Origin of the sequence: Agrobacterium sp. LR_9 (assembly GCF_041954855.1) — a bacterium.
In the GTDB taxonomy this organism is placed as follows: domain Bacteria; phylum Pseudomonadota; class Alphaproteobacteria; order Rhizobiales; family Rhizobiaceae; genus Agrobacterium; species Agrobacterium leguminum.
On the sequence record NZ_JAVAYA010000012.1, the window covers coordinates 113,344 to 164,925 of the forward strand.

The 51,582-nt window shown below is 58.4% G+C and carries 47 protein-coding genes and 5 pseudogenes (1 of these 52 only partly in view); 28 read left to right on the top strand and 24 right to left on the bottom strand.

Going from position 1 to position 51,582, the window contains the following annotated elements; genetic code table 11:
• Positions 1–354, top strand: the final stretch of a protein-coding gene (locus RAC79_RS15450; RefSeq protein WP_142187837.1) for a response regulator transcription factor. It extends 372 nt beyond the left edge of the window; the window shows 354 of its 726 coding nt (coding positions 373–726); its start codon lies off the left edge, out of view; the stop codon is at positions 352–354.
• Positions 355–496: 142 nt separating this feature from the next.
• Here RAC79_RS15450 and RAC79_RS15455 read toward each other — a convergent pair whose 3' ends face one another.
• Positions 497–1,867, bottom strand: a complete 1,371-nt coding sequence (locus tag RAC79_RS15455; protein ID WP_307008304.1) for a PLP-dependent aminotransferase family protein — start codon at positions 1,865–1,867, stop codon at positions 497–499.
• Positions 1,868–2,126: 259 nt separating this feature from the next.
• On the opposite strand from RAC79_RS15455, the gene RAC79_RS15460 reads away from it, so the two are divergent.
• From RAC79_RS15460 to RAC79_RS15495, 8 genes are all read left to right on the top strand, one after another.
• Complete coding sequence (locus tag RAC79_RS15460; RefSeq protein ID WP_013637302.1) at positions 2,127–2,609, top strand: MSMEG_0572/Sll0783 family nitrogen starvation response protein; 483 nt, start codon at positions 2,127–2,129, stop codon at positions 2,607–2,609.
• Between the two features lie 68 nt (positions 2,610–2,677).
• Entirely contained in the window at positions 2,678–3,667 is a 990-nt protein-coding gene (locus RAC79_RS15465) for a Nit6803 family nitrilase (RefSeq protein WP_374997223.1), read from the top strand.
• Positions 3,660–4,778 (top strand): MSMEG_0568 family radical SAM protein, encoded by a 1,119-nt coding sequence (locus RAC79_RS15470; protein WP_307008300.1) that lies wholly within the window; start codon positions 3,660–3,662, stop codon positions 4,776–4,778. The genes RAC79_RS15465 and RAC79_RS15470 overlap by 8 nt, the downstream gene beginning before the upstream one ends.
• Complete coding sequence (locus RAC79_RS15475; protein ID WP_374997224.1) at positions 4,775–5,314, top strand: MSMEG_0567/Sll0786 family nitrogen starvation N-acetyltransferase; 540 nt, start codon at positions 4,775–4,777, stop codon at positions 5,312–5,314. The genes RAC79_RS15470 and RAC79_RS15475 overlap by 4 nt, the downstream gene beginning before the upstream one ends.
• A complete protein-coding gene (locus RAC79_RS15480; protein ID WP_307008525.1) occupies positions 5,314–6,285 on the top strand; it encodes a sll0787 family AIR synthase-like protein in 972 nt (323 codons plus the stop codon). The genes RAC79_RS15475 and RAC79_RS15480 overlap by 1 nt, the downstream gene beginning before the upstream one ends.
• Positions 6,278–6,556, top strand: a complete 279-nt coding sequence (locus RAC79_RS15485; RefSeq protein ID WP_374997225.1) for an MSMEG_0570 family nitrogen starvation response protein — start codon at positions 6,278–6,280, stop codon at positions 6,554–6,556. The genes RAC79_RS15480 and RAC79_RS15485 overlap by 8 nt, the downstream gene beginning before the upstream one ends.
• A gap of 11 nt (positions 6,557–6,567) precedes the next feature.
• Positions 6,568–7,824 (top strand): MSMEG_0569 family flavin-dependent oxidoreductase, encoded by a 1,257-nt coding sequence (locus RAC79_RS15490; RefSeq protein WP_374997226.1) that lies wholly within the window; start codon positions 6,568–6,570, stop codon positions 7,822–7,824.
• Positions 7,821–8,684: a Pnap_2097 family protein gene (locus RAC79_RS15495; protein ID WP_374997227.1), complete on the top strand. Its 864-nt coding sequence runs from the start codon at positions 7,821–7,823 to the stop codon at positions 8,682–8,684. Before RAC79_RS15490 ends, RAC79_RS15495 begins: the two co-directional genes overlap by 4 nt.
• A gap of 410 nt (positions 8,685–9,094) precedes the next feature.
• Here the strand turns inward: RAC79_RS15495 and RAC79_RS15500 are convergent, their stop codons facing one another.
• The 5 genes and pseudogenes from RAC79_RS15500 to RAC79_RS15520 all read right to left on the bottom strand — a co-directional run bounded on the left by RAC79_RS15500 (position 9,095) and on the right by RAC79_RS15520 (position 14,560).
• Positions 9,095–9,997 (bottom strand): LysR family transcriptional regulator, encoded by a 903-nt coding sequence (locus RAC79_RS15500; RefSeq protein ID WP_307008291.1) that lies wholly within the window; start codon positions 9,995–9,997, stop codon positions 9,095–9,097.
• 93 nt (positions 9,998–10,090) lie between these two features.
• Complete coding sequence (locus RAC79_RS15505) at positions 10,091–11,326, bottom strand: alpha-hydroxy-acid oxidizing protein (protein ID WP_142187848.1); 1,236 nt, start codon at positions 11,324–11,326, stop codon at positions 10,091–10,093.
• A gap of 320 nt (positions 11,327–11,646) precedes the next feature.
• Positions 11,647–11,895: pseudogene (locus RAC79_RS15510) on the bottom strand (methyl-accepting chemotaxis protein); the annotation flags it as partial.
• A 425-nt stretch (positions 11,896–12,320) separates the two neighbouring features.
• Positions 12,321–13,265: a DUF3313 domain-containing protein gene (locus RAC79_RS15515; protein WP_374997262.1), complete on the bottom strand. Its 945-nt coding sequence runs from the start codon at positions 13,263–13,265 to the stop codon at positions 12,321–12,323.
• Entirely contained in the window at positions 13,265–14,560 is a 1,296-nt protein-coding gene (locus RAC79_RS15520) for an FAD-dependent monooxygenase (RefSeq protein ID WP_374997228.1), read from the bottom strand. The genes RAC79_RS15515 and RAC79_RS15520 overlap by 1 nt, the downstream gene beginning before the upstream one ends.
• Positions 14,561–14,615: 55 nt before the next feature.
• Between RAC79_RS15520 and RAC79_RS15525 the strand changes: the two genes are divergently transcribed.
• Complete coding sequence (locus RAC79_RS15525; protein ID WP_307008284.1) at positions 14,616–15,230, top strand: TetR/AcrR family transcriptional regulator; 615 nt, start codon at positions 14,616–14,618, stop codon at positions 15,228–15,230.
• 935 nt (positions 15,231–16,165) lie between these two features.
• Here the strand turns inward: RAC79_RS15525 and RAC79_RS15530 are convergent.
• The 4 genes from RAC79_RS15530 to RAC79_RS15545 are packed head-to-tail and all read right to left on the bottom strand — an operon-like array spanning position 16,166 to position 20,770.
• On the bottom strand, positions 16,166–17,296 hold the full coding sequence (locus tag RAC79_RS15530; protein ID WP_374997229.1) for an NAD(P)/FAD-dependent oxidoreductase: 1,131 nt from the start codon (positions 17,294–17,296) through the stop codon (positions 16,166–16,168).
• A 44-nt stretch (positions 17,297–17,340) separates the two neighbouring features.
• Complete coding sequence (locus tag RAC79_RS15535; RefSeq protein WP_374997230.1) at positions 17,341–18,348, bottom strand: Gfo/Idh/MocA family protein; 1,008 nt, start codon at positions 18,346–18,348, stop codon at positions 17,341–17,343.
• A 19-nt stretch (positions 18,349–18,367) separates the two neighbouring features.
• A complete protein-coding gene (locus tag RAC79_RS15540) occupies positions 18,368–19,876 on the bottom strand; it encodes an amino acid ABC transporter permease/ATP-binding protein (protein WP_374997231.1) in 1,509 nt (502 codons plus the stop codon).
• 60 nt (positions 19,877–19,936) lie between these two features.
• Positions 19,937–20,770 carry an ABC transporter substrate-binding protein gene (locus RAC79_RS15545; RefSeq protein ID WP_374997232.1) on the bottom strand — a complete coding sequence of 278 codons (834 nt, stop codon included), beginning with the start codon at positions 20,768–20,770 and terminating at the stop codon, positions 19,937–19,939.
• Positions 20,771–20,996: 226 nt separating this feature from the next.
• Between RAC79_RS15545 and RAC79_RS15550 the strand changes: the two genes are divergently transcribed.
• Together RAC79_RS15550 and RAC79_RS15555 are read left to right on the top strand one after the other, a co-directional pair.
• Positions 20,997–22,064 carry a LacI family DNA-binding transcriptional regulator gene (locus RAC79_RS15550; RefSeq protein ID WP_374997233.1) on the top strand — a complete coding sequence of 356 codons (1,068 nt, stop codon included), beginning with the start codon at positions 20,997–20,999 and terminating at the stop codon, positions 22,062–22,064.
• A gap of 29 nt (positions 22,065–22,093) precedes the next feature.
• A pseudogene (locus tag RAC79_RS15555) lies at positions 22,094–22,453 on the top strand (aldo/keto reductase); the annotation flags it as partial.
• Positions 22,454–22,560: 107 nt separating this feature from the next.
• Here RAC79_RS15555 and RAC79_RS15560 read toward each other — a convergent pair.
• Positions 22,561–22,739: pseudogene (locus RAC79_RS15560) on the bottom strand (XdhC family protein); the annotation flags it as partial.
• 236 nt (positions 22,740–22,975) lie between these two features.
• A complete protein-coding gene (locus RAC79_RS15565) occupies positions 22,976–23,605 on the bottom strand; it encodes a TetR/AcrR family transcriptional regulator (RefSeq protein ID WP_374997234.1) in 630 nt (209 codons plus the stop codon).
• A 120-nt stretch (positions 23,606–23,725) separates the two neighbouring features.
• Here RAC79_RS15565 and RAC79_RS15570 point away from each other — a divergent pair, with 120 nt between their 5' ends.
• Together RAC79_RS15570 and RAC79_RS15575 are read left to right on the top strand one after the other, a co-directional pair.
• The gene (locus tag RAC79_RS15570) at positions 23,726–24,145 is read left to right on the top strand and encodes a nuclear transport factor 2 family protein (RefSeq protein ID WP_374997235.1); all 420 of its coding nucleotides are present in this window, start codon (positions 23,726–23,728) and stop codon (positions 24,143–24,145) included.
• A 175-nt stretch (positions 24,146–24,320) separates the two neighbouring features.
• Positions 24,321–24,401: pseudogene (locus RAC79_RS15575) on the top strand (electron transfer flavoprotein subunit beta/FixA family protein); the annotation flags it as partial.
• A 333-nt stretch (positions 24,402–24,734) separates the two neighbouring features.
• Here RAC79_RS15575 and groL read toward each other — a convergent pair.
• Together groL and groES are read right to left on the bottom strand one after the other, a co-directional pair.
• On the bottom strand, positions 24,735–26,363 hold the full coding sequence (groL, locus tag RAC79_RS15580) for a chaperonin GroEL (protein ID WP_374997236.1): 1,629 nt from the start codon (positions 26,361–26,363) through the stop codon (positions 24,735–24,737).
• Positions 26,364–26,418: 55 nt separating this feature from the next.
• A complete protein-coding gene (gene groES, locus RAC79_RS15585) occupies positions 26,419–26,733 on the bottom strand; it encodes a co-chaperone GroES (protein ID WP_374997237.1) in 315 nt (104 codons plus the stop codon).
• A 280-nt stretch (positions 26,734–27,013) separates the two neighbouring features.
• On the opposite strand from groES, the gene RAC79_RS15590 reads away from it, so the two are divergent.
• Positions 27,014–27,286 carry an usg protein gene (locus RAC79_RS15590; RefSeq protein ID WP_374997238.1) on the top strand — a complete coding sequence of 91 codons (273 nt, stop codon included), beginning with the start codon at positions 27,014–27,016 and terminating at the stop codon, positions 27,284–27,286.
• A gap of 96 nt (positions 27,287–27,382) precedes the next feature.
• Complete coding sequence (locus tag RAC79_RS15595) at positions 27,383–27,673, top strand: hypothetical protein (RefSeq protein WP_374997239.1); 291 nt, start codon at positions 27,383–27,385, stop codon at positions 27,671–27,673.
• A gap of 497 nt (positions 27,674–28,170) precedes the next feature.
• Here RAC79_RS15595 and RAC79_RS15600 read toward each other — a convergent pair whose 3' ends face one another.
• Positions 28,171–29,085 carry a LysR family transcriptional regulator gene (locus tag RAC79_RS15600; protein ID WP_142187537.1) on the bottom strand — a complete coding sequence of 305 codons (915 nt, stop codon included), beginning with the start codon at positions 29,083–29,085 and terminating at the stop codon, positions 28,171–28,173.
• Between the two features lie 116 nt (positions 29,086–29,201).
• Here RAC79_RS15600 and RAC79_RS15605 point away from each other — a divergent pair, with 116 nt between their 5' ends.
• Positions 29,202–29,738: a hypothetical protein gene (locus RAC79_RS15605; RefSeq protein ID WP_374997240.1), complete on the top strand. Its 537-nt coding sequence runs from the start codon at positions 29,202–29,204 to the stop codon at positions 29,736–29,738.
• Positions 29,739–29,749: 11 nt separating this feature from the next.
• A complete protein-coding gene (locus tag RAC79_RS15610; RefSeq protein ID WP_374997241.1) occupies positions 29,750–30,736 on the top strand; it encodes an NAD(P)H-quinone oxidoreductase in 987 nt (328 codons plus the stop codon).
• A 295-nt stretch (positions 30,737–31,031) separates the two neighbouring features.
• On the opposite strand, the pseudogene RAC79_RS15615 reads toward RAC79_RS15610, so the two are convergent.
• The 4 genes and pseudogenes from RAC79_RS15615 to RAC79_RS15630 form a co-directional block, all read right to left on the bottom strand.
• Positions 31,032–31,127, bottom strand: a pseudogene (locus RAC79_RS15615) (hypothetical protein); the annotation flags it as partial.
• Between the two features lie 299 nt (positions 31,128–31,426).
• Entirely contained in the window at positions 31,427–32,650 is a 1,224-nt protein-coding gene (locus RAC79_RS15620; protein WP_374997242.1) for an MFS transporter, read from the bottom strand.
• Between the two features lie 73 nt (positions 32,651–32,723).
• A complete protein-coding gene (locus tag RAC79_RS15625) occupies positions 32,724–33,215 on the bottom strand; it encodes a lipocalin-like domain-containing protein (protein WP_142187532.1) in 492 nt (163 codons plus the stop codon).
• Positions 33,216–33,264: 49 nt separating this feature from the next.
• Positions 33,265–34,098 (bottom strand): SDR family oxidoreductase, encoded by an 834-nt coding sequence (locus RAC79_RS15630; protein ID WP_374997243.1) that lies wholly within the window; start codon positions 34,096–34,098, stop codon positions 33,265–33,267.
• A gap of 98 nt (positions 34,099–34,196) precedes the next feature.
• Here RAC79_RS15630 and RAC79_RS15635 point away from each other — a divergent pair, with 98 nt between their 5' ends.
• A complete protein-coding gene (locus RAC79_RS15635) occupies positions 34,197–35,117 on the top strand; it encodes a LysR family transcriptional regulator (RefSeq protein WP_374997244.1) in 921 nt (306 codons plus the stop codon).
• A gap of 781 nt (positions 35,118–35,898) precedes the next feature.
• On the opposite strand, the gene RAC79_RS15640 is transcribed toward RAC79_RS15635, so the two are convergent.
• Complete coding sequence (locus RAC79_RS15640) at positions 35,899–36,309, bottom strand: hypothetical protein (RefSeq protein WP_374997245.1); 411 nt, start codon at positions 36,307–36,309, stop codon at positions 35,899–35,901.
• A 71-nt stretch (positions 36,310–36,380) separates the two neighbouring features.
• On the opposite strand from RAC79_RS15640, the gene RAC79_RS15645 reads away from it, so the two are divergent.
• The 5 genes from RAC79_RS15645 to opgC all read left to right on the top strand — a co-directional run bounded on the left by RAC79_RS15645 (position 36,381) and on the right by opgC (position 41,490).
• A complete protein-coding gene (locus tag RAC79_RS15645) occupies positions 36,381–36,941 on the top strand; it encodes a TetR/AcrR family transcriptional regulator (protein ID WP_374997246.1) in 561 nt (186 codons plus the stop codon).
• A 90-nt stretch (positions 36,942–37,031) separates the two neighbouring features.
• Complete coding sequence (locus RAC79_RS15650; RefSeq protein ID WP_374997247.1) at positions 37,032–37,751, top strand: alpha/beta fold hydrolase; 720 nt, start codon at positions 37,032–37,034, stop codon at positions 37,749–37,751.
• A gap of 567 nt (positions 37,752–38,318) precedes the next feature.
• On the top strand, positions 38,319–38,456 hold the full coding sequence (locus RAC79_RS15655; RefSeq protein WP_220331337.1) for a hypothetical protein: 138 nt from the start codon (positions 38,319–38,321) through the stop codon (positions 38,454–38,456).
• A gap of 565 nt (positions 38,457–39,021) precedes the next feature.
• Positions 39,022–40,050 (top strand): NAD(P)-dependent oxidoreductase, encoded by a 1,029-nt coding sequence (locus RAC79_RS15660; protein WP_374997248.1) that lies wholly within the window; start codon positions 39,022–39,024, stop codon positions 40,048–40,050.
• 234 nt (positions 40,051–40,284) lie between these two features.
• Complete coding sequence (gene opgC / locus RAC79_RS15665) at positions 40,285–41,490, top strand: OpgC domain-containing protein (RefSeq protein WP_374997249.1); 1,206 nt, start codon at positions 40,285–40,287, stop codon at positions 41,488–41,490.
• A gap of 708 nt (positions 41,491–42,198) precedes the next feature.
• On the opposite strand, the gene RAC79_RS15670 is transcribed toward opgC, so the two are convergent.
• Together RAC79_RS15670 and RAC79_RS15675 are read right to left on the bottom strand one after the other, a co-directional pair.
• Positions 42,199–42,609 carry a DUF4260 domain-containing protein gene (locus RAC79_RS15670; protein ID WP_374997250.1) on the bottom strand — a complete coding sequence of 137 codons (411 nt, stop codon included), beginning with the start codon at positions 42,607–42,609 and terminating at the stop codon, positions 42,199–42,201.
• 477 nt (positions 42,610–43,086) lie between these two features.
• Positions 43,087–43,989 (bottom strand): LysR family transcriptional regulator, encoded by a 903-nt coding sequence (locus RAC79_RS15675; protein WP_374997251.1) that lies wholly within the window; start codon positions 43,987–43,989, stop codon positions 43,087–43,089.
• A gap of 161 nt (positions 43,990–44,150) precedes the next feature.
• Between RAC79_RS15675 and RAC79_RS15680 the strand changes: the two genes are divergently transcribed.
• Complete coding sequence (locus RAC79_RS15680; RefSeq protein ID WP_374997253.1) at positions 44,151–45,290, top strand: epoxide hydrolase family protein; 1,140 nt, start codon at positions 44,151–44,153, stop codon at positions 45,288–45,290.
• Positions 45,291–45,816: 526 nt separating this feature from the next.
• Here the strand turns inward: RAC79_RS15680 and RAC79_RS15685 are convergent.
• Complete coding sequence (locus tag RAC79_RS15685; RefSeq protein ID WP_374997254.1) at positions 45,817–46,716, bottom strand: hydroxymethylglutaryl-CoA lyase; 900 nt, start codon at positions 46,714–46,716, stop codon at positions 45,817–45,819.
• A gap of 15 nt (positions 46,717–46,731) precedes the next feature.
• Positions 46,732–48,105, bottom strand: coding sequence for a PLP-dependent aminotransferase family protein (locus RAC79_RS15690; protein WP_374997255.1), 1,374 nt, complete (start codon positions 48,103–48,105; stop codon positions 46,732–46,734).
• Between the two features lie 126 nt (positions 48,106–48,231).
• Here RAC79_RS15690 and RAC79_RS15695 point away from each other — a divergent pair, with 126 nt between their 5' ends.
• From RAC79_RS15695 to RAC79_RS15705, 3 genes are all read left to right on the top strand, one after another.
• Positions 48,232–49,524 carry a hydroxymethylglutaryl-CoA reductase, degradative gene (locus RAC79_RS15695; protein WP_374997256.1) on the top strand — a complete coding sequence of 431 codons (1,293 nt, stop codon included), beginning with the start codon at positions 48,232–48,234 and terminating at the stop codon, positions 49,522–49,524.
• 61 nt (positions 49,525–49,585) lie between these two features.
• The gene (locus RAC79_RS15700) at positions 49,586–50,044 is read left to right on the top strand and encodes a hypothetical protein (protein ID WP_374997257.1); all 459 of its coding nucleotides are present in this window, start codon (positions 49,586–49,588) and stop codon (positions 50,042–50,044) included.
• A 1-nt stretch (position 50,045) separates the two neighbouring features.
• Entirely contained in the window at positions 50,046–51,428 is a 1,383-nt protein-coding gene (locus RAC79_RS15705) for a tripartite tricarboxylate transporter permease (RefSeq protein ID WP_374997258.1), read from the top strand.
• Positions 51,429–51,582: the final 154 nt, after the last annotated feature.

A 51,582-nucleotide genomic window follows, 5' to 3' on the forward strand; every position in this document is an offset into this window, starting at 1 on the left:
CATGGAATCAATGTCTTCCTCAAGGACAACGAACGGGCGCTCGCGGATCTGCGCATCTGGCGTACCAAACGCCAACCCGACTTTGCGGACCGGGAAATCAGCTTGTTAAAAGTTCTTGCCCCGCTGCTCAAACGCGCTCTGTCCGCCGCGCCTGACGTCACACTGTCTGCCCTGACTGACCGGGAGCGGGACGTCGCACTTCTTATCTCACGGGGCTGTTCTGACAAAGACATTGCGCGTGTTCTTGATATTGGTTTCGCGACGGTACGAACACACCTTACGCGCTGCCTTGAGAAGATGGGCTGCTCGAACAGAGCCGAACTCGCCGCGCGCGTTACAAAGCTTTCGCAGTGAAAGACACAGAAACATCTATCTTTCTGCAAAGGTTTGCGCCCCAAACACAAACACCGGGACCGGCTGCTGTCGCCGTCGGATCCGTAAAGCAGCAGAAAATCTACTCGGCGAGTATTCACAAAATCCTGGGCTATTCGCTTGTTCAACCCATCCACCCGGCTTCCGAAAGCGACTGTGCCATGAAATGGAGCCCGGCTCGCAATTGATCGCGCTGGATCATCCCCCCAAGACATACTCTCACGTGCTCATCGGGCTTTCCCAAAACCGTGAAGGCATCCGAAGGCATCAGGCCGACGTGGCGTCCGGCCATTCTCCCCATCAGTTCCGCCCTGCTCGCCCCTTTTGGCAACTTTAGCCAAATGTTGAAAGCTTCAGGCTCACCCTTGATGTCGAGCCCCGAAAGGGTGTCAACCGCAATATTGTGGCGAAAAGCGCTTTCCGAACGGACAAAGTGGCGAATGGCGTCGGCTGTTCCGTCCTCAATCCACCGCGTCGCGAGCGCCATGCAGATCGGTGACGGCATCACAGCGCTAGCCCGCATTGCCTGGGAGAGGGAATACGCAGCCTTGGCGTTAGGTGAGACCGTGTAGGCGAGGCGCAGGCCTGCGCCAAGGCATTTTGCCAGGCCGCCGATGTGCCACGTAAGATCAGGAGCCAGAGTAGCAAAAGGGACAGGTGCCGCAGCCGGAATGAAGCCGTACGCATCATCCTCAATCAACGGGAGCCTGTGCCGCAACAGCACTTCGGCGATTTCCATGCGCCGGCCCCGGGGAATCGTCAACGTCGTGGGGTTCTGAACCGTGGGATTGAGATATAGCGCTTTCGGTTGGTGCAAATGAATAGCCGCGTCAAGCACATCCGGCAGAACGCCGGAAGCATCCATCGGAATTCCGACCAGTTGCAAGCCCATGCGTGCTGCGATCGCCCGCAAGCCGGGATAGGTGACCGCCTCGCAAAGTACCACATCGCCTGGTCTCGTCATCGTTGACAGAAGCGCCGTCATCGTCGCATGCGCTCCTGGCGTGATCGCGATCCGTTCGAGGCTCGGTACCATTCCTCTTTTCGAAAGCCATGAAGACGCTGCCGCTTTATCCTGTTCGCCCCCGGTCGTGGACTGGTAGCGGAGAAGAGAAACCAGGTTGGCTGAGACAGTCTGCAGCCCATCCTGCATCCGCGCCACAAGGTCCGGATCCTGAGGTTCGGGAGGCATGTTCATTGACAAATCCTCGTCGCCGGCCCGACGTGGATCGATCCGATGCTCCTCCTTCGGCCGACCAAGGGCAAAGGTACCCCTCCCGACGTGGCTCTCCACAAGGCGACGCGAATGCGCCTCATTGTAGGCGCGACTGACGGTCGTGAAATCGATCCCAAGACGCTCGGCAAGCGTACGCTGTGGTGGCAGTCGGTCACCGGCTGCGATATCGCCGCGCTTGATCGCCAGTTCGATCGCATCTGCTATTTGAAGATAACGTGGCTTGCCGTCAGGGCGGAGTTGCGGGGTCCATTTCAACATTCAATTTCGCGTCCGGATTACATTGTTTCTTATTGTATGGATAGAAAATCGTGGTTTCAAGCAAAAATTGGGAACTGAATATCGCCCGTACTTTCGGCAGAAATCGACGTATTACGCAATATTTTTAGGCGGTTCGCACATTGAAAATGCAAAACTAAAGAATCGAGAAAAATTATTGTATGGACATTAAACTGGTTATTGATTCATTCAATTTCCTTCGTATCGTTCCTGCATCAACCCCGCTTAAGGAGATGCAGACATGCCTGAAGTAACGCAGCCGCCGCACAAGGATGGTGACTTCTTTGTCGACTACGAGTCCAAGGTTTTTGAGGACGTAAAAGCCGATCCTGGTGAAAAGGCGCTTGTTACCTTCCACACAGTGGCGTTCGAAGGCTCTATCGGTCTCGTGAACATTCTCAATGCGATCCGTCTGCAGCGGAAAGGCTACGAAACTTCGATCCTTCTTTACGGCCCGGGTGTGACACTGGGGATCCAGCGCGGTTTTCCCAAGCTCGGCGATGAAGCCTTTCCCGGCCACCTGAATTTCAACAAGAACCTTGAGCGCTTCATGAAGGAAGGCGGCAAAGTCTACGCATGTCGCTTCGCACTGCAGGCGCTCTATGGGCACGGCGAACCGGCTCTGATCCCCGGCATCATCCCGATCCTGCCCCAGGACGTGCTGGACTGCGTGCTTTTGCACAAGAAGGCCAACGCCCTGATCATCGACACATGGACCGTCTGATTTGATCCTGGCACCCCGTTCGACAGAAAACGGGGTGCTCCGTTCCAGGTTACTCAAAGGAGCCAGTCATGCCAAAAACAGTACGTGCCGCAGCAGTCCAAATCGCGCCCGACCTGACGTCACGCGCTGGCACCGTCGAACGGGTCCTGAATGCGATCGCCGAAGCGGCCGACAAGGGCGCCGAGCTGATCGTGTTCCCCGAGACCTTCGTGCCCTGGTATCCTTATTTCAGCTTCGTTCTTCCACCTGTACAGCAAGGCCCTGAGCATCTGCGGCTTTATGAGGAAGCAGTCACGGTACCATCGGCAGAAACACGGGCCGTCGCTGATGCCGCTCGCAAGCGCAATGCCGTCATCGTCCTTGGCGTCAATGAGCGCGACCACGGCTCGCTCTACAACACCCAGCTGATCTTCGACGCGGATGGCAGCCTGAAACTCAAGCGCCGCAAGATCACGCCGACCTATCACGAGCGGATGATCTGGGGACAGGGCGATGGCGCCGGTCTGAAAGTGGTCGAGACCGCCGTCGGCCGCATGGGTGCCCTGGCATGCTGGGAGCACTACAACCCCCTTGCCCGATACGCGCTCATGGCGCAGCACGAGGAAATTCACGCTTCTCATTTCCCGGGCTCATTGGTTGGCCCGATATTCGGCGAGCAAATCGAAATCACCATGCGCCACCACGCGCTGGAATCGGGCTGTTTCGTGGTCAATGCCACTGGCTGGCTGAGCGAGGAGCAGATCGCGTCCATTCACCCGGACCCCAGCCTGCAGAAGGGTCTTCGAGATGGCTGCATGACCTGCATCATCACCCCGGAAGGCCGCCACGTCGTTCCTCCTCTGACATCGGGCGAAGGGATCCTGATTGGCGACCTGGACATGCGGCTCATCACGAAGCGCAAGCGGATGATGGATTCCGTTGGACATTATGCGCGACCCGAACTGCTGCACCTCGTGCAAGACATACGGCCCGCACACGCGCTCGAGCAGGTTGGCCATTCACGCGATTTTTCGAACGCAGGGCAAGACAAGCTAGTTGAGGAGGCTCAGGATGCGTGACCTACAATCGATTGATCCGGAACTTATCAACGATCTCCAGACGAGGGGCATGCGTCTCGTCGATCCGCGTGCCGGCCACGAGAGCAGGCGCGGGGGCGCGGGCCCTTCGGACCACAAGGCCGTCAATTTCGGGGACACAACCGTGATGGTGCCGGTCCATACCGCACCCGCATTCGACAGTCCCTATCTCGTCGAAGCGCCCGATGCCGAGGGCCGCGCGCGCATCACCAGGGAAGGATCCGAAGTCGCTCGAATTCGATTTCCCAACCGGCCGCGATTTTACGACCTGACCACCTCAGACGGCATTCCGTACAACAAGATCGCGGTTCTTCACTCCCGCGACGTCCTCGCCACGACGATCCTCCAGACCTGCATTCGTTATGAGAGCCGCAAGAAGACCTGTCAGTTCTGTTCGATCGGTCAGAGCCTTGCAGCCGGCCGAACTGTCGCGCACAAAACCCCTTCGCAGCTAGCGGAGGTCGCCAAGGCGGCTGTCGAACTCGATGGCGTGAAACATATGGTGATGACCACCGGCACGCCTGCGGGCAAGGACCGCGGTGCTGCCGTTTTGGCGGAGAGCGCGCGCGCGGTTAAGGCCGTCGTCGACCTGCCGATCCAGGTGCAATGCGAGCCGCCGGAAGACGATATCTGGCACCAGCGGATGAAGGACGCCGGTGCGGACGCGTTGGGGATGCACCTTGAAGCGGTAACACCTGAAGTCCGCGACCGGATCATGCCGGGCAAGGCAAGCGTTCCGCTTGAAAAATACTTTTCCAGCTTCGAGGCGGCGGTCAAGGTGTTCGGGCGGGGCCAGGTTTCGACCTATATCCTGGCGGGCCTGGGCGATACCCGCGAGGCAATTCTGGAAATGTCGACACGCCTCGTTGCATTGGGCGTCTATCCGTTCGTGGTCCCGTTCGTTCCAATCTCCGGAACACCGCTCGAGAGCCACCCCGCGCCGCAATCAGAGTTCATGGCCTCCATCCTGGCTCCACTGGCGCAGATTGTTATCGATGGCGGGCTGAAGGCTTCGGATATCAAGGCCGGCTGCGGCAAATGCGGTGCCTGCTCGGCGCTCTCGACCTATGAGAAGCTGAGGATTCCGGCATGAGCCTGATGGATCACTCCGCCTTCATAAGCCCGGAGTTCCTGATCCGGGCAGCATCCGCGCCGTGGGAACTTCAGGGTGTATCTCTTCTCCGGCGCCGGGTGTTTGTGGAGGAGCAGCGTATTTTCGTCGGCGATGACCGCGACGAAATCGACAAGACCGCGATACCGCTTGTTGCAATCTCCACATTGGCGGCAGAGCCTGCGGAGGTCGTGGGCACTGTCAGGATCCATGAGCCAGCACCCGGCATCTGGTGGGGTTCGCGCCTTGCGGTCGCTCCCGCATATCGCAAAGTCGGAAGGTTGGGTGCGGAACTGATCCGGTTGGCGGTGAGTACCGCGAATGGCCTCGGGTGCAGTGAGTTTCACGCCCATGTCCAGCTTCAGAACGTACCTCTTTTTCGCCGGCTGCATTGGGAGCCGCAAGGAGAAATCGACCTGCACGGCGTGCGCCACATGCACATGCTCGCTTCACTCGACCACTACCCACCGATATGCGACCCCGCCATTGGCTGGTCCGCCAGAGCGCGGAGGTCATGATGGACCTACATGCCTTGGCAGCAGCACTGGCAGCCCACCCGTCTATTCGTAGCAAACTCGACATCGCGGCCACGACACGCGCGCTATCGCTATCCTCCAGAACACCCGGAATGCCTGGCGACGATGCCGCAGCAATTCCAGCCATGGACGGCACCTGGGATCTGCTGGCGGGGGAGGGTTTCATGCCGCAATTCGTGCGGGACGATCCGTGGTTCGCCGGGTGGTGCGGCGTGATGGTCAATCTATCGGATATCGCTGCCATGGGAGGGCGAGCCACCGCGCTGCTTGATACGGTGTGGGCACCTGACGCCGCCTCTGCGGAGCCTGTTCTTACCGGCCTTCGCGACGCAGCGATGGCCTACGGTGTGCCGATCGTGGGTGGACATACCAACCTGCGCAGCAACGATCTCAATCTTGCCGTTTCCGTGACGGGACGCGCAGAGAGGCTGATTTCCAGCTTTGCAGCCACCCCTGGAGATGTGCTCGTCGCCGCAATCGATCACCGTGGGCATTATCGGCCAAGCTTCGACAACTGGTGCGCCGCCCTTGACGCGCCTCACGAGCGGCTGCGCCGCGACTACGAGATATTGCCGGAGCTTGCCGAAGCCGGTCTGGTGGACGCAGGAAAAGACATCAGCCAGGGCGGGATTGTCGGCACCGCGCTTATGTTGGCCGAATCCTCCCGCTGCGGGTTCGACATCGAGCTTGCTGACATCCCGCTTCCGGCAGGTGTTGCAGTCGATCGCTGGCTGCGCAGCTTCCCGAGCTTCGGCTTTCTCCTTTCGGTCCGGCCGGAAAGGGCAAAAGAGGTCTGCTCAGTATTTGCTGCTCGGGGCATCAGCGCAGCTGCCATCGGTCATGCAACGGACAGCTCCCAGATCGATCTAACGAGCGGTGGCACCCGGGCAACTTTCTGGGACTACGCGACAGCCCCCTATATCGCACTCGCAAAGGAGATAGCCCATGCCTGAAGTACGCTTCACCATTCGATGGCCTGATGGGGCGGAGGAGAACTGCTACTCGCCTTCGACCGCCATTACGCGCCATCTCGAAGCCGGATGCACCTATCCGCTGAGCGAATTTGTCGAACGTGCCCGCACCGGTCTGAACGAAGCATCGGAACGCGTCACGGCGAAATTCGGCTTCGCCTGCTCATCCGCACTCGACCAACTGGCAAAGATTGAAACGACAGCCGCCTCTCTGCCGGCTGACGCCAAAGTCACATGCCTCTCGATGTCATGAAAGGGTTTGTTATGACTGACGATACTGTACCGCACGTTCCAGTTCTCATCATCGGAGGCGGCCAGGCTGGTCTTTCTGTCAGTTGGTACCTGATTCAGCAAGGGATCGAACATATCGTTCTCGAGCGCCACCGGAAATTCGAAAGCTGGCGCAACAATCGCTGGGACAGTTTCTGTCTGGTCACTCCAAACTGGCAGTGCCGGCTGCCCGGCTGGCACTACAAGGGAGCGGATCCGGATGGCTTTATGCTCCGACAAGAAATCGTAGACTATCTGGACGGCTTTGCAGAAAGCTTCAGCCCACCCATCCGCGAAGGGGTGGACGTCACGCATGTCTCGCCTCGCGAAGGCGGCGGATACTGGATCGAGACCAGCTCTGGCAACTTGACTGCAGACCAGGTTGTGGTTGCGACAGGCGGGTATGACAATCCAATCGTGCCGTCCTACGCGGCAGATCTGGACGCCTCTATCCTACAGATGCACTCGCGCGATTACCGGCGTCCCTCGCAACTGCCAGATGGCGGTACCCTGATTGTGGGCACGGGCCAATCTGGCGTGCAGATCATGGACGACTTTCATCTGGAAGGTCGTCCGGTGCACCTGGCAGTAGGGCCGGCTCCGCGCAGCCCGCGCAAATACCGCGGGCGCGACGCAACCGACTGGCTTTACGATGCAGGAACGTATGCCGTCACGATCGATACCCATCCCGATCCCATTAAAGCCTTGACCCAGACCAACCATTACATGTCCGGGCGCGACGGCGGCAAGGAGATCGATCTGCGCAAATATGCACTGGAGGGCGTGCGGCTGTACGGATCTGTCGCGGGTGCCTCGGGCACGATGATGACGTTCCTGCCCGACCTCGAAAAGAACCTCGATGACGCTGACCGAAGCTATATGGGCATTCGCAAGCAGATCGATGCGTGGATCGCCGCGCAGGCAATCGATGTTCCACAGGAGCCCCCATTCGAAAAGGTCTGGCGCCCAGCTCAAGAAATCACCGAAGTTGATCTGGCGGAAGCAGGCATAACGTCGATCATCTGGGCGATCGGTTTCCGTCCGGATTATTCGTGGCTGAAGGTCGACTGCCTGGATCAGCGAGGCAAGCCTGTGTTCCGTCGCGGCGTGACGGATGCACCTGGTTTGTACTTTATTGGCCTTGGCTGGTTGAACACCTGGGGCTCGGGCCGATTTCTTGGCATCGACGAGGACAGCCAGTATCTCGCTCAACAAATAGTGGCACTCGAAAAGGACAGGCTGGCCGCATGAGCACCTTTCAGCTCGCCAGGCATGAAGGAACGGAGCTTATTGAACGCCACGTTCTAGGCATGGCGGAAATGGGCTACAGCGGCATTTCGGAGCAATGGCTCAAGCGACGCGCCGGTGATTTGCACTGGCGGCTCATCGCGCGCGCCATGGGACAGCGGGATGCTGTTTTCACTTGCTCACAGGGCGAACCACTTTATGCGGCTTTTTGTGCGACCAGCTTGCAGCTCGTGAGACCTCATCTTCCCCGTCTGGGCGGGGAGATGACACTGGCTGCGGATCTCTTCCGCGTCAGTCACGGGCGTCTTGCGTCGCTTCTCCGCATCTACGCAGATGGTGATACTGTGGGTCGCATGATTTTGGTTTCGACCTTTGTGGGACGCTCCGAACCGGGGATCAACCGGTCGGTCGTCCGGCGGAGCCCGCGGGCGTTGGCGATGCCCCCTGAGGCTCCGCTCGTGGTTCGTCGCTTGGCGGAGCAGGCTTCCGCCATCACGCGTGAGATCCGCAACCACGGACTGAAATTCGCCGACATGTCAGAAGCGCAAATGGTCCTGCCGTGCCCCGCCACAGACTTCAATGCTGCCGGACTTCTGTACTTTCCGAGCTACAGCGCTTTGGCGGATCGGGCGCTGTTTCAAGCAGGTGAAAAGAACACGTCAATGATAACCTGCCGGCACGTCGTTTATCTCGGTAATATAGAGCCAGGCGAATGCATGAATATCAAATTCCAAAATTTCCCAAAGGGCCTCGCTATAATGCAACGGGGAGCAGACAGTCGGCCGTTAGCGGTGATGCGCGTCCGTTTCAATCGCGGCGACTGGAGCTTGGCGAACGGCGTACTAAGGGGCGGCCGCTCATAATTCAAACGCTAGCAAATCCGTGAGCTGGAGTTAGTATCTCTGCCCGCGAGTGCTTCTCGTGCGAGTACGAATATACCGAGCAGGTTCTCTAGTGCAGCACGCAGACGCCCATTCATGAACTAAGCGAATAAAGCCACTTTGGGAGCGCTTATTTGACATTGCAAGAAGATTTGCTGCAAGGTTGCGCGCTTGGCATCCTAAGGTGTGGGCGTGGGAGCTTGCGTACTTAATCGGGAACTAGAGGCTTTGGCAATGTTTGGCCGCGTCAGTAATCATATGGGGCGTGAGAGACACTTGGCCGGATTAAACGGACCAGCACGGAGTTCAGTAACTGGCCTCTGCAGGCGAGCTTTGGCGCCGCGGTATGGTTTGTCAGCATGCACATCTCCGCCATCTTGAAGCTCCCTCTATTACATTCGAACCAGGGTTGCCTTGATCACCTCGATAAGCCACGTGAGGGCCGGATTTGACACCACCTGATCCCGCCACAGGAGATTGACGTCGAAACGCGGGCACTCAAATGGCAGCGCGTGGAATATGATCCCGGGACGCCGGGCAAAAAAACGGGCTGCAGTAGAGGGCATCGTAGCGATCAGATCGCTACTTTCCACGATCTCCGGCAGCACGACGAAGTGCCGCGACCGCACCACAATCTGCGGCTCTATCCTGCCGATGATATCATCCGGAAAATCTCCCGCTCCCGCCTGCCAGTGCCCGCTGCCACTGGCGATCACCGCGTGGCCTTCGCGGAGGAAATCATCGATCGTCAGGCTGTCGCCTATTCTAGGATGGGAACTGCTTGCGATACAGGCGTAACGCTCCTCGAAAATGGTGAGAAAGCGTATATCGGGAACCGACGGAGAAATGTTGCCGAGAACGAGATCTACCTTGTTGGAGCGAAGCCACTCGTCTGCGTTGGGAACCGTGAGTGGAACGATCTCAAGCTTGATGCCGGGGGCCTCCCGCCGCAGATGCGTGATGATTGGTGGAACGAACGACATTTCTCCCAGGTCAGTCAGGGCTATCGTAAAGGTCAACTGCGAGGAGGCGGGCGAGAATTCGGGGCGCGGAAAAAAGGCGTTGTCGAGCGCCTGTAAAGGCAGACGCGACTCCTGATAGATCTGCGTTGCACGCGCTGTTGGTGTGACACCGTTGCGATTACGAATAAAAAGCGTGTCACCCGTTAGGTCACGCAGTCGAGCGATACCATGGCTGACTGATGGCTGAGACAGGCTCAGCCTTTTGGCGGCCGCGCTGACGCTGCCCGTCTCTACGACGGCTATGAGAATTCTTGCGAGGTTTAGGTCGTGCATCGAGTGATTTCCGGGTCTTACCCCTTGTTATCACGCGATCATCAGATTGTAATCCGGGGAAGGTGCAACTATACCCCCCGGGGATGTGATTTACTATGGTACCATCAGTGGACGATTATCCTCAACAATGTACTCCGGCGTGAGATCGCGCGCGTTAGGGCATCCGATCTGAGCCAGCGTATTGTCGATTTCGGCCATAAGAAGCTTGATGACTTCGGATGCCCCCTGCTCGCCGCGTGCGGCCAAGCCGTATAACACCGCCTTGCCCAGGAGGACGGTATTGGCGCCCAGCGCAAGCGCCTTCACGATATCGGATCCGCGACGATAGCCACTGTCGACCAGTATCGGCTGGGTAATTCTGCTACGTGTCTCCGCTATAACCTGAAACGGAGCGAGCGCGTCGTTCAGCTGGCGGCCACCATGGTTCGATAGGATCACGCCGTCGGCACCAGCGTCGATGCATTTGACGGCGTCGTCGGCGCGAAGAATGCCCTTGACCAGCAGTTCGTGCGGCCAGATCGTGCGTAGCCACTTTAAGCCTTCCCAATCGAAGCTGGCGTCCATAGCGCGGCTCATGATCGCCGCCTGCTTGGTAACGTCGCTTGCGTCCTTGCTGACAAAATTTGCAAGCTGTGGCATGCCATTCATCATAAAGTCGAAGGACCACCGCGGATGCGTGACGCCATCGAGGACAACGCTCGGCGTGATCTTCATCGGCACCTTAAAGCCGCTTCGCACATCGCGTTCGCGCAATCCGTTGACTCCGACATCAGTAGTCAGAACAAGCTTGGTGTATCCAGCATCCTTAGCCCGCTGAACGAGTTCTTCGGAAAATGCACGGTTCAGGACGTAGAGCTGGAACCACTTGTCACCACCTGCACCTTCGGCCACTTCCTCGATGGTCGAGGTCGACGCACTGGAAAGGCCGAAGGGAATGCCAGCCCTTTCGGCAGCGCGCGCCAGCGCGATATCGCCATTCGGCCAAAAGCATCCGTTGAGGCCGGTGGGCGCGACCATGATCGGCGCCGCCTGGGTTTTTCCAAACAACTCGATCGACAGATCTCTTTTGCTCACATCGGTCAGGCGTTTCGGCTGGAAGTTGACACGATCGAAGATCGCCCGGTTATGGGCAAGCGCACGCTCGTCGCCTGCACCGCCTTCAAGATAATCGAAAACCATCTTGGGCAGACGCGATTGCGCCAGCTTGCGATAATCAGCAACATTGATCGGGTTTTGCGTGGTCAGCGAGCTCAAAGCACCGGCGCCAATAGCGCCGCCAACCAAGCCGCAGGCGGCGCCCACGAACAAATCCCGACGAGTGATAGACATGATGTATCCTAGTGCTGTGAGAATACGTCGTTGTGACGCTGATGTATGGTCAAACGGGGCATCACCGCCGTACTTGCCTGATCCTTGTCGCCGAACCAGCGGCCAGCATTCGGAAAAGCAGTTGGCAAACTTGCCCCACGCAGCGTGGATTAAGATCGGCCTTGAAATTAGTCAAATTTGGTTATTTCACGTGCTGATATTCAAGTTTCGAATATCACAAGACTGTCTCAAGCTCGTTCGTGAGCTTTACCACACAACCACGCAGACCTTTGGTAATCCTCCCCGCATGGGCTTCAAACCGCTGATTTGATGCGCGCAAAATCAATCGATCCTGTCGCGTTCGCGACCGACCTTAGGCTGCCCGCCAGTTGACCAACGGCTGCGTTGAAGTCGGATCGCAGTGTTTCGAAATCACTCGCGAAGGGCTCGTTCAGGCGGAATGTCAAGTTCCCGCTCGACAGATGCTTCAGCCCCGCAAGGCCCGACGTCGCCTGTGCCATCTGCTGGTCCCGCTCACGCTCAAGTTCCGCGACCCGCAGTCGCTCCGCCTCGGTGGCGGAGCGCGTCGCAATGCGAGAATATGTGCTGAGCCGCTTAACAAAAATCGCCCAGGCCGCCGATCGTTGTCTACAGCCTGTTTTATGGCACGCAGCAACTCCGGTGCACGCTGCTCCTCCTCCATGATGGCGGTATCAATCTACGAACGAAGCCGACTGGATCGGTCTTTGCTGATAGTACGGTCGTTTCGTCATCTCACGTCAAATACGGACGATTTGTCTGGAGCAGGGTTAGAGCCAACGTCGTCTTGTCACACTGACGTGGTCCGTTCACAAGTACGACTGGCGTATCTTCGAGCGCAACCCTAATTCGCTCGGCTGCGCCTCGCGGATATCCGCAACCTTCTAATCGAAGGCTTGTGCATCAACATGTGCTGGATCTATGTCGTTTCGTGTCGGCGGAATGGCGTATTCATGAAACTCGATCAGCACCACCATTACTTTGACGTCCTCGGTTGAGCTCGGTCGTCGGTCCATTTTGGTGGCGCTCCAAACCGACTAGCGATCAAGCCGACCAGACCGGGTGAACGCCCAAAGGTCTCGCACGCGGCGTGCTTGGGTGTGCCGCCGAACCAGGACTGGACGCGATGTGCCGAAGGCAGCGAGAGATCGAGGCCGTTTCGATCCTGACCATCGACTATGAGTTTCGAGAACTCGTTCCCAAAGGTCGCCGCTAGTGCGTAAGCGTCTCCAACCAGGGATACTCGCGGCGTGTTTGAAATCGCGTTGGCTCCGCGCGCCCAGACTGTCGCAGCAACTTGATTGCCTGATTGGTCAATCGCTTCTGCTTCAACGGCAATCCCGCCGAGCCCGATTGGCAAGCGTGGAGCTGCTATTGGAAGCGCAAAACCGGTTCCGAGCGTTAACGCCGCAGATGCTCCCGCTGCCACCGTGTCCGTTGGCACGATATCTGTGATGACCGCACGAACGCTTATGTCGGAACCCTGCCCGTAAGGCACCATGTCAAACCTATCGCTCAGCGATATACAGAGCGCGCGATCGAGGATGTTCGCAACCATTCTGCGATCATCCAGGGATCCTGCTCGCGAGGCAGCATCATGGGTGAAACTCGCAGGAATGATCGTAGCTGTCTTCAATGGTGACAGAGCTACGCGGTCAACATACGTGCGCCGCTTCGACAGGGTGCCTTTCTCAGAACTAAGACGACTGTACGAGCTTAGCGTACCGCCCTCTTTCAGAGGCACGGAGGTGCATGCTGCAAGCAAGGGCATAGCCAAGAGGAAAAAAAGCTGAGAACGGCACGACGATACCGATGTTCCATCAAGACGCGACGGGTGGTCCAAGGTGAAACGCTGTCTGCCCCTTCCGGACAATATCGCAATTGTCTGCGCGGTTTTATCCCTCGCAGTATATAGCCCCATCAACGTTCGGCACCCCTGCCCGCGCGCTCAGTCGGGCTAAAAGGCAACCTCTCTATTGCAAGCCTAGTCGCACCCTCCGATTGCGACGAGACGGCGATTGGAAAACGGTAATCGTGGATATCGGCTGGCGTGTGCTTACCCTGCATCCTCGAGATCAGCGCATTGAGCGGTGGCGACAGTAGCCAGTTGCGAGTGATAATACCCAAGCGGGTGCGAGGCGTAGATAGCCCCGTAAATAGCTGCTTCTGCTTTTGCGCGACCAGCGGGCGCTGGGCGGCTTCGAAGCGAGACAAGGCGGCGGAAGAGATACCATGAGTGGCCAGCTCTCCTGCGAGCCGGTAAGCGCCGGTCAATGCAAGAAGCGCACCTGCACCTGACGCAGGTGAAGCGCAATATGCGGCATCGCCGACGAGCACCACCCGCCCCGACGACCATGATGGCATTTGCACTTGGGCGAGCGCATCAAAGTAAAAATTGGGAGCACTGTCGGTCTCCTCGAGCAACGCTGGTACATGCCAGCCGAGACCCGTGAAGGCTTGGCGAAGCAAAGCGCGCTGCTTGTCGACGTCGCGGTAATCGTAGCTGAGCGGAGTCTCGCTGCGGAACATGAAGTTGATCTGTCCAAATCCGGGCTCGGCATGGAAGATTGCCGCGGATTTTCCAGGCTCGTTGTAAAACGTCACCCAGCCGTATTCCCCCATGGGAAGATCGACGTTCAGAAACGAAAAGTAGTGCTGCTTGAATTTTAAAAACTTTTCTTCTTCTCCGAACACGGAGCGACGAACGCTCGAATGTAGCCCATCCGCGCCGATAACGAGATCGAATCGTCTAGGACTCCCTTTTGCGAAGGTGACATCTACCCCGCCTTCATCTTGCTGGAGGGTTTCGATCGTTTCGCCAAATATGTAATTTACGTCATTCTTGGTCGCATCGAAGAGCAGTTCCGCAAGATCCCCGCGCTTGATCTCCAGATCCTCGGAACCCACCATCCGTTCCATCGCCTCAAGTGGCATTCTCGCGCGTTCCCGATCGCGGTGATCGACGAAGCGCATGCCCTTGATTTTTAGTACCTTGGCGCGAATAGCAGATGTTAGGCCCATTCTCTCGACAACGACGAGCGCTTCGGACCTTATATCCACGCCGTTTCCGCCGCGGCGCAACTCTGACGCCTGCTCCACGATAGTCACCTCGAAGCCGGCGCGGACAAGCCAGAAGGCGGCTGTCGGTCCTGCAATACTGGCGCCGACGATCAGGACTTTGGGCCGGTTGCCGGCAACACTATTAGCTTTTGACATATCTCATGCTCCTGCATATAAGATACACGTCGCATCCTATCTCGCGGGAGTCAAGATGCGGCTCGCATCTTATTTTGAGGTCGTAATGGATACAAAGGCGCAAAGACGACGTGGCCCCGAATTGGACGAAGCGATTCTTCAGGCGGTCTGGGATGAGTTATCGACTAAAGGATACGGTGGACTGACGTTAGATTCGGTTGCAAGCCGAGCGGGGACTAGCAGACCAGTTCTTCATCGTCGGTGGAAAAGCCGGAGCGAGCTTGTGATGGCAGCCTTAGCCCGCTACGTAGCGCTCAACCCGATCAGTATCCCGGACCAAGGAAGCATCCGGAGCGAGATGGTGCTGCTGCTCAAGCGGCTTTCAGAGAGAGCTCAGTCTCATTTGATGCGGATCCTCGTGGATATGCGAGAGGATCTTTTGAAAGACAATCTGAGTTTCGCCGATGTCCCCGGCAGGCTCGGAGAACATGGATTAGTGGCTGAGATTCTGACGCGTGGAGCAAATCGTGGTGAAATCGACCTCTCACACGTTACAACCCGTGTAGCGGCGTTGCCAATTGAACTGGCACGCCACGACATGCTGATGACGCTGAAGCCTCTGTCGGACAAAAGCATCGAAGAAATTGTAGACGAGGTCTTCTTGCCTCTCGTTTTGCGACCATCGAGATAATTCCAACCGCCAATGCACCGCAGCGCTTTTTTTTGCTCCCCGCCTAAGAACTAGACCTCTTAAAGCTGGAGTGAACCGCACCGCGTTTGCGGAGGCTATTTCATTTAAGTTATGCGGAATTATGTAGCAGATGCCACAAAGTAGGCACTACGCAGTACAGTTCAACTCAGCGGCGTCCTCAATGAGGCACCGCGGCTTCCCTATGCCCGAAACCGCGTCTGGATGACGACGACTGCCCTTGTCATTCAACTTGGAAAACGGCAACTCCCGAGGGTCGAATGCTGGCTGGTTTAAAGTCAGGCTTTACAGTCGATCCTCTACGTCGAAGTTGGGACGCGACAGCCGCTCGTCCTTTGGTCTGGACTGCGTGGTAACCTGCTGATGTAGCATCAGTCGCGGATGTCCCTTTGGAAAAGTCGTGGTTCAGGGGATAAGCCGTCATTGCCAATGCGCCAGCATTCCGCGCCTACGCTTCTTTTCCGCTAGTCCTGCTTTCGCGTCGGACAGGAGCCACCGGGGTCGCTGTTGCGTAGCTTGGTTTCCGGCTGGCTCAGCAAGCGGTTTGGCGAGATAGGATAGAGGGGTTCGTTCGCTCGTTTTGATATACGCTTCGACCGGCATGTCTGCGAGTAGACTGAAGTTGCCAAGTTAGACAGCTCCTCCGGCTCGATCTGGATACGGCGGTATACCAGCTTTCACCGGTTTGTGGATTGTGAGCCAGGTCAGCGGCGACCGTTTTTACCTAACCAGCAATTTCCGGAGTTGTGCGCTGGTTTAAAGCAAACGGCGCCTTCAGACGGTCTGTTCAAAACCTTCCTGATCTCATTCATCACTTTGCAGCCGGAACGGGTTCGGGTAAGCGCGGGCTTTCATCATCCTCGAAAAGAAACCCGCCGCCGTAGTGGCGGGCTGACCTCTTTTTGTGCGCACTGATTTTAGCGTATGGAGAAACGCTCAGGTCGGAACGTCGCGAGCATGGGATGTTCGGTCCCCGTCGCAACCTCGAATGCGAGTAATTCGCCGACGATGAGACCCAGTGTTGCGCCGCTATGGCTGAAGGCCACGTAATAGCCGGGGATAGCTTTGATAGCCCCGATCACTGGCTCCCCGTCGCCAGGTATGGGCTTGCCACCAACACCGATCGAAGCGACCTCGAGCTGCGGATGGCCCTCCATTACCTTCGAAGCTTCTGCCAGAAGCTCTGCAACGGCGGCGTTGTCAATGTCATAGCTGCCGTCTGCGTGCACTCTCACACCCTCGTCAGCCGCCCAGTCGGCATCAAGCGAAAAGGTACTTCCCGGCCCTGGGCGAACAGCGACTCGTGGTGTGTTGAGAACAGCCCGCAGGGGATGCGCGAGCGGTTTGGTCTGCACGAGAAGCGCGACGGGTGTCCCGTCGCCGATCGTCTGTCCGCTTTCCGCAGCCATCTTCGGCACGGCCGGGCCCGTCGCGAGCACAACAGCATCGGCTCGATGGAGATGACCTTCTGCAGTTTCCGCACCGACGGCACGACCACCCTCGAGCACGACCCGCGCGGCGCCTTGGTCTGTCACCAGAACGCCCCCTAGCCCGGAAAACTCCTTGAGAAGCACACCGATCAATGTCGGCAGATCAACCCAGCCCTCCCCGGCATTGAAAATTGCACCCTTCGGGGTGATTGCGCGCGCATCGACACCAGGCGCGACACTTGCGACTTCGGCTGCGGAAAGCCTCAGTGCGTCATAGGCAAGCGAAACCTCGTGGCGATAGGCCACGTCGATCTCGTTGCGCTCGTCATCCGCATCCCAGGTCAGGCCGCCATCGAAGCGGAGCCATTCTGCGTCGGGGTTCCGCGATGCGAGCGTCCGATATCGGTCGATGCCCGCCATACGCAGTCGATGATATGGTTCCGAGCGCATACGCGCCGAGTTGAGCCAGGAGAGCGAGCGACCTGAGGCGCCATTGGCGGGCGGGCCGTCATTGAGGATCGTGACCTGGATGCCGCGTCGCGCAAGCTGCACGCCGGTCGAAACTCCGAAGATACCGGCACCGATGATAACGGCCGAGGAGATGGTGTTGTCGGTCATGGGGTTGGCTTTCATTCAATTGTCAAACGGATGGTGTGAAGCGGTCAGGGCTTTTCCCAGCGACCACTGGCGGCAGAGCGGAAGAGGGCGTCAATTGCCTTCATGTTCGCAACCGCGTCGCCAAGCCCCGTCTCGAGTGGCTCTCCGGAGAGAATGGCTTCGGCGAATGCATCGGCCTGCTCGCGATACTGGTCGACCTGCCCGATCATGATCTCCTCGCGTCCACCGCCGGCAAGATCGTGGCCGTCATCGAAGATAAGGACAGTCGGTTCATTGGCCGGTGCATTGAAAGGTATGGGAATTTCCAGACGCCCGCGCGTTCCAAGCACCGTAACCTTTTGCGTGAGGGAAAGCTGCGTGGAACAGGTGAAGGCAAGTTGCCTTCCCTCCGGAAATGCCAGCAACCCGCTCGTCAGCCTGTCCGTGCCAAAGACGGGATCGCGCTCCATGAGCGCAATGGCCTGCACCGGTTCCGCGTCGAACAGAAAGCGCGCTGTGTTGATGGCATAACAACCGACATCGAACAGGCCGCCCCCGCCAATATCGGCCTGGTTACGCACATTTGCGGGATCGTCGAGATAATAGGAAAAGATCGTCTGGATGACCCTGGCCTCGCCAAGGCGCCCTGCAGCGAGCATCGCACGCGCTTTCTTCCATTGCGGATGGTGGCGAACCATAAAGGCTTCGGCGACGGGCAGGCCCGCGACCTTCTGTGCGGTCGCCAGTTCCACAGCCTGCGCGGCATCAAGCGCGATCGGCTTCTCGCAGAGAACGGGTTTACCCTGCTCCAGCGCCTTGATCGTCAGGGGAACATGCAGATGATTGGGCAAAGGGTTGTAGATTGCATCTATTTCCGGATCAGCCAGTAGATCATCATAGCTGCCATAAGACTTGGCGATGCCGAAGCGCACCGCCATCTCCCTCGCCTTGCCAGCGTCGCGCGAGGCGATCGCTACAACGCGCCCCAGGCGGCTGGACTGGATGGCAGGAATGACTGCCTTCGCCGCGATGCCCGCGCAACCGAGCACGCCCCATCGTATCGTTCGTGTCATGTTTTTCTCCTCCCGGCGCTTAGAGCACTTCCGCAAGGAAGCGCTGAAGACGCGCGCTCTGCGGATTGTCGAATATTGCTTCGGGCGTGCCGGCTTCCACCACGCGCCCTTCGTCCATGAAGACAACCTGATCGGCGACCCGGCGGGCAAATCCCATTTCGTGTGTGACGACGACCATGGTCATGCCGCGCGTGCCGAGTTCGGCCATGAGGTTGAGTACACCCTTGACCAGCTCAGGATCGAGAGCACTCGTCACCTCATCGAAGAGGATGACTTCCGGTTCCATGGCAAGCGCCCGGGCAATGGCGACGCGCTGCTGCTGCCCGCCTGAAAGACCGCCCGGACGGTGATGTTGGCGGCTCGCAAGACCGACATCCGCAAGCCTTGCCTTGGCGATACGCTCGGCCTCGGCTGCCGGCAGGCCTTTGATCTTCGTCAGCGACAGCATGACGTTTTCCAGTGCCGTGTGATCCGGAAAGAGGTTGAAATGCTGGAAAACCATGCCGACACGGCGACGCAGCTTTTCCGGCTTCATGGCGAGAATGCTTTCACCATCGATGAGAATATCGCCACTCTTCGGCTCAACCAGGCGGTTGAGCCCACGCAGCAGGGTTGATTTTCCGGAGCCGGACGGGCCGATGATGCAGGTGACGCTGCCCGGCTTTACGGTGAGGTCGACACCCTTCAGCACGTCGAGATCGCCATAGGCCATGCCGAGACCCCGCACATCCAGACTGCCGCCCTTAAAGGAGACACCGGGTGCGCGGGTCGCACTGTCGAGTTCACTGACCTCTTCCAGCCCACTGGTAATGACGGAAGGACGCTGCTTACCAATCCGCAAGTGATTGTCGATCGCATTGACGACGTGGGTGAGCGGTACGGTGACGATGAGATAAAACACGCCTGCCAGCAGCAACGGTGAAAGATTGCCCGTCACCACCGCCTGGTCCTGCCCTACGCGAAAAATCTCACGCTCGGAGGCCAGAAGCCCAAGGAAATAGACAAGGCTTGAATCCTTGACGTTGCCGATGAACTGGTTGACGAGTGCTGGCAGCACGCGGCGTACGCCCTGCGGCACGACGATCAGGCGCATGCCCTGGCCGTAGCTCATCGACAGAGCGCGACAGGCCTCCATCTGGCCGCGGTCGACGCTCTGGATACCGGACCGGAAAATTTCGCCGATATAGGCGCCGGCAATCAGGCTGAGCGCCAGAATACCGAGTGGATAAGGCGAGGGACCGAAGAGCTCGCGGCCGATGCGGGCAAAACCCTGACCGATGAGGAGGATTGTGACGATGGCGGGCAGGCCGCGGAAAATATCGGTATAAAGACGGGCGGGGATGCGCAGCCATGGCGAGCGGGAAATGCCCATGATGGCGAGTATCATGCCGATGACGACGCCAAGCACCGTCGAAGTCGCAGCCAGTATCAGCGTATTCTTCAGGCCGACCGTGATCATGGTCGGCAGCACTTCGGCCATGGCATTCCAGTCCAGGAAGCTGCGGCGCAGATTTTCAAGCCAGTTCATCAGGATATCCCTTGAAAGAAAGGCCGGCCCGACCGGTGGAAGCCGGACCGGAAGGCGGCATCACTGCTTGGGAAGATATGCCGGCGGCATCGGCGTGCCGGGGAACCACTTTTCGTGCAGCTTTTTCCAGGTGCCGTCCTGCATGGCCTCCTTCAGGCCCTTGTTGAGCGCGTCACGCAACGCATCGTTGCCCTTGCGAATGACGAAACCGGCGGGTGCATCGAAGCTCGGAATATTGACCGCGACTTTCAGCGCCGGGTACCGGGCGGCGTAGTCCTTTGCCGCCTCGAAATCGAGGAAATGGGCATCGACTGTGCCGTTGTTGAGCGCGGAAACGGCAGAGTTGTTGTCGGGGAACTTCACGAGATCAGTGCCGGTAAAGTTCTTCTCGGCATAGATTTCCTGAAGCGTGCCCTGCACGACGCCGAGACGCTTGCCCTTGAGGCCCGTTGCATCGCTGATGCCAGTCTCCGGAGTAATGACGCTCAGGAAACCTGCGAGATAACCATCGGAGAAATCAACAGTCTCCTGACGCTTGGCCGTCGTACCGATTGCAGCCGCCGCCACATCGAAGCGGCCGTTCGCAACCGAGGGCATCAGGGCCGAGAATTCCTGGCCGGTGAACACCACCTGCTCCTTCTTGAAGCCAAGTCGTCCGGCGACATTGAGAAAAAGCTCGATGTCGAAGCCAGTAAAGTTACCGTCGGCAGTGGTGAAGGCATAGGGCTTGGCATCGCCCATCGTGCCGACACTGATGGTGGCGGGATCGATGAGGCCAAGGGGATTGTCGGCAAACGCCGGCGTCGCAGCGCCTGCAACGACACCGAGCGTGACCGCGATCGCGGTGGCACGGATTTTGGCAAAGGGGGAAGTGAAAGCTTCGGTAAATCGCATTGGTTTCGTCTCCTCTGGTGTCGTTGTCTGCGATGTATTCAAGGCGCACGGGTCCCATCCGGGCGGCGGCATGACCTCGCCCGCCCGGCCCATGCAGTTCGCATGTCGGAAGTCTTTTAGATATTTGAGACCGGTCTCAATTAGAAAGAGACCGGTCTCTTTGATTATCGGCAATTGTTATCTTCGCATTTGCCAGTCGTCAAGTTCTCTTGTAAGGCTACCGTTTATGGACAAGAGCCTACCCAAAAATACTTCCGTTACCGTGGCTGACGTCGCGCGCAGGGCCGGCGTCTCGAAGGCAACGGCTGCGCGCGTGCTGGGCGGCTACGGAACTGTAAGCGACCGGGTCCGCGAGGCCGTCACCGCTGCCGCTGATTACCTCGACTATCGCCCCAATGAGCTTGCCCGCAGCATGACAACGGGTCGCTCCGGTGCGATCGGTGTGGTGGTGGGCGATATCGAGAACCCGTTCTTTAGTCTCGCTATGCGCGGCATAACCGATGTCGCCCGACGGGCAGGATTCGCCGTCATCCTCATAAATTCGGGCGAGGATGTTCTCATTGAAAAAGCGGCCATCCGGACCTTGCTTGCTAGGCGAGTAGACGGCCTCATCGTTTCACCGGCCAAGGAAACCGATGTCGAGCACCTTCATGAAGTTGTCCGCTCGGGGTTGCCGCTTGCGTTGCTCGACCGCGGAAGCGACACGCTCGACGTCGACACAGTTATTGCTGACGACCGGCATGCCTCCGAAAGCATCACGCGCCGGCTGATTGCGCTCGGCCACCGCCGCATCGCTTATCTTACCGCCTGCGATACGCCGGACCATCGGTTTCGAACGACAAAAGATATTGTCACCGGTTCCGTGCGTCGACGTATCGAAGGATATCTCGAAGCATGCCGCGAAGCTGGCCTGACCGCCATGGGAGATTGGGTAAAGGTTGGCGCCGCGACCCCGGAAAAAACGCATCGCATCGTTACCGCAATGCTCCAATCGTCACGGCGGCCGACGGCAATCATCGCATCGGACAGTACAATCGCCCTTGAAGTGTTCAAGGTTCACGGCCAACTTGGGCTCAACATTCCCGACGATGTGTCCCTTGTGTCATTTCACGACGCAGACTGGACGTCGGTAACGACGCCCCCCGTTACCGTCGTGCGCCAACCTGTATACGATCTCGGCGCGACGGCGGCTCAAATGTTGGTGGAACGGTTAAATTCTGAAGGTAAGGTGGCGCGAAAAGTAGTCCTGAAAACTGAAATCGTTGAACGAGCGTCCACCCGAGAAGTGTTTTGACTCTGCCGATGTAGTTGAACGGAATCGAACTGCAGCGTGTCATGCCGAAGGTTTCCGAACGGGGGCTCGGTATCGTGGTCGGCGGCCCCTACAGTTCTGGCGCGCTGGTTGGCGGACCGAATTTCGAGTACGCACCGGTGACGGCGCCGATGAGGGAAAAGATCGCCCGCATCAAAACGATCGCCGACCGCTACGGCATCAGCATGAAGGCTGCCGGCCTGCAATTCGCGCTCGCCAACCCGGCTGTGGCGGCGGTCATTCCAGGAGCAAGCCAGCCGAGCCGCATCGCCGAAGACCGCGCAGCTCTTCAAGAAACTGTCCCGGCAGATTTCTGGCAAGAATTGCGCCAATCAGGCCTTGTGAACTCCGCTGCCCCTCTGCCCGCCTGAGCTTTCTGCAATGACGCTCACATCGCCACCGTCGAGATCGGTAAGGAGCACCGCCGCAACCCGCGCCCGTCTGCAGGTATTCAGTCGCTCCAGTGTCGCAAGATCCATCAGCCGAGCCTTTCGACATGGATGCGAATGCGCCCGCCGCAGGAAAGCCCGACACGCCGGGCGGTCTCATCGGCGACGCAGAACTCCAGCATCTTTGCCTTGCCGGTGCCAATGACCTCCAGTGCTTCGGTGATAACGGCGGCTTCGACGCACCCCCCGAAACGGAACGCTCGAAATTGGCGCCGTTGTCGGTCACCCGATGGCGCCGGTATCCACTTCAGCGACCCGATGAGATCGGCGATAGCGTTGAACACATTCTGGAGCAGCTAATCGATCAGAGCACCCAGACAGCAGCGACAGGGTGACACACGAGCCTTCAGCTACCGTGAGGCATTTTCGACCCGGCAAATAGTGCCAAGAACCAAGTGTCTCCCGTTAGCGCGAACAAGATTTGAGGCTGTGCCAAACTGACAGTCAGCGTCCTGGCCACATTTGTAAAAATGTCACCACGGTCTCGTTCAGTTCTTCCTCACTCGCGCCTCCGCTGGCGGCAACAAGGAGACCGTCCGTCGTTGCCTTCAGCAGCATGGCCAATCCACGGGCACTGATCGTTGGGGGAATGTCTCCTTCCCGATCAGCGCGCTCAAACCGTTCAAGGAGCCTCGCGCGCCAAAATCGGCTCTTCTCGAGCACATGTTCACGTATGCCCTCGTCGCCTGGCGCGTAGGCGTTGGAGTGGACCACGCCCATGCTACCTTTCGGACTCGCTGTATTGGTCCGTAAATTAATCGTTGCTCGTAAGAGATGTTCGGCAACACCTCGGCTGGTAGGTTGTCCTAGGCCGTCCAGCATATAGGCTGATTTCTCGCGCTCGTAGAGCTCCATGACCTGCTTAAAAAGCTGTTCCTTATCCCCAAAGGAAGCGTAGAGCGTCGCACGGCTTATCCCCATCGCCGCAATAAGAGTGCCGATGCTCGCCCCCGCATATCCGTGTTTCCAAAAAACCTCCATGGCCGCAGCAAGCGCTGCATCCTGATCGAACTGCCTTGGCCGGCCTGGTCCGGCGGGTCGGCTCAAATTTGAATGGGGGGCATTTTCGGTCACGGCTAGGATACCTCGCGGCGTTGACAATTTGGAACGATCGTTCTACTTATTTCTGGAACGATCGGTCTGGATAATTTCTGGGAGCCAGATTCGACGTTCCTTACGACAAAGGAGTAACTTATGTCATATTCAGAGCAAGAGAAAGCAAACCTGCTTGCAGTCAAGGATGCCCTCGCGGCATCCGCACATGACTTCACCAAATTTTTCGCGGAGATGTTCGCCGAGGACGCCGAATGGACAATCGCAGGTCACGGACCCGTCGCGCGAACCTATTTTGGGATGGAAGATCTTTTTACTAACGCAGAGGAGGCGCTGTTCTCCCGCTTCGCCGAACCCCTGAGAGTCGAACCAAAAGGAATATGGGCCGATGGAGATCGCGTCTTTGCACATATTGAGAGTGCGACGACGGCCAAAGATGGCAAGCCTTATGCCAACAGCTACATGTACATCATGTCGATGAAAGACGGGCGGGTCGTATCTGGCATCGAGTGGCTAGACCTCAATGCCTATTATGAGATCCTCGACCGAGTGCACGTGTAAGGACGACGGCTTGCTTGCCCCATGAGGGCATTGAGCCTGTTCGCGGCGCCGGATTTAACCGGGGTCAAGCATTGAGGGAGCGGTTCATGAACCTCTCCCTTTTTGCCTCAGGGCACTGTCGTGATCAAAACGACGCCATCACGATATAAATTGTGGAAAGGCATGGCGACTCCCAATCGAGGTCAAGCTGCCGGCGGTCATGAGCACGGACCTGCGTTTGGGCGAGCCGCGCTACGCCCGCTGCCCAACATCATCACGCGGAAACGATTCTTGCCACGAAAGTGGCAAAACGAGCAGCAGGCTGCACGTCAAGACCGGGTCGCGATGAACCGCCAAGCTGCTATTGGGGCACGACGATGCGGTGTGACGTAGCGTGCATGGCGGAGATGCCTCGGGTGGCAAGGACGTCTCGTGGATGGTTGAAATGCTGGTTCGGATGAAGCACATGCGCGGCGCTGATCGCAGGTGTGGCGTCCTCCCTTATCGCATCGCTGACGCTTTCCTTTCTCATGACCCGGCAGGAACATGCTTGGATGGCCTGGGGTGGCCCGCCCCACGAGGGTGGGGCGAGCCTCTTGCGGTTATTGCCTCAGAAATCCATTCCCGCGCCGGCGGGCATAGCCGGAGAGGCTTCCTTCTTGGGCTTCTCGGCAATCATCGCTTCCGTCGTTACCAGAAGGCCTGCGACAGAGGCGGCATCCTGGAGCGCCGTACGCACGACCTTGGCCGGATCGATGACGCCCTGCGCGTAGAGGTCACCATACTCGCCGGTCTGTGCGTTCCAGCCAAAGGAGAAGTCCGTCTTCTCGCGCAGCTTGCCGACGATAACCGAGCCTTCCGCGCCGGCGTTTTCGGCAATCTGACGGACGGGCGCCTCGATTGCACGGCGGACGATCTCGACGCCGACCTTCTGATCCTGGTTGGCCGTACCGAGATTGTCGAGGGCCTTTACAGCCCGCAGCAGCGCAACTCCGCCGCCAGGCAGGATACCTTCCTCGACGGCTGCACGGGTGGCGTGCAGCGCGTCATCGACGCGGTCCTTCTTCTCCTTCACCTCGACTTCTGTCGAACCGCCGACCCGGATGACGGCAACACCGCCGGCGAGCTTCGCCAAGCGTTCCTGCAGTTTTTCACGGTCGTAGTCGGAGGTGGTTTCTTCGATCTGCGCCCGGATCTGTGCGACGCGCCCGTCGATCTCCGCCTTGGAGCCAACGCCGTCGATGATGGTGGTGTTCTCCTTCTCGATCGCCACCTTCCTGGCGCGGCCGAGCATGTTGAGCGTGACGTTTTCAAGCTTGATGCCGAGGTCTTCGGAGATAACAGTGCCGCCAGTCAGGATGGCGATATCTTCCAGCATGGCCTTGCGGCGGTCGCCGAAGCCCGGAGCCTTGACCGCAGCGATCTTTAGGCCGCCACGCAGCTTGTTGACGACGAGCGTTGCAAGAGCTTCGCCTTCGACGTCTTCAGCGATGATCAGGAGAGGTTTGCCCGACTGGACCACAGCTTCGAGAACCGGAAGCATCGCCTGAAGGTTCAAAAGTTTCTTTTCGTGGATAAGGATATAGGGATCTTCCAGTTCGACCCTCATCTTGTCCTGATTGGTGACGAAGTAGGGCGACAGGTAGCCGCGGTCGAACTGCATGCCTTCGACGACTTCGAGTTCGGTGTCCGCGGTTTTTGCTTCCTCGACGGTAATCACGCCTTCGTTGCCGACCTTGTCCATCGCCTCGGCTAGATAACGACCGATTTCAGTATCTCCGTTGGCGGAGATTGTACCAACCTGGGCGATTTCGGAATTGCTTGTAATTTTGCGAGCGTTGGTTTTCAGCTCCTTGACGACTGCCTCGACGGCAAGATCGATTCCGCGTTTCAGGTCCATCGGGTTCATGCCGGAGGCGACCGCCTTGGCGCCTTCCTTGACGATTGCTTGGGCCAGAACGGTAGCCGTTGTGGTGCCGTCGCCAGCAAGATCGTTGGTCTTGGAGGCAACTTCGCGCAGCATCTGCGCGCCCATGTTCTCGAACTTGTCTTCAAGCTCGATTTCCTTTGCAACCGAAACGCCGTCCTTGGTGATGCGCGGCGCACCGAACGACTTATCAATCACCACATTGCGGCCTTTCGGGCCGAGCGTCACCTTTACAGCGTTGGCAAGAACATCGACCCCACGCAGCAAGCGCTCACGGGCATCGGTATGGAACTTGACTTCCTTTGCAGCCATTTTTTCAAACTCCTCAATAGGCAGCTATCTGACTGATGGTTGTGCCGTTGGATTTTCAGGCGGCCTTCTTCTTCTCGGCCTGGGCCAGGATGATGCCCATGACATCGCTTTCCTTCATGATCAGCAGGTCTTCGCCATTGATCTTGATCTCGGTGCCTGACCATTTACCAAACAGGATGCGATCGCCTGCCTTGACATCTAGCGCCTGGATCTGTCCGGACTCATTTCGGGCGCCGGGGCCGACGGCGATGACCTCGCCTTCCTGCGGCTTTTCCTTGGCGGTGTCTGGAATGATGATTCCGCCCTTGGTCTTTTCTTCGGATTCGACCCGGCGGATAAGAATGCGATCATGAAGCGGTCGGAACGACATGTTTTCCTCCAATGGACAAACAATGGTGACGTTGTTCCCCTGGGCCGGACCGGATGACCAGTCCGGGCGGGTGCAAAACCTCAATCGAGCGTTTTGCGCGACATGATCTGGTTTCGCTATTTTTCGATTTCAAGAGGAGCGACCCGAAAAAATAGCGCTCTCCTCATGCGGCTGCTAACACATTGGAAAGGAACAACTATCAAGCTGGCACGCTCAAAAAGTTCATTGATGTCTGTAAAATTTTAGGCCACATTAATAATGTCACGAAAGGAGATGAAGCATGCAATTCTCATCCGATCTCGAACGGCAACTGAATGGCTACGGCCTGACCACCGCACACATCCTCTACCGCATTCCCGATTTCGAATCCGTTCTGCAGACGTATGTCTGGCAGGACTATGATCTGGCCCCTGATTTTCCCGAGATGCACAAGTTCCTCGATTTCTGGCAGGCAAGTCTCGACGGCCCGCTCCATTCCGTCCGCTACACCCACCAGAGGCTGATCGGGCCGAACGAATGGCGACGCGTCGAAGGAGAGTTCAAGCTGCAATGAGGGCTTGAAACTAAAATCTGCTATTCCTAGCTCTTCCGCGGCCAGAGCTTGATGAGCTCGGTCTTTTTCCGCACGTCTGTTCAGAGTGAGGCTAAAATGGAAGATACATACGATTTCATCAAAAATCTTGACGTGATGGAGCGCGAGGAGATTTTCGTCGATATCGCCCGCGCCCTCGAGCAAACGGCGAGGGACGCTTTTATCGAAGGCTACGGTCAGTTCGCAGTGATGTCCACGAGCATGGCTGAAGCAATACGTATTAACGCCGACGAGCTTGCCCGTGATGATCTGCACAATTCCGAACGCGTATTGCAACAGGCAACGGCGGTGATTGCGAAGTTCAAGGCTGCGCATCCCTACCCGCTGGTGAGCAAGTCCGTGCACTGATGGGTACCGCGACGTTGATCGCTTTCTGCAGCGACTCAAAGGTTCCGCTGGCGCGCTCACGCCTCTTGCTTTCCTCAGCGCGACATGGTCCTCAATCGCGCTGGGCCGCCCGATCGGGAAATCTTCAGCGTGGCGCCTGAAACCTTCCCGGTGGAACCTTCTGTGTCGGCGACATAGGCGCAAATTAGGTTCTGCCGGAACCGACATGATCTGCCATGATGTGCCGATCAGCAATGTCGCCAACTGCCGCCTGTTAAAATCATTGGCCTGAGACAATGGCGCTTAATGCGCGTCGCCGGTATGAGTGATGATCGATTCCAACCGTTCTAAGCTCTTGAACGACACTGCTGGCTTGCGGCTGGCAATGACAGGCTGCACGCGAGGCGTTTTGGTCACCTAAGCTGCATTTGCTCTTGATGAGAAATCGAACCGTCACTCGACAGGTCATGGGATTGACTACCTAAGCATTTGATTTGCTCGCCGTTGCTATTCCCACATCACCCCCACCGCGGCGGTGCGCCAATATGGGCCTTGAGTGCCTCCGTAAACGCCCTGACCTTGGCGGACGGTACCTGGAGGGCGCGCAGGAGATAGACGCCTGACGACCTCTCGTTCCATCCCTCGCCGCGGAGCTTTAGCCGGATGAGATCACCTGCCTGAGTAGAGGGGCCCGATACCCAGCTTGGCAAAAAGGCCACTCCCATTCCGCAGATCGCGGCGCTATTGAGCGCTTCAAAATCATCGGACCGGAAAGCCACCTGTTTGCTGGCGTCGCCGGCCGGACATCCGAGAATGTCAGACCATCCGAGCAGATCATTGCCATGGAGCTTGTCGAGAAGGCGATGACGGCGGAGCGCAGTCTCGTCCTCCGGCTCGCCATGCTGTTCGACATAGCCACGACTTGCAACGAGAATGCGGTCGAGCGGAGCAAGCTTCGTGGCAATCAGAGAGCTGTCCGCAAGCTCCCCCATCCTCACCACGAGGTCAAGCCGTTCGGCGACGGGATCAGCCAGCCGCTCGGTAAGATCCAGCTCGACATGCAGGCCCGGGTGTGCGTGCGCTAGCGATGCGAGAACAGGGATAACATAGCGTTTTCCGAAAGTTGGGAAACAAGCGATCCGCAGCGTGCCGCTGACCGCACTATCGAAGGCGGCAACCTCGGAATGGGTATCGGCCAGATCATCGAGCAGGCGCTGAGCGCGCTCAAACAGGTGATGGCCTGCGTCCGTCAATGACAACGCCCGTGTCGATCGAACAAGAAGGGTAACGCCAAGATCCTGTTCGAGCGCATCGATCTGTCGAACGACGGCCGAAGGCGTGACGGCCCTGCGCCGAGAGGCAGCCGAGAAGCTCCCTGTGCGGACAACGTCGACGTAAACAGCGAGATGTTCAGCGAACCGTGGGTCTCTCATCTTTGCCTACAGCGCAAAACCGTTTCGACCATTCAGTTCGTTATCATCTGCGGGCATCCGGCGCACTCTCCTTCTCGTCAACGGGCGGTTGCCCAACAAACAGAAGGAACACTCCAATGGTCAAGGTCCTAGATACAATTCTTTCCCAGTCCGCCTATTCCGCAGAGATCGACGTTCCGCTCGAAAAGATCAATATTGCCGACTGGCTCTTCACCCTGCCGGAAGCCGAATACCTGCGCTGCTGCCCGCCTGATCACATTGCAGCCGGCGTCACTTGGACCGACGACGGTCGTCGCATGTCGATCAATGTTGAGCAGATCGGCTCGGGCCTCGTCGTGCAGCATTATGTAGCCGAGGTCGCCGAACCTGCCTACTGCCGCATGAACTCAACCTCCGATGTCTTCACAGCCAACGGCCGGACCCAGGTAAATGTGATCTGGGAACTGATCGCCGAGAAGATCGACGATGGCAGGACCCGCTATACCAACAAGGTCACCGCCCATCCGACCGATGCGTTCATGGCTTTCCTCAGCGAGCACAGCATCAAGTTTGAAGATGCTGCGGCAGCTCGTCAGGCTGCAGGCGGCGACCACAACAGTCGTGAAACACCCCTCTTTGCCGCAAGCATCGCCCGCCGGGCCCTTTCCAAGTAAGGAGTTATCCAATGAAAGCGGTCACCTTCGATGCCTTCGGAGGCGCGGATGTTCTGCGCCTCGCCGATGTACCCAAGCCCGAATTGCGCCAAGATGATCTTCTGATCAAGGTCATGGCGGCCGGTGTCAACCGCGCCGATCTTCTTCAACGCGAAGGCGTCTATGGCTCGCAAGGTTACGGAGACAGTCCTATTCTCGGGCTTGAGGTCGCTGGCGAAGTCATGGCCATTGGAGACTCCGTTAGCGGTTTTGCTGTCGGAGACCGTGTCATGGGCATCGTCGGTGGGGGCGCATATGCTCAGTATGCACGGCTCGACAGCGGGATGGCCGCTGCCATTCCGACAGGGATGTCCTTCATGGAGGCGGCCGCAGTCATGGAAAGCTTCGTCACGGGCTGGGAGGCGCTTACCCATCTCGGGCACGTCGCAAAAGGTGAGACCGTCCTCGTTCATGCTGCAGCAGGCGGCATCGGATCGGCCGCCGTCCAGCGTGCAAAGACTGCCGGAGCCACTGTCCTGGCCACTGCTTCGGCAAGCAACATCGACAACGTGCTGTCACTTGGTGCCGATGCTGTTTATGATTACAAACGGGCGGATTTCGAGGCGGAGGTCGTCGATGCAACAGCATCTCGTGGGGTCGATCTGATCATCGAATTTGTCGGCGGGTCCTACCTCGCCCGTAACATTCGCAGCCTTGCTCCCGGCGGGCGGCTCATCCAGGTCGGTCTTCTAGGGCGCGATGACAACGCCATCATTCCGCTCGGCGTGGTGCTTCATAACCACCTACGGCTGATCGGAACAGTCATGAAGTCACGGTCGAGAGCGGAAAAGAGAGAAATGGTCCGGCGCTTCAGGGACCAGGTTCTGCCGATCACGGGACAGGTGCTTAAGCCGATCGTTGCAGCGATATATCCGCTCACGGCTGCATCGGAAGCCCATCGCCGAATGGAGGCGGGCGGGTTGTTTGGGAAGATCGTTCTAACAGATTTTCCCGAATGACGCAGCACACGGCGCATCCGACAAATATGCGTTGATGGGAGTCGAACTGCCGACCCGCTGTCTACCCGTGAGCATATCACCCGTCATACTATCGCTTTGCCGCGCCCGCTGCCAATGCCCAACCGCCACCCCACTGCCCTCGAAAGAAATCCAGGGATTGGGTCTCCGCGAGGACTGAATTTTTGATGGGATTTAGTCATTTGCATCGGCTCCTTTTTTTAGTGTTCACTGCGCACCATAAGGCTTTTATTGGGCTTCAGGCGCCGGGACGTCGCCGTGTGCGAACATGTGTGGGCCGACGAAGATAGGGATGCACCATGTCGCGCTGGACTGGGCCCGGTTGCACGATCGCCACCTGCGCGACGAGATCGAAGAAGGTGCGCGGTTTGAGCAGCATTTCCGATCCAAAAATGGTCTAGCACCTCCTCGCCCCGGGGCCCAGACAAGGCGTCGGGTAGAGGGCGGCGAGGCGAAGGCCGGGACGCTGGCAACAGCGACCTATCTGAGAGAGCTGGCTCGATCGCTCAAGAAGATACCGGGCTGCCAGAGAAGGCGAACCATAAGCGGCTGCGAACCTGCGAGCTTCATTGGAAGAAGTTCCCTCGGACCGGTTTGCTTCGGTCACTGTCAAGACCCTGAAAGGTAGGCCAATGTGGGCACCGATCGATGCTGACGCGATCAGGGAGGTACTCACGACGTAGAATTTTTGGACGCGGGTTGGACGATCGGAGGAAAAAAGGAGCGCAGAAGCGCCAAGAGGCCGGCGGTCACGCCCGTCATGCACACGCCCGTCCAACCATAGCGGCTCCACGCCCATCCCCCTATGGCAGCACCGATCGCCATTCCGATCATGGCACCGGTCATCAGCAGACCGTTCAAACGGCTGCGCGCATTGGGATCGATGGCGGTCACGATGGTCTGGTGCGAGACCAGTCCCGCCATCACTCCGAAATCGAAGATGACGGCGCCCACGACGAGCGCTACCATCGAATGCGGATACATCAACATGAGCGCGAATGCTGCGGCCACCAACAAGCAGCCCACCCGGATCACTACGAACGGCCCCTTGCGATCCGCAAAGCCTCCGAAGAGCGGTGCGCCAAAGGCCCCGGCCGCACCAACCAATCCGAAGGCTCCTGCCAAGCCCGGGCCAAACTGGAATGGCGGCTCGGCCAACATGAGGGCAAGTGTGGACCAGAATGCGCCTAGGGTAGCGGCCAGTAACCCCTGAATTGCCAATGCCTTTCTTAGTATGGGGTGTCGATAGGTGAGTGTCGCAAGGCTGCGAAGCAGGCCCGCATAGGTGCCTGTCGCCGTCACGGACTGCTGCGGTAGAAACCGCCAAAAGGCTAGCGCCAGAAGCGCCACGATCGCGGCTGCAATCCCGAACATCGTTCGCCAGCCAAGAAGGTCTCCGACTAATCCTCCGACCGTTCGAGACAAGAGGATGCCACAAAGCAATCCCGTGGTGACCAGCCCAATCGTGCGGCCACGCCGCTCTTCGGTCGAGTGCTGCGCAGCAAGCGGAATGAAATCCTGCCCGACACTGCCAAGCAATCCGAGCGTCAGACTGGCGAAAAGCATAACCGAGAAGCTCGGAGCGGTCGCGGCCGCCAACAGAGCGGCGACGAGCAGGGCGAATTTCGAGAAGATCAGGCGCTTGCGATCCACGAGGTCACCAAGCGGGGCCAATAACATCATCCCGGCCGCATAGCCTGCCTGCGTTATGGCAGGCACGAGGCTCGCTTGCTCCGGTGACACAGCAAAGTCCGCTTGCACCAATGGGATGACAGGCTGGACGTAGCAGACATTGGCTACTCCAACGCCCGATCCAATCGCCATGAGCCAGACGAGCGCAGGCGCGGCTGCCTGTCGATCTTGAATTTTTTCGGTGAGATCTGCCTGTTTTGGCATCGCGTGGCTCCACTGGACACGGACCGGTAGACCCAAGGTCAGCGTCGCTCGTTGTTTTGTCGAGAAGCGGGCCTCATTTGACGCGCTGCCATTCGATCCTTATTTCGGTGCCTTCTGGCCTGCGAAACTTTTCGGTCATCCGGTCACCCGTCACGACCAAAGTGAGATCATCGCGCGTTCGCACGCTGCCAACCCAGTTCGGAAATGTCGCGCCTTCGACACGGTTGCCGCTGAATTCTCCCTTCTCATCGACCGTGTACGTGCCGAAGAACCCGATGCTGCGCGACATGGCCGTGCGATTTTCATCGTCCGTTCCTTCACCGCGAGCATTGGAAGCAAACCGCGGGACGTCCGCGTCGGTCAGAACTTCTACGAAGTGCATGTCGGGCGTGAAGACGAGAAGACCGTTGGGCTTTTCTCCATAAGCAGCAATATTTTTGCCACCGGGATCGATGGTTGCCGACACCATGCGCCAGGTGCCGGCGACCTGGTTTTCAGCTGCCTGCACGAACGCGGAAGACGAAACGCCGAAGGCTAGAGCCACCAGAGCTGATCGAATGAACATTTTATCTCCTTTCCTGTTCTTGGGGGGCCCTGTTTCTGGACCATTGGGTTTACCGATCCTGCCTGTCGGCGGAATCTGCCACGTCTCGCTGCGCCTCAAGGGCGGAAAGGCGCGCGGAAAGCGCTTGTGAGATCGACAAATAGGCGGTGCTACCCAGCGTTAGACGCAATGGCGGCTTGTCGCTCTCGGCGGCTGATATAATCGCGGACGCGGTACGCGCAGCATCCCCCTTGATCTCGAAGCTTCCATCGCTGATCGCCCGTCGAACGGCGCCGGCAGGGGTTTGCTCATAGGCATCCAACGGTATGGCCTGGACAAGGTTGGCTCCGAAATTCGTGCCCGTCGGCCCCGGCTCAGCGATGATGAAATCGATGCCTAGAGGTGCCACCTCCTGTGCCACGGCTTCGACAAAACCCTCGATACCCCATTTTGTCGCGTGATAGAGGCTGAAACCCGGATAGGCGATCTGCCCACCCTCGGACGAAACTTGGACAATCCGTCCACCGCCCTGCTTACGAAGAAGAGGCAATACGGCACGGATCAGATGAATGGATCCAGTCAAATTCGTGGCGAGCTGCCGGTCAATCTGTTCCGTTGTGAGCTCTTCCGCGGCACCAAACAGGCCGTAGCCAGCATTGCTCACGATCACGTCTATTCCGCCGTGCCGCTGGAAGGCTGCTTCAACCGCCGCGACAATGCTCTCTGGCTCGACCAGATCGAGCTGAACCACGTCCAGGCGCTCGCGGTATTCCTGCTCGAGTTGCGTCAGTGGTCCCGGGCGGCGAACCGTTGCAATCACGGTGTGCCCCTGGGTGAGTAGTTGCTGCGTCATCTCCAGACCGAGCCCGGAGGAAGCGCCGGTTATGAACCATGTCGTTGGCATGCGATTTTCCTCGTTCGTTCATGCTCGAGTGTAGACGTGGGAGATTGGTGGTATAAGATCCTCAATTTGGGATGAAGTAGTGAGGATGATTCACGGATATGCGGCCCAGCTTGAACGACCTTGCCGCCTTTGCCGCGGTGGCCAATCACCAGAGCTTCCGTAAGGCGGCCGACACAATGGGGGTTTCGCGCTCCGCTCTCAGCCATGCGATCATCGGGCTGGAGGCAAAACTGGGCGTGCGGCTCTTCAACCGGACGACACGCAGCGTCTCGCTGACGCATGCCGGCGCGCGCCTGCTGGCCCGCCTCGACCCGGTTCTTCAGGATCTCGATCGGGCACTCGATACCCTTTCGGAGGAGCGCGGCACTCCAGCCGGAGTATTGCGGATCAATTCCAACAAGAGCGGCGCACGCATTCTGCTCGCAGACGTCGTGCCGCGCTTTTTGGACCTCTACCCAGACGTAGAGCTTGATCTCGTGTCGGAAGGCCGGCTCGTCGATATCGTGGAACAGGGTTTCGACGCCGGAATACGCTTGCTGGAAACTGTTCCAAAAGACATGGTCGCGGTGAAGTTCGGAGGCGACGTGCGTTTCATCGCGGTGGCGGCGCCGTCCTACCTCGACGGTAAAGAAAGACCACATACACCCGACGATCTTCATGGGCATTGCTGTATTCGCCAGCGCCTGCCGAGCGGAAAGCGCTATCGCTGGGAGTTTTCCAGACGCGGCGCCGAAGTTGCAATCGATGTGCCGGGCAATCTCACCCTCGATGACAGCGACCTTCTGGTGCAGGCGGCGGCGGACGGCCGTGGCATTGCCTACGTGCCGGAATACTTCGCCTGGCCATTCCTGGAGTCCGGCCAGCTGGTGACTGTCCTTGACGAGTGGTGCCCGGCGACACCGGGGCTGGCGCTCTATTATCCACGCAGCCGGCATGTGCCGTCACCGCTACGGGCCTTCATTGACCTCCTGCGAAAGGTTGGTACTGCCCGCACGCCGGTGCAGGAGGTGGTCTCGTAACGCGGCTGCGTCGGAGTAACCTAACTGATGTTGGTGATCTCGATGCTGGTAACGTTGAGGAGGTTCTTGAAGAATGGTTTTCCTACCTGTCGGGTTTCAGTCTGTACTACCCGACTGACGGAGAACTTCGCCGGCTTTCCGCACATCAATCGGGCATTTCAAGAAGGTGTGTAACGCGACCAGCTCTGAATTTCTTCGACCTTCCGCCCGGCCGCTCGGAGATGTCGAAGCTCTGTGAGTCCGGCGCTTGGCCCCGCTACTAGCCCGGAGCTGCGCATGGCCATCGGCCGAATTGCGAACGTGTCGATCGCCTAATGCCTGATCGGATGGCGCTTCAGATGCATGCCCGGGCACCTGCCGCGCGATTAGCCGTAAGTGAGCCGCTCGATCACCGATTGTCGTCGGACACGCGAGTAGCACGAAAGCTTACCTAGCTTCACACGGCGCTCAAAAGCCATGCCGTGCGCGGCCACGCACTGACAGCTGCTTAGATCGGGATCAACAGCACCAGCGAATGCATTGCACTGACGTCTTGAAAGATCGTCGGGCAATGCCCCACAAGGTTATGGGCAATGATCCCGATAGCCATCGAGATCAATAAGGGAGTACGTGCGTGTCACTGCGCCGACCTTACTTGTTGGTATCATTCGTAAATCGCATCTCAAACTTGAACCCATCCGAACGTCGTTCCAACCCAGGCAACTTCTCTGTCGCGGTGACCTTGCCGGCTCCCATTTGTCGGCGAACCCCGAAAGCATCAATTGCGCGGAAGTGGCTGCTGTTAAGCGCTGGTCGCGATGAATCGCCACGCTAAAATAGCGGCCAGACGATGCGGTGCGGCGTGATCTGCATAGTCCTCAGTTTCGATGATCCTGCGTAGATCGACCAGGCTGCGATAGCGCACGATGACGATGTCGTCCCAGCCTTCCGGTTCGGTCGGCACCAGCGTCGACAGCTGGCGGCCAGCATGGACAAGCTCATAGGCAATTCCCATCTGGGCCGCGATTTGGCCGAATGCGCCGGCATATCCTTCATAGTAGGCGGCACGGGCAGACGGCTTTCGATCGGCGAACCCGTCCGGGTAGAGCGGGCTAGCCCTGAAGGTCAGAAGGTTTACCATTACCACAGGCCCGTCCCCCATCCGCGCGATGGCCTCGTCCAGAGCTCGCATCGGCAATGTGACGTCATGCATATTTTACCTCCTGACATTTTTCGTCATTGCGTCAACGTTTGACATTTTCCGTCAGAATGTCAAGATGGGCCATGGATGCTAGAGCCGAAAGAGAAGAGCAGATCCTCCGCGCCGCCGAATCCGTTTTCGTGCGCTACGGGTTTGCGCGGACGACCATGGGCGATATTGCCAAGGCGGCAGGGATGTCGCGCCCGGCTCTTTATATTCAGTTTCAGGACAAGGAAGCGATCTTCAGCCGCGTCATCGAAAACATGGACGCGCAGGCGCTGACAAAGATCAGGACGGCGATCGCCAGGATCGGGCCGCTCGACGAAAAGCTGCTTCATGCCTGCACGAGTTGGGGCATGCATGGGGTCGAACTCGCGGCCGCGTTTCCGGATGCGGCTGATCTCTTTGATCTCCGATTCACGGCCGTCCGCCAAGTCTATCGAAACTTTCAGGCACTGCTCGTCGAGATCCTCCAGGCGAATATGAAAACCTGGCCGCTACCCATTTCTCCCGAGGACTATGCTCTGACGCTCACCTATGGGATGCGGGGCTTGCGGTATGCTGCTCAGGATGTCCAGGATATGAAGCGGCTTATCGGGGTTCATGTCGCTATTTATAGCGAGCCGTTAGCGGCCCGTCGTTAGTCAAGCAAATTTTCGTTTGCTCAGCGAGGGCAACGCGCCTCTGCACTGCCAATCTGCAACCGGCCCGGAGCCGCAAGCAAGGAGATCAGCATGCCCGCCTTTTTCGTCCACGGCGTCCCCGAGACGCACCGGCTTTGGGAGCCCGTCATCGAAAGGCTCGGCCGGAAAGACATCATTGCCATCGATCTGCCGGGCTTCTCGTCAGCTGTTCCCGGTGGCTTCGATGCATCAAAGGAGGCTTATGTCGAGTGGTTGATAACGCGCATTGAGACAGTCGGCGAGCCGGTCGATCTGGTGGCGCACGATTGGGGAGCGATCATGACGCTGCGCGTTGCGTCCCTGCGGCCGGATTTGGTACGGAGCTGGGCGGGCGGCGGCTGCGCGATCAAGGCTGACCATCCATGGCACCCTTTGGCAAGGCTCTGGCAGACTCCAGGCGAGGGCGAAGCGTATTTCGCTGATCTCAACCGTGCTGCGATGAGGACACGTCTGCTTGAGGACGGATCGTCGTCGGCCGACGCCGATCGGATCGTGGCGGACGTGGACGACCGCATGGGCGATTGTATCCTGCGGCTCTACCGCTCGGCGCTGAATGTCGGGCGAGAATGGCAGCCAGGCCTCGCCAACATCATTGCACCGACGCTGGTCCTTCACGGCCTAAAGGACAGGCCGGTTCCGCCGGAATTGGCGAAGTCACTGGCTAACGACATCGGGGCGCGCGAGGTGTTTCTGCTCGACGCAGGACATTGGTATCCGCTCCAGCGACCCGATGAGATGGTAAGGGTGTTGAACACATTCTGGAGCCTGTAATCAATCGACACGTTTGAGCATGCAGCAATCGGGATGGCACGCAAGCCTTCCGCTACCGCACGTCTGCTTCGACCCGCGCCACATTGCTTCCTGTTCCGCTCGCTGTCATGGGCTTACGCGATCGAAACTTGGCAGGACCGTGCGCCGCTTGCTTAAGGCTTTATCTGATAACAAGGATGGGGCTATTCCGGATACGAACCGCCCCGCTCTTGAGACCGGTTTTGAAGTGAGATGATATGCCTGCCTATCATGCCTCCAGAGTGTCCGCTCTCGAAATGACCGGCAGTCGGCACTTGTATCTGACGTTTCGAACCGGGCCGGATCTTCTACAACTTCGCTGAATTGGTTGCCGACAGGTCGTTGCATGGGAAGCCAGCTCAATGCTCGTGGAATCGAGATGGACTTAGTCTCGGCCGACCGCCCCACTGCTACACTTGGTTACAGTTTTGACCCAACATCGAGAAACTTGTGCGACGCCCTCAAGGTAAGTTCCGTCTGTCGAAACGGATCGATTAGCGCCAAGCGTCATCGCTTCGTTATTGATCTGAAACATGAAAGGAAACCCTTATGGATGATTTTCGAGAGGATTATCTGAGCCGTTTGCAACCGGGGCGTCATAGCATTGTCCGAACTCTCCTGGCCGACGTCTTTCTCCTGGTTGCCGCTATAGGAACGGGCCTGACGCTGAACTTCCTGGTCGCCTGACTGCACGTGAACCAAGAGCACCAGCTAACCGAAGCGGTAGTGGACGAACACATGAGCTGCAACGCGCCCCATCAGGTCGCTCAAGATGTTTGCCAACTCTTTCCCCGCCGACCTTGTGGATCGCTATTGTCGCTCTACTTAGAGCATCGGGCAAGATCTTTGCATCTTCAGGCTGGTCGCCTCGCCTCCACAAGAGACATGTTGCTATTCGAGAGGTTGCCAATTGAGCGCCGCACGAAGTTCCCGCTATAGCCATCCAAAAGATGGTAGGCACCAGCGTCAATCCAGCGATAGAGTTTTGTCAAAAGGCCGGCTCTTGTTCGAAATACTGATATGTGACGTGCTTCGAGACGCCTGCCCTCACTGTTCGGTGACCAATGTCAGTCTATCGCACCCCATCTTCCCGGACGATCAACGGGGCTGCATCCAACAACTACTGACGCCGTTCAGCCTTTGAAAGACGTCCCGTGGTCCGATGATCGACGTTGACTTCCGTCATTTCAATCTGCATACCTTCTTTCGGTAAGTTACTTATGGTAGGTATTTTTGTCATAAGGGCGCCGTCGTGTCAAAACCTGCCGAAAGATCGCAAGAACCAGTTTTGTTTATCGGCGGCGCCGGCGAGGTCGGTCGCTGGGCTTCCCGCTTTTTGCGCGAGTTCCATCCGTACGTGCCGATCCTCATCGGCGGACGCAACGAGGAGCGCACCCGCCGGGCGGCGGCGGCTGTTGTCGGCGCGTCTGCGGTCGTGGTCGATCTGGCAGCCTCCGACCTGGGGCTCGGCGACCTCCGCCCCTCTGCGGTCGCGACACTATTCTCCGATGGCTCGGGGGCAGCGCTTCTCTGGGCTCAGCGAAGACAGGTTGGGCATATAAGTATTTCGCCGGCCGTTGGCGAACTAGGCATCGAGGTAGCATCTTTCATGCATCGGCCTTTGGCGGCGCCGGTCGTTCTTGGTACGGAGTGGCTGGTCGGCGCGACGAGCGTACCCTCACTGTTGTTTGCGCAGGAATTTCGTTGCTTGGAAAATGTTCGAATCGAGGCCGTTCTCGACGAAGAGGATGTGTTCGGACCGGCGGCAAATGCAGATCTTGAACGTCAGATTTATGCAGGTGCCATGGCTCTCATCCGAAAGGATGGAGCCTGGCGTTGGCTCAGCGGCGATGACACGGCGTCCAAGGTGCGCGCGGTTGATGGAACGGAACTGGACGCGAATGCCTCCTCGCCGAACGATGTCCTGCTGTTGGCAAACGCAACCGGCGCGCGCAACGTGCGATTTGATCTTGCTGTCGGAATGAGTTCGTCCCGTCGTGAAGGAGGCGGGGTATCGACTGAAATCATCATCAATCTTCGGGGCCAAGACCATGTAGGCAGCCCCCTCAGCAAGCGGTATGCGATCGTTCATCCAGCTGGGCAGATGCCGTTGACCGGCCTGGGCGTCGCACTTGTTCTCGAACGTCTCGCCGGCCTCGCCACCGAATCAGCTCGACCAGGGCTCTATTTTCCTGCCCAGCTTATTGAACACTCGACTTACCTCGACCGGCTGCGCGGCTCCGGCGGGAAGGTCCTTGAACTGGAGCCGCTCCCACTGTGACATCAAGGGGAGGATACTTGATGTCCTTAGCTCCAAACACGTGACCAATGCCCAGGCGGCAACATTCCGCGATAGGCGGCGTCTGACAGGTCACCTGCAGCTTCACCAACATGCGTTGCGACCGCTAAGGCGACGCGATGCAACTTGGGCGGCTTTAACGGTTGCCGTAGCGTCGTCCAGTCTTGTAGCCTTGTTGCATCGCAATGTTCTGAAATTCGGTTGAAAGTACATTCCATGGCGGAAACCACAGCGAATTCGAGGATCATCGGGATAGACCTTACCCGTTCGATCGCTATTTTCTTTGCAATGCTCAGCCATGTCTGGGTCGTTACCGCAATGGATCAATTCTGGAGTGGCCCATCTGCAGCCGTCGTGCGCGCCGTTATGGCGCTGGCGACGCCCACCTTCATCCTGCTTTTCGGCACGATGCTCGAGATCATCTACCGACCCAAATTCCTTCAAGGTGAACAAGGGCCTGTTACCGTGCGGCTTCTTTCGCGTGCCATTCAATGCTGGCTGCTATACTGCCTGTCGGTCGTGGTGCTGTATTTGGTCCCGGACGGATATTCGCTGAAATTCTCGATCGCGACCATGATGCTTCTGGGAGTGACGCCCTTCACGGACATTCTGAAATTCTACGCCGTCGTTCTTTTCCTCGCCCCAGCCCTGTTGCTATTGCGCAACAAAACCGGTCTGCTGCCACTCCTCTTCGCCGCGGTTGCAATCCATGCAGTTCACCCAACGCTTCGAGGACTGCCGAGCCCGATCGATTTTCAGATGGGCATGAACGCGGAAAGAGTAGCGACGTTTTTGTTCGGCATTGGGGACGGCAAGCTTGGCGGGCCATCGATCCTACATGGACTAAGCCTGATCGTCGGAGGAATGACATTTGGAAGGCTCATCGCAGGTGACCGAGGCGCTCGCTCTGAAACAACGGGCAGCATTGCAAAACGAGCGTCATTCCTGCTGGCCGCTTCAGCTCTGGCGGTAGCAATCGGCGCTTTCTTGAGCCGTGAAGGCTTGCTCGCGGAGCTCGGCGACATGTCGCTGCGAATGGAGAGCGATCCGCTTTATTTTGCTGCCGGCCTCAGCGGCGCCGTTTGTCTTACCTCCTTGGCCGTCCTTGCCACTCAGGGATTGCCTGACGAGGGAAAGAAAAAGTTGGAAAGGCTCGTTTTCTTTGGGCGCGCCAGCCTCTTCACCTTCGCCTTTGGCAACATGATCCTTTACGCGTGGCGCGGTACGCCGGACACCATTGGATCGGCCGCTTTGCAAGCCGTGTTGATAAGCATAATCATTATCGGCCTGAGTTACCTGTTCGATCGGGAAATGCGACGCAGGGGAAGACTGTCCACGGTCGTCAAATCCATTCAGGCGAAAATAACATCATTCGTGAAGATGCTGATAGCGTTGCGCATCCCCAGAGCGGAACAGACCTGATCTGCCAGAAATGCCGCATTGACCGGCCGTGTGGGGCACGGATCGCAAGCGTATTTTGCCTCGCGTTTTCCACGAAGGCCAATGCCCCGCGCCGACAGGAGCACCACGCAGAAAAATGACTGCAAGCCACGACAAGCTCCACGGGCCTGATATGAGGTGTTGTCTTCGGCGTTCAGGTGTCGAGCCTGCGTATCTGCGACTGAAGCTTCGCCAAGCGGGACCCGCTCGACGACATTGCAGTCAGGGTTTTCATATGGGGGAGCCTATCGCGAGTCTGTCACAGAACTTCCCCGGGGCGCCGTGAAAATGTATCAAATTGCAACCGGACACCGCATTTTAGCCAAAAGCACCAAGCCGTTTCGTTTTAGCTTCAATCTGGCCTTCATGAACGGCTGAGATCATGCCTGGCAATCTCCCCATGCCGTTCAGGTTGGCCGCAAGAAGAAGCCTGGCAAAGTCCGACGGCTTCGGGCTGACCCCGACCTAATGCGGTCGTGAAGCTATCAACATCCGACCGGGAGGGAGTTAACGTAACGACTGCAACGAGGGGACAATGCGGTGACGCCCGTGAGGCAAATGGTCTCTGGGGATTGATCCGCTCTGATAAGGTGGGCCATTAAGCCGGCACCAAGCTCATGCATCAATCTGGAATAAAGACCTATCGGCCTGATTCCCCCCGCACTGCGAGCGCGATTGTCCAAGATGATTCTAGTCGAAATGAGTCTCTTCAACGGCCTGAGGCCTTCTGGTAGGCATTGTTTCCAGATGTGTCATCCCAAATCCCTCGCCGTATTTCAGGCCGTAGCCTAGTGCCCTGTCCAGGCCAATATGGGCAGCCCACACCAGCCCTATTGTCGCGAGCCTGGTTTCGCTCCCCAAGGTACCTCCGGCAATCAACGCGAGCGGCGGGACGTACCAGTGAGCTGCATTGTAAAGTGCTGCCCCAACCCTCTTGTTGGCAATGTAGCCGACCATAGACAAATCGGGGGCAATGATTAGCGCGGCAAATAGCCACCAGCTCGCGTCGAGCTTGGCGTATAACACCGTGGCGCCAACAAGTACCGCTAGCCCCTCAAGGCGAAGAAGCGCTTTGGGTGCTCCAGTGACAGAACCTGTCATATCCTTATCTCCGAAAATTGTAGGGGATTTGGTATCGGCCTGTCGGAGAGACTGACCCAATCTCCGGGCTGGTCAACTTCTTTTCGAAAGCGATGGGCCATATGATGGCTTCGCGGGCCACGACCTTCTGCCAAGCCGCATCGCTGATGAACGTCCTGTTGGGTGCCTGCACCATTGAGGTCCCCTCGCCGAGCTGTCGGCGTCGCCACGATCGATTATCGCAGATCGAAGGATGCTCCCCGGGAATCACAGTTGAAAGACGCCTGGCCTCGAAAGTCGTTCGACCGACGACGGCTGCCTGTTGTCCAAACCCGTTAATCCCGAACCGGCCTCATGAGACTAAGTTGGGGTGCGAGGACTTCCGGTCAGCTTTCGGAGCAGAACAGCGATAAGCTGTCATTCGCGACCACCACAAGCTTTCCCGAAAAACGACGGCGTTCGGGCAACGTCGTGCCCAGCCTCAGGTCCAGCCGGTGACTATCCTTCGGCGGCCAACATCGACAGCCGTTCACGCAGCCAGCGTTGTGCCGGATGGTAAGTAGCCCGGTCGTGCCAGATACTCACGATTGTATGTCCTGGGATGGCGAGGGGCGGTTCCAGCACTTGCAGGCGATCCGACCAGCCGACCGCAAGACGCCGAGGAACCAGCGCAATCATGTCGGACCGCGATACGACCTCCGGCACGATCAGGAACCCCGACGTGGACAAAGCTACGGTGCGGCGGCGGCCGACGGCCTCGAGTGCCGCATCGGTAGGCCCCGAGAACCCGCCGCCCTGGAGAGACACCACAACGTGCTCCAAAGCACAGAACACGTCCAGGCTGACATGTCCTTGTACGGCCGGGTGTCCCTGCCGGGCGATCACCGTGTAATCCTCATAATAGAGCTGATGCTGGCGCATGGCCGCCGGTGCATGGTTCGGAGTTGCCACGGCCAGGTCGACCTCGCCGCGCTCCAGCTGTGCGGGGAGCGCCAGAACGTCCAGGGCACGCCAAGCGATGCGGACCATGGGCGCCTCGGTCCTGAGCGCGACCGAAAACCGGGTGAGCAGCGCATACTGCTGGTAGTCGCTCGCGGCGATCACCAGAGTAGCCTGCATGGTTGCCGGGTCGAACGGTGCTCCATCTGCCACCACCCTGCGGACACCCTCCAGAGCTTCATGCAATGGCTGTTGAAGCTCGACTGCGCGCTGGGTCAGGACCATCCCGCGCTGTGCCGGAATGAGGAGGGGATCGCCGAGGGCGTCACGAAGCCGCGCCAACCGGGCCGATAAGGCAGGCTGGCTCAGGTTGAGGCGCCGGGCGGCGCGCGTGACGTTCCCTTCCGCCAGAAGGGCTTCGAGCGTGACAAGCAGGCCGAGATCGAGGGTTTTGGTATTCATCCGTTGGATAACAACACGTAGAAGGTTCGATTTCAACCTCGGCGACAATCCGAGCATTATGCCGAGCGGCCGTCGGCTCTCAGAAGATCCATCGACATTATGGATAGCAGGTTGGTGGACACTCTCCACCAAACCGCGTCCCAGCTTAAGCGGAGAACATCATGATTTTACCCTACACGATCAACATCCCTGACGAACGGCTCGCTTCAATCAGAGCCAAAGTCGAGGCTTATGACTGGAGCCAGCTGCCGGATGCGGGAGGCTGGTCAGCGGGGGTCGGGGTTGATGACCTGAAGCGACTCGCCACTTATTGGCGGGACAGCTACGACTGGCGTGCGGTCGAACGACGCCTCAACGCACTCCCCAATTTCACGACCGACGTGGAAGGCGAGCACCTCCACTTCATTCATGTGAAGGGCGACGGCTCCAAGCCGCCCGTCCTGCTTGTCCACGGCTGGCCGGGCTCGTATCTCGAGTTCGAGCGGCTCCTGGAGCCGCTCGCGGCGGACGGGCACGATGTTGTTGTTCCCTCGCTTCCTGGCTTCGCGTTTTCCAACCCGATCGCGCGCCCGATCGGCATGCGGCGGGCTGCTGCCCTCGTACATGGGCTGATGATCAAACTGTTCGGCGACGCGCGGTATTTCGTTCAAGGGGGGGATTGGGGCCACGGCATCGCGGTCTGGGCAGCGCACGATCGACCGGACGCTCTGCTAGGCATCCATATCAACATGATGACGGTGTGCGCGAGGGACGCCGCTGCGACGACCGATGAGGAGAAGTCTTTCGCCACCAGGCGGGCCGCGATCGCCGATTGGGAGAGCGCCTATTTTCAGGAGCAGGCAACCCGTCCGCAGACGCTTGGCGTCGCCATGGCCGACAGCCCGATCGGAGCGGCGGGCTGGATACTCGAGAAGTTCGGTAAGTGGGCCGACCTTCCGACAACCGCCGAAGGCGGGCCCGACATCTGGAGCAAGTTTTCCGAGGAGGAACTCCTTACCAACATCATGCTCTACATAGCGCCCACATCGTTCGTGACTGCAACCTGGATCTACTACGGCACCCGGCTTGAGGATTCCCTGACGCTTCCGGCCGGCACCCGCATCCAGGTGCCGACCGGTTTTGCGGCCTTCCCCGATCCAGTATTCCTGCCGCCGCCGCGCTCGTTCGCGGAGAAGACCTTTAACATCGTGCATTGGACCGATATGCTGCGGGGTGGCCATTTCGCCGCGCTGGAAGAGCCGGAACTGATGCTGGCCGACCTGCGCGCCTTTATCGCGACAGTTCTGGAACCGCGCTCCTGAAGGTGGGTGATCTCCGTTTCCGAAGTCCCGCGCTTGGCGCTGGCGGCGCAGGGCTTCAATGCCCTGCGTGGTCACGACCGCATCGGCGCAGGCCAGCTGTGAAGGGCGATCAACCGGCTTGGCCTGCTCCAGATCCACAGCGTCGAGCCCCGCCACCTAACCCGTAACGCCATCTATGTGCCGCAACGACGGGTCTTAGCGCGTGTTTTCGGCCATCCCCTAAACGCGGAGCCCCTAACGCACGTATGGCCGCAGCACCGTGATCCTAGTCCACGCAACGCGCGCGTTCGAGTGACAGCTTTCGGGGAGGCGCTCGGGGCTTCGGACCGGCAATGAAGGGTCGAGAGCAGTCAGATATGAATGGCCCGACGATGTCTGGAAGTGGCGCATTCCGGCCAACTCGGCAGGTTCAACTGATCTTGGAAAACCAAACCAGGTATCACTAAAAGGAAATCGATTCCGCTGTACCACGCGGATCGACAAATGTTGCCACTTGGAACGCAAATGAAAATTTCGGCTGATGACCTCAGGTTGTCGCCCATTTTGATGGCCAGAAATCAAATGAGGTTGGATGGTCGCGGCCCAACTGACTTGAGACCGAGGCAGCAACCTTCGACAGTTTTGGAAGATCGATACCCGTGGATACACCCATGCCCTCAAGCATATAGACGAGCTCCTCGGTTGCAACATTTCCCGTGGCTCCATTGGCATAGGGGCAGCCACCCAAGCCACCGACGGAGGCGTCGAACGTGGTCACACCTGCCTCAAGGCATGCGAGGATATTGGCGAGTGCCTGCCCATAGGTGTTGTGCTCGTGAAGAGCGACGGCTGTGATTGGCATTTCACCGGCGACGGCACGAACCATTGCCGCTGCAGCCTTTGGTGTTCCGGTCCCGATCGTGTCGCCGAGCGACACTTCGTAGCAACCAAGATCGTAAAGCCTCCGTGCGACAGAGACCACCGAGTGAAGCGACACCCCGCCTTCATAGGGACACCCGAGAACACAGGACACGTAGCCGCGCACTCGCATACCTGCCTCTCTGGCGCCTTCCAGAACGGGCGCAAAGCGACCGAAACTTTCTTCAATGGAGCAATTGATATTCTTCTGAGAAAAGCTTTCGGAGGCAGACGCAAAGATCGCTATCTCTTCCGTCCCCGCACCGCGCGCCGCTTCGAAACCTTTCAAATTCGGAACCAGCATCTGAAACGTCACGCCCTCTCGTCGTCCGAGCGTCATGAGAACTTCGGCGGAACCCGCCATCTGAGGCACCCATTTCGGCGAGACGAAGCTGCCGACCTCGATGGTTTTCAGCCCCGCGTCGATCAAGCCTTCGATCATCTGCACACGCTCGACGACTCCCAGTGGGCGCGCCTCATTCTGCAGCCCGTCCCGGGGCCCGACTTCGACGATCCTGATTTTATCCATCGTTGCATCTCTTATTCAGTTTCTTTGGAACTCTTCGCGCAGGAAAGCGCAAAACCGTGAATCTGCGCCGTAGGCGACGTTGACGCGCATTGCCGGTGTGACCGGCGCATCGCGGTCAACGTGGAAAACGCTCGCCGGTGCGATGAAGATGTTTGCCTCGGCGGCCCGACGGCAGAACGCGACCTCATCGATCTGCTTCGGGAGGGGTACCCAGATGTAGAAGCCGCGGACCTTTGGAAGTGAAACCTGCAGTCCGACGTCACCAAGCGCCCGGGCCGTCGCCTTCGTGCCCTCTTCGATCCAGCCGCGCAGGCGCCTCAGGTTCTTGAGATACTGTCCACTCTCGATCATCTCGAGAACGACGCGCTCGACATGAACGGATGTCGCCACCATGGTGATCATCTTGAGGTCCACCAGACTGCGAATGATGTCCGGGGCGCCTGCGACGTAACCGCAGCGCAAGCTTGCAGACAGTGTTTTCGAAAACGAGCCGACATACAGCACCCGCTGCTGCTGGCCGAATGCTGCCAGGCGCGGCAGGGTCGGGGCAATCAGGTCGGCGAAAATATCGTCCTCGACCAGCCGAAAATCATGCACCTCCGCCATTTGCAGCAAACTAAAGGCGTGGGCAGGCGACAGCGTTCCGCCGGTGGGGTTGTGGGCCTGGCTTTGTGTGAAGAACAGCTTGGGACGGTGGACCATGAGTTTCTGGCGTATGTCGTCGAGATCCGGCCCCTCCTCCAATCTCCGAATAGGAACGACATTGGCCTTGGCGAGCCTAAGCTTGGCAAACAGCGGATAATAGCCTGGGCTGTCAACGAAGACGGTATCGCCCGGCTCCAGAAAATGCCGAATAATGAGATCGAGGCCATGGTTGACCCCGCTCGTGAGCATGATGCCATCTGTGTCAGTGGCGATCGAGCGTTCCGCAAGCGCCAAGCGGAGCCATTCGCGAAGAGCCCCAAGACCCCAGGAGCTCCCGTACCCGAAATCTACCTCGGCGGTCGCGCTGCGGCTTGTGCGTAAAATGCGCCGCATATCAGCGTCCTCGGTCCAGCTTGCCGGCGGACGGCCGTCCCCGGGACGGGTCTGATAGTTCTGGTCGAGCTGCTCGCGCAGCAGCGACATTATGCCCAATGCCTCTGTGACATCAGGTTTCACCCTCGGCACTGGCGCAGGACGGTTCTCCGAGACGTAGTAGCCAGAGCCCTGATGTGAGACGGCAAGTCCTCGAGCGACAAGTCGGTCATAGGCTTCGGCCATGGTATTCTTTGACACGCCGAATTGTTCAGCGCCTCGTCTGACAGATGGGAGCCTGTGGCCCGGCCCGTAAACGCCGGATGCGATTTGACCGCTGACATGGGCAACGATGGTATCGACCCGCTTCAATTTGTCCCACCCTTCGATTGGGACAGTGCCCCGAATATACCGGACAACTGTCCCTTGATTATCACTATGATTTTAGGACAGTTTGTTCGGATTACAAGTATGCATGTATTGGTTTGGGAGTGAGCCATGACAACGAGGACGGTAACGTCGCGCATGGAGAACATGCGCAATCTTTCCCCTACAGAACGATTAGAGCAGGTTGCCTTGGCAACTTCGCTGAACGAAGAGGCGCGCTCTGCTCTCAGTTCCACAGACGCACTTCCGGTCTCCCGGGCAAACGGGATGATCGAGAACGTCATAGGCACGTTCCAGCTGCCGCTCGGCGTCGCAACCAATTTCACAATCAACGGCAAAGACTATCTCGTGCCTATGGCCGTCGAAGAACCGTCCGTGGTCGCGGCGGCCTCCTATATGGCCAGGATTGTGCGCGGCTGCGGCGGCTTCCAGACGTCTTCTACCCCACCGATCATGCGTGCCCAGGTGCAAATTCTCGGCGTCGCTGACCCCTTCGGGGCCAGGCTCGCCATCCTTGCAGCACGCGACGAGATCGTGACGGCAGCGAACGCAAAGGACCCGGTTCTCGTCAAGTTCGGCGGCGGATGTCGGGATATAGAAGTCCACGTCTTCCCCTCGACGACGCGCGGAGCAATGGTCGTGCTGCACCTGCTCGTTGATGTTCGCGACGCCATGGGTGCGAACACCGTCAACACGATGGCCGAGGCCATCGCCCCGATCGCAGAGCAGATCACCGGTGGCGAAGTCAGGCTTCGTATCCTTTCCAATCTTGCTGATCTGCGTCTTGCCCGCGCTCGCATCGAGGTGACCGAAGAAGCGCTTACCACAAAGGCTTTCGCCGGCCGAAGGATGATGGAAGGTATCGTAGACGCTTACGAGTTCGCCGCTGTCGATCCCTACAGGGCCGCAACCCACAACAAGGGCATCATGAACGGCATCGATCCGGTCGTGGTTGCAACCGGTAACGACTGGCGCGCAATCGAAGCCGGCGCCCATGCTTATGCCGCTCGTTCGGGACGCTACACCTCGCTGACGACTTGGGAAATCAGCACAAAAGGAACCCTTGTCGGTACGGTGGAGATGCCTATGGCAATGGGCCTTGTCGGCGGAGCAACTAAGACGCATCCGGCTGCCCAGGCAGCACTCCAGATCCTCAACGTCGAAACTGCGGTCGAACTCGCAGAAGTAACAGTTGCCGTTGGGCTCGCGCAGAACATGGCGGCGCTTAGGGCCCTTGCAACTGAAGGCATTCAGCGAGGCCACATGGCTCTCCACGCCCGAAACATTGCCATTGGCGCCGGCGCACAGGGCAAGGAGATTGATCTCGTCGCCGGCAGGCTTGCTGCAGACCACGACGTGCGCTCGGCCCGGGCTGAAGAGATCCTGGCCGAATTGCGAAAGTAATTAAAGTCTGCGACCGGACAAGGAGGAGCTTTCCGGTTTCGCGTCATTTGGGAGGATGATGATGACTGAACCTGATGAGTTGCGCGCCGTAGGCACGCAGGGCCAACTTGCGGAGATATGGGGCGACGTCGTCTCACGTCCGCAACTCGGCAAGGCCATGACGATTGGCGCTGTGATGAGCGTCGCCGTTTATTTCGCAGCACTCCAAATAATAGCGCCGCTGGCTGCCACGCCGGCCGTTGGCAAGGCACTTGCCATGCTCGCGGGCATTATCGGCTCTGTCGCGAGCGGTGCAGTGTGCGCCAGAATATTCCCGCCCAAACGTGTGATTTCCGAGCATGTCGCGGACGCGAGCGCTTGGCAGATTGAAGTGATCGAACAAATGGAACAGGACGGCGGCCCAATCGGACGCCTGAGCGACCTTCCACCTGTCGTGGCGGAGGAAATGAGGCAGGTCGGTCTTTACGACGTCTTCCGGAACTACGAACAAGGCCGCGGTACCGGCCGTAAGGGGGAGTGACATGGACGGCCTACTTTACGAAATTGTCCTCGCTCTTGGCCTTGGCCTTCTCGGCGCAATCCTGTTTTCCGCCATTGGCCTGATCTCGGGAACAGACGAAACGACGACAATCGCGCCAGTGACCCTTCTGGTTGTTCTCCTCGGCGCCCCGCCGGCGGGCGTGTTTACTTTTTGGATGTGCGCCGCGATATCCAAACATATGACCCACGCTGTTCCAACGGCGCTTTTGGGCATTCCTGGAGATACGCTTGCTCTCCCCCTCCTCCAGCAAGCCACGGCGCTGCGGAACCTGGGCGCACCCCATGTGGCGTTGCGCAAGATGTTGGCCGGTTCGGTTATCTCGGCTTTCGTCGCCGTGCCGCTTGCCGTGCTGTTCGCGGTGATCCTCGCCCCGTTCGGGACTTACATCACCGCGTCCGCGCCGTGGCTGTTCATCGGGGCGGCCGTTATCATCGCCTATTTTTCCACCGGTCGCTGGGCATCAGTCGTCGCACTCGTGCCCTTCACTTTGATAATCGTTGCACTGCAAGGCTTCACCGCCGCCAACAACGTGAAGCTCGGCGTTAGTTACTTTCTCGGCATTGCAGTGGGTCCGCTTGTCGCTGAACTTGTCTCGGCACTGTCTCCGTTGGAAAAGAGGCGTATGAACCGAGGCGAGCTGCGCCAGACAACCCTTGCGCCGGATGTCAAAAGCTGGGGCGGCTATTTTCCAAACCCGTTCAGGGTTCTCGATCGTAGTCAGGTTACAACAACAGCGGCCGCAGCGGCTGTTACAAGCGCCACTTTCGTTTTCAGTCCGGTTGCTGTCACGGTTATCGCTGGCGAAATCGTCGGCGCCCGCATCAAACATGCCTATCATCGGCTTACCTCGGTTCTGGCGGTCCGCAACGGCGTGACTGAGTCGACTTACATCGCGGAAGCGCTCATCCCGCTCATCGCCTTCGGCCTGCCGCTTAGCCCGGTCGCAGCTGGTCCCGCGGCGCCACTCTTCAACGCCCCCCCACGCTTCACCGTCGACACCGCGACCGGAGCGGTGAACAATCTTCACACGATGATGTCGGTCCCCGAGTTCCTCGTTTGGGGTTTGATTTCCGTCGTAATCGCCGCTGCCATAGCCTATCCGTTTGCCATGAACCATGCCCGCAGCGCTGCGGCATTCGTCGCCAAATACATAAGCCACGAGGCGATCATCGCGACTTTCGTCGGCTTAGTTTTGGTCATCGGTCTCTGGGAAGGTGGCATTTTGGCCCTTCTGGTTATCGTTACAGTCGGTCTGGTCGGCGGCATTCTCTATCGCGTATTGGGCATGAATACCGGTGTCCAGTTTATGGGTTACTACGCTGCGATACTGAGCGTCCCGGCAATCATGAAGCTCCTGGGTTGACCGATGCGGGTGCTCGAAGAGCGACATAACCAACCCGAGCAGGAGAGGACGATGAAAAAATTGCTTTTGATGGTTACCTTGACCTCGGTGTTGGCTTCCTTGAACACCGCCGCAAGGGCCGCTGATACGAGCATCGCACTTCCTACAATCGAGA

Bases quoted from the DNA above. Each gene is read 5' to 3' on its own strand.
- RAC79_RS15455 (WP_307008304.1), bottom strand. From the start codon at position 1,867: ATGTTGAAATGGACCCCGCAACTCCGCCCTGACGGCAAGCCACGTTAT.
- RAC79_RS15460 (WP_013637302.1), top strand. From the start codon at position 2,127: ATGCCTGAAGTAACGCAGCCGCCGCACAAGGATGGTGACTTCTTTGTC.
- RAC79_RS15465 (WP_374997223.1), top strand. From the start codon at position 2,678: ATGCCAAAAACAGTACGTGCCGCAGCAGTCCAAATCGCGCCCGACCTG.
- RAC79_RS15470 (WP_307008300.1), top strand. From the start codon at position 3,660: ATGCGTGACCTACAATCGATTGATCCGGAACTTATCAACGATCTCCAG.
- RAC79_RS15475 (WP_374997224.1), top strand. From the start codon at position 4,775: ATGAGCCTGATGGATCACTCCGCCTTCATAAGCCCGGAGTTCCTGATC.
- RAC79_RS15480 (WP_307008525.1), top strand. From the start codon at position 5,314: ATGGACCTACATGCCTTGGCAGCAGCACTGGCAGCCCACCCGTCTATT.
- RAC79_RS15485 (WP_374997225.1), top strand. From the start codon at position 6,278: ATGCCTGAAGTACGCTTCACCATTCGATGGCCTGATGGGGCGGAGGAG.
- RAC79_RS15490 (WP_374997226.1), top strand. From the start codon at position 6,568: ATGACTGACGATACTGTACCGCACGTTCCAGTTCTCATCATCGGAGGC.
- RAC79_RS15495 (WP_374997227.1), top strand. From the start codon at position 7,821: ATGAGCACCTTTCAGCTCGCCAGGCATGAAGGAACGGAGCTTATTGAA.
- RAC79_RS15500 (WP_307008291.1), bottom strand. From the start codon at position 9,997: ATGCACGACCTAAACCTCGCAAGAATTCTCATAGCCGTCGTAGAGACG.
- RAC79_RS15505 (WP_142187848.1), bottom strand. From the start codon at position 11,326: ATGTCTATCACTCGTCGGGATTTGTTCGTGGGCGCCGCCTGCGGCTTG.
- RAC79_RS15515 (WP_374997262.1), bottom strand. From the start codon at position 13,265: ATGGGGCTATATACTGCGAGGGATAAAACCGCGCAGACAATTGCGATA.
- RAC79_RS15520 (WP_374997228.1), bottom strand. From the start codon at position 14,560: ATGTCAAAAGCTAATAGTGTTGCCGGCAACCGGCCCAAAGTCCTGATC.
- RAC79_RS15525 (WP_307008284.1), top strand. From the start codon at position 14,616: ATGCGGCTCGCATCTTATTTTGAGGTCGTAATGGATACAAAGGCGCAA.
- RAC79_RS15530 (WP_374997229.1), bottom strand. From the start codon at position 17,296: ATGACCGACAACACCATCTCCTCGGCCGTTATCATCGGTGCCGGTATC.
- RAC79_RS15535 (WP_374997230.1), bottom strand. From the start codon at position 18,348: ATGACACGAACGATACGATGGGGCGTGCTCGGTTGCGCGGGCATCGCG.
- RAC79_RS15540 (WP_374997231.1), bottom strand. From the start codon at position 19,876: ATGAACTGGCTTGAAAATCTGCGCCGCAGCTTCCTGGACTGGAATGCC.
- RAC79_RS15545 (WP_374997232.1), bottom strand. From the start codon at position 20,770: ATGCGATTTACCGAAGCTTTCACTTCCCCCTTTGCCAAAATCCGTGCC.
- RAC79_RS15550 (WP_374997233.1), top strand. From the start codon at position 20,997: ATGGACAAGAGCCTACCCAAAAATACTTCCGTTACCGTGGCTGACGTC.
- RAC79_RS15570 (WP_374997235.1), top strand. From the start codon at position 23,726: ATGTCATATTCAGAGCAAGAGAAAGCAAACCTGCTTGCAGTCAAGGAT.
- groL (WP_374997236.1), bottom strand. From the start codon at position 26,363: ATGGCTGCAAAGGAAGTCAAGTTCCATACCGATGCCCGTGAGCGCTTG.
- groES (WP_374997237.1), bottom strand. From the start codon at position 26,733: ATGTCGTTCCGACCGCTTCATGATCGCATTCTTATCCGCCGGGTCGAA.
- RAC79_RS15590 (WP_374997238.1), top strand. From the start codon at position 27,014: ATGCAATTCTCATCCGATCTCGAACGGCAACTGAATGGCTACGGCCTG.
- RAC79_RS15595 (WP_374997239.1), top strand. From the start codon at position 27,383: ATGGAAGATACATACGATTTCATCAAAAATCTTGACGTGATGGAGCGC.
- RAC79_RS15600 (WP_142187537.1), bottom strand. From the start codon at position 29,085: ATGAGAGACCCACGGTTCGCTGAACATCTCGCTGTTTACGTCGACGTT.
- RAC79_RS15605 (WP_374997240.1), top strand. From the start codon at position 29,202: ATGGTCAAGGTCCTAGATACAATTCTTTCCCAGTCCGCCTATTCCGCA.
- RAC79_RS15610 (WP_374997241.1), top strand. From the start codon at position 29,750: ATGAAAGCGGTCACCTTCGATGCCTTCGGAGGCGCGGATGTTCTGCGC.
- RAC79_RS15620 (WP_374997242.1), bottom strand. From the start codon at position 32,650: ATGCCAAAACAGGCAGATCTCACCGAAAAAATTCAAGATCGACAGGCA.
- RAC79_RS15625 (WP_142187532.1), bottom strand. From the start codon at position 33,215: ATGTTCATTCGATCAGCTCTGGTGGCTCTAGCCTTCGGCGTTTCGTCT.
- RAC79_RS15630 (WP_374997243.1), bottom strand. From the start codon at position 34,098: ATGCCAACGACATGGTTCATAACCGGCGCTTCCTCCGGGCTCGGTCTG.
- RAC79_RS15635 (WP_374997244.1), top strand. From the start codon at position 34,197: ATGCGGCCCAGCTTGAACGACCTTGCCGCCTTTGCCGCGGTGGCCAAT.
- RAC79_RS15640 (WP_374997245.1), bottom strand. From the start codon at position 36,309: ATGCATGACGTCACATTGCCGATGCGAGCTCTGGACGAGGCCATCGCG.
- RAC79_RS15645 (WP_374997246.1), top strand. From the start codon at position 36,381: ATGGATGCTAGAGCCGAAAGAGAAGAGCAGATCCTCCGCGCCGCCGAA.
- RAC79_RS15650 (WP_374997247.1), top strand. From the start codon at position 37,032: ATGCCCGCCTTTTTCGTCCACGGCGTCCCCGAGACGCACCGGCTTTGG.
- RAC79_RS15655 (WP_220331337.1), top strand. From the start codon at position 38,319: ATGGATGATTTTCGAGAGGATTATCTGAGCCGTTTGCAACCGGGGCGT.
- opgC (WP_374997249.1), top strand. From the start codon at position 40,285: ATGGCGGAAACCACAGCGAATTCGAGGATCATCGGGATAGACCTTACC.
- RAC79_RS15670 (WP_374997250.1), bottom strand. From the start codon at position 42,609: ATGACAGGTTCTGTCACTGGAGCACCCAAAGCGCTTCTTCGCCTTGAG.
- RAC79_RS15675 (WP_374997251.1), bottom strand. From the start codon at position 43,989: ATGAATACCAAAACCCTCGATCTCGGCCTGCTTGTCACGCTCGAAGCC.
- RAC79_RS15680 (WP_374997253.1), top strand. From the start codon at position 44,151: ATGATTTTACCCTACACGATCAACATCCCTGACGAACGGCTCGCTTCA.
- RAC79_RS15685 (WP_374997254.1), bottom strand. From the start codon at position 46,716: ATGGATAAAATCAGGATCGTCGAAGTCGGGCCCCGGGACGGGCTGCAG.
- RAC79_RS15695 (WP_374997256.1), top strand. From the start codon at position 48,232: ATGACAACGAGGACGGTAACGTCGCGCATGGAGAACATGCGCAATCTT.
- RAC79_RS15700 (WP_374997257.1), top strand. From the start codon at position 49,586: ATGACTGAACCTGATGAGTTGCGCGCCGTAGGCACGCAGGGCCAACTT.
- RAC79_RS15705 (WP_374997258.1), top strand. From the start codon at position 50,046: ATGGACGGCCTACTTTACGAAATTGTCCTCGCTCTTGGCCTTGGCCTT.